The following is a 43,459-nucleotide window of genomic DNA, read 5'->3' on the forward strand; positions in this document are numbered from 1 at the left end:
AGTTCGTCTGAGTAGCAATATTTTGAATTGCTTCAGAAATAGCTCCTACCTGCTTTGATTTCTCATCAAGAAGTTTAATAATAGCATCTGACTGGGATACCGACCTAGAAATAGACTGCATTTGTTTTGGCGGTTTGATATGAAACACCACCGATAATAAGTCCTGGTATAGTTAAAATAATAAAAAATGAAATGATTAATTTTTTCTTGATACTCATACATTTAACCCAGTTAAATATATTTTGCATAATAAACCTCCTTTGTGTAATGTGAATACTTGTGTAATTTTATACAAGCAACATACATAAAACAATATATAACGATAACATGTAATCCTTTCGTCAATTATGCATTTTTACATATTCACTGCTTCTAGGTATTTTAATGATAAAAATAAAAGAACTTTAGCATTATATATGGCTAAAGTTCTCTTGTTTCTTAACAACTTTTATTCAAAAAAACACATCCTACAAAATTCCTCTTATAATTCCTTAAATCTCTATCCTTCACCTTATAGCTATATTGTTAAAACTCTCCGTCCTAATTTATTTAGAGCTCTTTATATAACTAATTGCCTGACTCCCCATCTGTACCCACGCCTTTTCAAAATCTTCTCTCGATACACTGATATTCGGGCTTTCATTAAGTGGATCTTGAATATATACAGACTCCTTATCATATCCAACAAGAACAACACAATGTTCATTATAAGTAATGGAAACATCTCCACCATTTGTTTCCCATATAGTGAATTCATCCTCATCTAGTGGGGCATATGTTGCATTTGTAATCATGACTACCGGTTGTCCTGATTTTACACTCTTATAAATTTCTTCTATACTTTTTCCTGTTAAATCTATAGCTTCATTCGGTAAATATTTTTTTGCTAATTGAAAAAGCGGTCCATGATATACACCGTATCCCGATTCAGAAAACGTATAAATGTTCCCCACAAATCCTTCATTCGGATTTCCTCTTACACCATCGTCTAAAAAATCTACCTTTTTGATGTCACTCGCTAATTTCATCTTATCTATAGAAACACCCGCATATTGTAACATCATCGCTAAACTTGTTACTTCGCAGCCTCTATCTAACTCTGGTAACTGCTGAATTAAAGGCACATTTGATAACATGACTTTTTCATTGTTATTACTAAACTCTATTCGTTTTTGACTTTGTATACTTGAAAATAGTAACCCCTTTACTTTCTCCACATACTTTGTAATTCCATTTGTATATGCACCCCATATCCCTATACAAAATACGGCCATACATATATACCACTTCCATTTTCGTATCACCCTCACGCCCTTTTAATTCGTTAAATACGAATAAAACGCATCAGCATCTGTTTGAACCATAGGAACAAACTTAAGCTCTTTTCCCTTTTCAGGTTGTTCAAGATTTATCTTCTCCGCTAAATCTTGAATATTCAAATTCGCTCTATCCATACCCAGCTCATCTGCTATTTCTATTACCTTTTGCTCATTTATTTCTCTTAATACTTGATATATATCTTTGCCATATAAATCAATATGATATTTTTTTGCTTCTTCCTGTACTTTTTGTTCGTACACTTCTTGTGCTAACTCTTCCATCTCTTTTCCTTGTTGAGCAATACCTAGCTTTTCTGCCTCTTCTTTAACTTTCGTGCCGTAGATTTCTTCCGCAATGTCTTCTATTTCTTTTCCTTCAGTTGAAACACCAAGCTTTTCTGCTTCATTATTAATTTTAATCTTATTAATTTGATCAATTAAACTTACAATCGACGTATTCTCTATAGATATTCCTAATTTTAACGCTTCTTGCCTCACTTTTGTTTCATAAATTTCTTCTGAAAGAATTCCAACATCTTTTCCTTCTACCGAGATACCTAATTTTTCTGCTTCTCTTCCTACTTCCGTTTCATGAATTTCCTTTTCTAACGTAATTTGTTCTTTCCCATCCGTTTCAATGCCTAACTTTTCTGCTTTTTCTTCTGTATGCATTGCATGTATTTTCCCATCATTTAATTGTTCTTTACTACGCTGCGTGTAATCTGTCTTTCCTTTTTTCATTCCAGAAGGAGAGGCACCCCCTAATATACTTAAACTCATTACTCCAATAGTGAATACCGTCATCATTTTCTTTTTCAAGACTTCTTCCTCCCTCTCACGCTTTCTTTTCCCAGCTTTCCCATAATTTTTTTTATACTATACATAAACTTCATCTCTGTTAGAAATAACCTTATGATTTATCCAGTTCATTCAAAAAAACTTACAACTTTTCTTTCCATCACAAGTTTCCATTATGTAATACATGATACAAGTTGTTTCTTAACTTTCCCTTAAAAAAAAGACGACCTTGTAAAAACAAGATCGTCTTCTCACTTATATTCTTTGGTTTTTAGGGAAAATCACTTCAAAACAAGTTCCTTCTCCCCATTTGCTCTCTACCGATATTTTTCCATAATGCTTTTCTACAATCCAATTAGCGATTGAAAGACCTAACCCCGCTCCTTCTGATGGACTTCTTGCTTTATCTCCTTGATAAAAACGATCAAATAACTTTGGAATATCCACTTCTTTAACTCCTATCCCGTTATCCTTCACTTGTATGCGAATCGAACTACTCGTTTGCATACAAGTAATTTGAATATGTCCACCTTCATTCGTATACTTCATTGCATTATCTAGCAATATGACCATCAATTGATGAATTCTCTCTCTATCGCCAATAAACGATATGTCACGTTCTACTTTTAATATCATCTCTTTTTCTTGATAAGAAGCAATCTCTTTATATGGATCTACTATTTCTTCTAACAATTTATCCACTTCAAATGTTTTCTTATCCATCTCGATTTGATTAGAATCCGAACGTGCTAACAATAATAAATTGTTAACTAGTTTTGATAGCCGTCTACATTCCTTTGAAATTGTAGAAATATCCATCGCCTTTTCTTCTATCGTCGCAGATGGTGACTGGAATAATACATCTGTTTTTGATTGAATAACCGCAAGTGGTGTTCTTAATTCATGCGATGCGTCCGAAACGAACTGCTGCTGTTTCTCCCATGAATTTTGAATCGGTATGAGTGCTCTACCCGCTAGGAAAAAGCCGATTCCTATTGCACATAGACTTCCTATGCTGCAACCTATAACGAGAATTAAAAATAAAGTATTTATCATTTCTTTTTCGGCTGTTGTATCGCGTACGATTTGCACAATTTGTCCGTCATCCTGAAACGCTAATGTTCTGAAATAATGCCCCTTTACTTCTATATCCTGAAGAACTCCTAATTTCTTTGGCGCAAAAGCTGGAATATTCTCTGTAAAAATAGAGAAAAATCTAGGGTTTTTCTCATCCATTGAGATTGTATTTCCCTTCCAGAACAACTTCATGACTCTTGGATCCCCAATTTGAATATTTTTCATGCCTCCCTTTGGAGGATTCTTAGATTTAACCCCATCTTTATATTCAATTATTTTTTCAAATGATTTATCTACTGCACCATAAATTCGATTATATGTGTATAAATAAATTATACTGCCTAATACCCCAATTAATACGATAAAAACTAATGAATTTACTATAGTCAAACGAATGCGTGTTTTTTGAAACATACTTCCCTTTTTCATTGTTCTTTTAATATATATCCAATACCACGAACAGTTTGAATATCTTTCTGATAACCGAATGGTTCTAATTTTTTACGTAAATGATGAACATACACTTCTACTATGGCTACTGTTGTATCCGAATCAAATCCCCAAACACGATCGAAAATTTGTTCACGCATTAAAATCTTCCCGCTATTTTGAATGAGGTACTCTAGTAGCTCGTATTGTTTTAATGTCAGCTTAATACCTTGTCCATCTACTTGAATGTCTTTATCTTTTCCGAACAATTCAATTCCTTTATAGCGAATGGTCTGCTGTGTTGTTAAACTACCACTTCTGCGTAGTAATGCACGAATTCTCGCTTTTAATTCAGGGGCCTGAAACGGTTTAACAATATAATCATCTCCACCAAAGTCCAACCCTTTCACTCGATCTTCTAAAGAATCCCTCGCTGTCAAAAACAGGACTGGTGTTTCAATCTTTTCATCACGTATTTTTTGAATCACTTCAAAACCGTCCATTTCTGGCATCATCACATCAAGCAAAATGGCATCATATATATTCTGTAAAGCTAGAAATAATCCATCTTCTCCATTCAATGCTGTATCTACTTCAAATTCATCGCGTAAAATTTGTACGATAGACTCTAATAACGAGGCATTATCTTCTACTACAAGTAAGCGCATATTCTCACCTTCCACAATCTATTTCAACTCTCTTTATTATTGCATCTCTTCTCTTCATAACGAAATAATGTAATCATATTATGTAATTTCATTTTCAACTATTTCCTTCTAAAGTTTTGCTCGATATAAAATTTTGAACCTTTATTATAAAGGCTCTTTCTTAAATTTTGCTTAATAAAAAATTGAAAGAAATAAGATTCCTCTTATCTCTTTCAATTTTTTACTACATATACCTTTTTACTTGGCAACTCCAAACAATTTAACTGACCACCATACACAGCCCCGCCATCAATTCCAATAATACGATTACTACCAAAATACACTCCGCAATTCTCACTACCATGAAGCGTTTTTGTTTCCGTATGGCCAAATACAACAACCTTTTCGCCGCTATATCCATTATGAAATTCATTACGGATCCACATTAATGTATATGGTTCAGATTCAGAAACTCGGTTCATCGGCTCAACACCAGCATGTACAAAGATATACTCTTCTGTTTCAATGTAATGATCTAATTCTTGAATAAACGTTACATGTTCCTCTAATATATGAGATTGTAAAATCGGTTTTTGGAAGTTTTCCTCATTAACCGCAATGTCTTCTTCTACAAATCCATAGCTATATAACGTTTTATCTCCACCATTCCTTTTTACCCAATGGTTCCATGAACGTTCCTCATCAGTCGTTAACGCCTTGATCATCATATCTTCATGATTGCCCTTTAGAACGAGGGCTCCCTCTTCTGTTAACTCTTTTACCTTTTCAATTACTGCACGCGCATTTGGACCACGATCTACATAATCCCCTAATAAAATCAATTGATCCTGTCTTGCATCGTATTGAGCTTCTTCCAATAACTGTTCGAACTTTTCTATTTCTCCATGAATATCACTAATAACAAGTATTCTCTTCATTTCTTCTCCTTCTTTCTAAACCATTCTCTTTCTAATTATAGATTAAAATGAAGGAAATTTCTGAATACTAATCCGAAATAGTATTTATTACAAATAAAACTATTATCCTTACAACACTGTAAGTCTCTTGTCATCCAATTCGATAGTTGCAATCACTATATTTCTTTATACTAAAAGTAAGAAATGAAACAAAAAACAAGGAGAGATGAGATATGAAAAAAGTGATGGAAGTTGTAGTAGCAGTGGCAGAGGTTTTCGTAAATGGTAAACAAGTTGCAATGGAGTTAAACAAATAATGAAAAGGACAATATTCTTTCTAGACCCTTTACTCATATAAAATAGATAAGAATTCATCATTTCTTTGATCCCTTATCTCCTTATAAAGAAAGCCGTATCCCTCATAAGGATACGGCTTTCTCTTATTTTTGATTCGTACGAGCTGAAATACTAATTGCTCTATCTGTTGTTTTTGCAGCTTCATCTAACGCTTCTTTACTATTTTTCCCGTCATACATTGCTTCTAATGCTTTTACGACTGCATCTCTTGATTCTGGGAATACACTAATTAATGCACCTTGAGTTGCTGGAGATTGCTTCGTTGCTTGTAATTGCTCTACCGTTACTTTTAACTGCGGATACTTTTCATACTGCTCTTTTACTAACGGCTCATTATATGCATCTGGATTAATTGAGAAATATCCTGTTGCAGTATGCCATTTTGCTTGTACATCTGGCTTCGTTAAATATTTCATAAAGTCCCAAGCACCTTGCTGCGTTTCTTCTGAAACCATATTCGTCATCCATAATGATGCACCGCCAATAACAACACCATTTTGTTTCGAATCTTCTGGATACGGAATATACGAAACGCCTACATTAAACTTAGATGCATCAATTAAATCACGAACACCAGCTGAAGAATCTAAATACATAGCAACTTGTCCAGACTGAAACGCAGCACGAATATCATCCCAACTTGCTCCATACTTTCCAAGTGCACCAGCTTTATTTAGTTCATCTAACATTCCAAATACTTTCTGTCCTTCTTTACCGTTAAATACCGCTTTCTTTGCAGCATCTTTACGGCCGTTTTCGTTGTCTACATATAAAGCACCTTGTGTCGCTAACAATTCTTCAAAGAACCAACCATAATTCAGCATTGAAAATCCATACTGTTTTACATTTCCACCTTCTTTAATCGTTAACTTTTTCGCCGCTTCTTTTAATTCTGCATATGTTTTCGGAGCTTTCTCTGGATCTAATCCAGCCTTTGCGAAAGCATCTTTATTATAAATTAATACTGGTGTAGATGAATTAAACGGCATAGAATACATTTTTTCATCAACTGAATAATAGTTCGTAATTGCTTTTTCTAATTTTGATGTATCGTACTTATCTTTTTTAATCCAGCTATCGATAGGCGTAATCTTTTTGCTATCAATCATATACTTCGTTGTAATTTCACTCGATTGAACAAGAGCTGGCGCTTCTTTCGTTGCAGACATCGTTTTAAATTTCGTTAAAGACTCTTCGTATGTTCCTTGGAACTCTGCCTTTATCTCGTATTTATTCTGCGACTTATTATAGTCTGCAACAAGCCCATCTAGTACACCTTGTGTTTTTCCACCCATTGCATGCCAGAAACGGATTACAGTTTTATCACCATTCTTTTCAACAGGAGCTACTTTTGCCTGTGCTTCAGGTTTCCCCTCTGTTTTACTATTTGAACAAGCTGCGCCGGTTAATGCCATTGTGGCTGCCATTAAAAGAGCAGCACTTTTTTTCAATAAACTCATCTCAATCCCACCTTTTCCTATGTATGCTTATTTAATTGCACCTTTTGTTAATCCTTTTTGTAATTGCTTTTGCCCTAAAAATAATAAAATCAATGTTGGAATGACGATAACCGTAACACCGGCCATTACACTGCCCCAATCAGTTGCAACTTCTTGAGATTGAAGCTGCTTTACACCAATTTGAACCGTTCTTACTTTTTCATCAGTGGTTACTAAAAGCGGCCACAAATACATATTCCACGTTGTTAAAAAGCTATATACTCCAAGAGTAATAAAACTCGTTTTACAATACGGCATTACTACGCTGAATAAAAACCTTACATTTCCAATACCTTCAATAAAAGCAGCTTCTTTCAGTTCATTCGGAAGCGTCATAAAATGTTGACGTAGTAAGAAAATACCGAAAGCTGTTGCAAAAAACGGCACCGTCATCCCAGCAAAACTATTAATCCATCCGAAGTTTTGAATCGTTAAAAAGTTCGGTACCATCGTTGCTTCCCACGGAATAAGCATTGTTGAAATAAACAAGAAGAAAATTAAGTTTCTACCTTTAAACTGAAGAAAAACAAAAGCATAAGCTGCTAAACTGGATACGATAAGTTGTCCAAGCATAACAACTGTCGATACAATTAAACTGTTATATAAGTATGTAAAAAGAGGTACTTTTTGAAAAATATTAATGAAATTATCAAAAGTAAATTGAGTTGGAAATAACCTTCTCATTTGAATATCGTCTGGTGTCATAAAGCTTATTAAAAACGCATACAGTACAGGAAAAAACACCATTACTGCACTAATAATGAGCAGCATGTATAATAGGAAATTTTGTTTCCACTGTTTAACGATCATTTATAATGCACCTTTCTCTCAGCAAACTTAAATTGAAGTAATGTAGCAATGAAAATGAAAATAAATAATACCATAGCTTGTGCACTTGCTGTTCCAAATTGATGATTCACAAATGCCTCTTTATAAATTGAATACACAATTAAATTCGTTGCATCATTCGGTCCACCGTGCGTTAAAATATCAATTTGTCCAAAGCTTTGGAACGCACTAATTAACGTTACTGTCACGATAAAGAATAAAGTTGGTGATAGCATCGGTAATGTGACGCGGCGAAGCTTATATAAATAACTAGCACCATCTATAGATGCACTCTCATATAAAGACGTATCAATATTTTGTAAACCACCTAATATAACTAAAAATGCAAATCCTGTATTCACCCAAACCGTTGTAACCGATACAGAAAACAGTGCCCATTCTGGACTCGTTAACCATGCGATTGCAGGAAGATTCATAGAGGCTAATATATTATTAAATAACCCTACACTTGGATGAAATAAAAATAGCCAAATCACTGCACTAGCAGCTACTGATATTCCCATCGTTGAAGAAAACAGTACTCGGAATAACCCGATCCCTCTTACTTTTTCATTTGCAATTAATGCAAGAAATAAGGCGAATACAATGCTAGTAGGCACTGTATATAAAACAAATAATAAAGTTGACTTTATACTTTTGTAGAAAGCAGGATCCGAAAATAAATATTGATAATTTTCTAAGCCAACGAAAAGATTAGCTTCTCCGTGTATATCTGTTAAATAAAAGCTATAGTAGATCGTCCTAAACAATGGATAGAAAAGAAAAATTGAAAATAACAAAATAGATGGCGCCAAAAACAATAATCCAATTCTTAAATCTTTCGTTCTGCCCCATAAACTCTTCTTTTTTGACACTGTTGTTTGAACTGGTAACTTACCTACTTCAATCATTATTTCGCCACCACTTTCAACTCTTCTTCAGCTACCACTTTTAATCTTTCATTCGTATTTTGGTGAAAGAAGCATAGTTTTTCTTGCGAGAATAATAATTTTACTTTGTCACCTTTGTTCAGGAGTAACTGTCCGATGACTTTCGCACTCCAAGTTGTTCCGTTTATCGCAAAGTTTAATATAGATTCATTCCCTAATACTTCTACAGATTGCAGCGTAACTTCTTGTCCTTCCTCAGACAATGCAATATGCTCAGGACGCATGCCGATTCGAATTATTCCTTCTGGTAATTGCTTTAACTGTCCAATAGATAATGGAATTTGCAATTGCCCTATATGTAATATGCCTTTTTCTTTATCCACTTCCCCATCATTTATATTCATAGAAGGAGAACCTATAAAACTTGCAACAAATTCGTTTGCTGGTTCGTTATATATATCAAGCGGTGTTCCAACTTGTTGTATAGTTCCTTTATTTAAAACCATAATACGATCTCCCATAGTCATTGCTTCTATTTGATCGTGAGTAACGTAAATCATCGTAATTCCTAATCGTTGCTGAATTTCTCTAATTTCAATCCTCATCTGTGCACGTAATTTCGCATCTAAATTCGAAAGTGGTTCATCCATTAAACAAATCGGTGCTTGACTGACGATGGCCCTAGCAAGTGCAACACGCTGTCTTTGCCCACCTGATAGTTGCCCAGGCTTCATTTTGACATATTCCTTCAACCCTACCATCTCAACAGCTTCCATCAATCGTTTTTGTCGTTCTTCTTTCTGTACTTTTCTTACCTTAAGTCCAAATAAAATATTTTCTTCTACAGATAAATGTGGGTATAACGCATAATTTTGAAATACCATTGATAGATTACGGTCTTTCGGCTCTAAATCATTTGCAACATGTTCATTAATAATTAAATCTCCCGAAGAAATTTCTTCTAAACCAGCCAGCATTCGTAATAATGTACTTTTTCCACATCCCGAAGGTCCAACTAAAACAAAAAATTCTCCTCTTTTAATATGAACTGATACGTCTTTAACTGCTGTCTCTTCCGCATTTTTATATACCTTTGAAACATTTTTCAATTCAATCACAAGGTTGCACTCCTTTTTTCTTCTTGTATCCACACTTCATAATGACTCGTTGAAATTGCACTTGCTCCTGCACGAATTGCGATTTCTGCATCCTCTCGCGTTTGAATCAGCCCACCTGCAATAATAGGGAATTTTATTTCCTCCGCTAGCTGTTTAATAATAGAAGGCATAATGCCAGGCATAATCTCTACTGCATTCGGTTTAGTCGTTTTACAATTTTCAATTGATTTTGTAAGAGATAAAGTATCAACAATAAAAATGCGTTGAATCGTTTTCAATCCAATTTTATTGGCATTTCGAATTGTCGATCCCTTTGTCGAAATAATACCTTGTGCTCCGATAACATCTTGAATATATAAAAGTGCTTCCTCTGTGTTCGTATTTAAGCCTTGTATAAAATCACAATGAAGAAATACATCGTGTCCATGTTTCTGTAGTTCATATACACGCTCTGGTAACTCCAGCATTGAACCAGTCATAAGAAAAACTGTTTTCGGTAATTTTTTGTATGTTTTGTACCCTTTCCAATCCTTTATCATCGCAATATAAGGTTCTTTAAACATTTATTCCACCTAGCTTTTCTATTTTTATCCAAACTAAAAACACCTACTTACATAGAACACCTTTCTCCTTATTTGAACTCTAGGGAATAGAGCACACTTAAGAAAGCGGCACGTTATATGTAAGCGGGTGTTCTCAAATGTTCTCTACCCTAGTTATTTTGTTACCTTTACTATATTACGCATTTATTAAGTCAGTTTTGATAAATTGTTAATTAGATGTTAATATTCACCATATTACTTTTACAATAATCTAGATATACGAATAAACTCCAACAGCAAACAACTGTGTTTAAAATTTAAGTGATATGCAAATTCATTCCATAATTAATCAATTCTAGTTTTCTTGCCACTGCTTGCGAAGCAAAGTTATCCCAAGAAGTACTATAAAGCGGAATGCGCTTTTCCTCTTGTATTGATAGTGCCCAGGCTGTAACGACATCAGCACCATATCCATTCCCTTGAAACTCCACTAAAGTTTCCACACTTGCCTCAGCAGCTACGGGCGTACTTCTGGCACTGCAACATATAGAAACTACCTTTTCATTTTTTACAATTGCAAAATAAGGTTGCCTCCATTCCATCTGTTCTATTAGATTAGAAAAATTTTCTCGCAAAAGCTCTTTATTCTTCTCTGTTATTTGTATTGTTCTAGTTGGCTTATGTAAATTATTAGGGAACATGAAAGCAGGACCCACCCAAATATTCTCCACCGTTCTCTCTTCATTTAATACTTTAATGATCTTTGCTATCTCAATGTGATTTGAGCATTCTCGAATTAATTTCTCAATCTTACTTATCATTTCACCATGCAGTTTATAATGATACCTCGTTATATTCCCTTCACGAGTTCTGCTAAGAAAAAAACGTGGTGCTTTCAGATTTCCATTTTCATTTACACACTTTATTCTTCCTACTTGATTATGAACAAATAAAACTTCTGCCTGAATTGCTATTAACTCAAGTTCTGAAAATCGCATTTATACCCTCCTTAATTACTATTTGTAGCCTTCTCGATATAGCATCCATCCATTTTTTCAAAACAAAAATCCCATTTAAATACACATTACTGAATCCATCATACTAAAATGACTTCTTCATTCTGTCTATCTAAATGGGATTATTTCGTGCTTTTTATTTCTTCAGCTTGTTATTCCGCCAGTTGTGGTTGCGGCTGTACTACTTCATTCGCTCCAGCTATCCTCAACATATTCGCAATATCTTTAAAACCTCTTTTTTCAGCATATTGCAGCGGCGTAATATTTTCCTTATTGGCCATATTTACATCTGCCCCGTGGTCAATAAGCATTTGAATTACTTTCTTATGACTTTCACTACCATTTCCTAATACAATTGCTTCTAATAAAGCTGTTCCACCACGTTCATTCTTATAATTCACATCAATATCTGTATGCTCTAATAATTCTTTAACAACCTCTACATGGCCACGCTCAGATGCAGAAATAAGTGCTGTTCCACCTGACTTAGTCGTTTCCTTCGTATTAACTCCTGCATTAATTAATACTTTTACAATATCCGTATATCCTTCTCTACTTGCATAAAGAAATGGATTGCTTTGTTTTTCGTCTTGAATTTCAATATCAGCACCCGCATCAATTAATGCTTTAACTGTCTCTACATGATTTTGATACGTCGCTGCAAGGACAGGCGTTTCTCCGTTGTCACCTTCTACATTGATATTCGCTCCATCTTGGATCAGCTTCATAGCTGTTTCTGTGTCTCCAAGCGTCGCAGAAAGTAGCAACTGTTTGTCCATTAAATTTATACTTTTTTCTTCTTTAGATTCTTCCTGTTCTTTATGCTTCTCTTTTTTCTTTTCGTTTTTCACATGAACCGGTTTTGATTCTGGCTCTTCTTGCTTATCGCAAGCCACTACCGTCATTAAAAGTCCTAATAACATACATAATAAAATTTTTTGTTTTCTCACAACTACAGCTCCTATGAAAGATAATGTTTTCTTAACCATTCCTCCATCACATACAATAACTCTTCTTGAGTACATTTATCCATAAGCCCTTTAGATTCCTTCTTTAATCGGATTATCTTAAACTTATACTATGTTTCTCAACCTATTGGAATGATACGCCTGATGGCCTCATCATTAACATTATGAAGCAATTAGTTTAGCACGTTTTTACCGCATTTGTATACATTTCTAAAAAGTACATAAATGATTGCTTTAGGTTACTATATTCCATTGTAACCGTTCTTCTAAAATTTTTACACCTTTTCTATATTTGCACCTGAGTAATAATAGAAAAAGACAACTATATAGTTGTCTTTTTCTATTATTAATGATGCCCACCGTGATTCCCTTTTTTCGATTTTCCCATCATCTCTTTATTCATTTCCCATTTATGCTCTGATAACTCTTTATACGAAAGAACTTTCCCCTTATAGTTAGATACAAAACTCTCTGCATCTTTTTTATTTTTAAATGAAATGACATTATAAGCCATCGGTGTCGTTATTGTTTTATCATATACGTAAGTAGCATCTTCCAACGAAACCCAATCTTTCGAATCATAATCTCGAACAAATTTTTCTTTCGTCTTTTCACCTGAATTGATCTCCATCCATTTATACATGCAACCAATATCATCAAACTTTAATGCTTTTCCATTTTCTAAAATAATTTCGGTTGCGAATTGATTATCGATTACCCCAATTTGGCAAATGTCACACTTATCATTTTTCTCATTAATCGCAACAGCTGTTAGTTCTTTTTTCCCACATCCTACTATCGTAAATATGAAACATAAACATATAGCAAGTACGACATATTTTACTTTCATCAATATTCCTCCCTAGAAACCGTATACTCCACGAAAAGAATACCAAAAGGTTGTGTGAGATTTGTGAAAAAACAATGTTCTTTTTGTAATATATGGAACAAAAAAGAGATGTGCAGTTACTTCTACACATCTCTCATCATTCACAACCAGTAATTAACAAATCATCTTCTAACTTAACTAATAATGTATCCGTATCAATTTCCTGTCCAACTTCTACATTTACTAATCTTATATTTCCACTGATCCCTACCCCGATTTTCTCAAGCTCACCATCGTACTTTCGAATCATCATTAATTTTTCCCATTCATATACGTAAGAGGATTCATTAATAAAAATCTCCTCTACTTTGCCTTTACATGAACTATAAATTTCTTCTATTCTTGTTTCCATTCAAAATCTACTCCCTACTTCACGCTTCGCTATTTCCATCTTATTCTATCATTCTTGCATACAGGCATTTATCTTTTTAAAAATTCAAAATTACCCTGTGAACAAAATGATCAAAATAAAGATTATGCTTCTAATGATGTTATTTTTCAAATTATTTACCATTCCAATTGAACCTTTTATTATAAACAAAAAACCTTTTATCTGAATTTTTATTTTATTTTGAAAGCGTAATCATTTTTTGAGGGGGAGATTATATGGTAGCATTACTCGGATTTACAATGGTATTTGTCTTTATGTTTTTGATTATGACGAAACGTATGTCTGCACTAGTAGCATTAATATTAGTTCCAATTATTTTCGCATTAATTGGTGGCTTTTATGCCAATATGGGCCCGATGATGTTAGAAGGAATTCAAAAGCTAGCACCTACTGGTATTATGCTTATGTTCGCCATTTTATATTTCGGAATTATGATTGATAGCGGTTTATTTGATCCTGTTATTAGTAAAATTTTAAAATTTGTAAAAGGTGATCCTTTAAAAATTGTTGTTGGTACAGCTATTCTTACTATTATCGTTTCATTAGATGGGGACGGAACAACAACATATATGATTACAGTTTCCGCAATGTATCCACTATATAAACGTCTTGGAATGAATCCACTTATATTAGCTGGGGTTGTTATGTTAGGAGCAGGTGTTACAAATCTTACACCTTGGGGTGGACCAACTGCTCGGGTTATGAGTGCTCTTGGACTTGATGCATCAGAGCTCTTCACACCACTTATACCAGGAATGATTGCTGGTGCAATTTGGGTAGTTTTCGTTGCCTATTATCTTGGAAAAAAAGAAAGAAAGCGTTTAGGAATTATGGATGTACAATATTTAAAACAAATGCAAACAATGGATGAGCAAGCTGCGACAGTTGAAGCTGCCGTGCATAAACGCCCTAAACTTCTATGGATTAACTTTTTATTGACCGCTACATTACTTGTCTGTCTCATACTAGAAGTTATGCCGCTACCTGTTCTATTTACAGTCGCTTTTGCTATTGCTGTTATGATTAACTATCCTAACTTAGAACAGCAAAAAGAGCGTATTGCGTCTCACGCTGGAAACGTATTAGCGGTTGTTTCTCTCGTCTTTGCTGCTGGAATTTTCACAGGTATTCTATCTGGAACAAAAATGGTAGATGCAATGGCTCAAAGTGTCGTTACTCTTATACCAGATGCACTTGGCCCCCAGCTTCCAATTATTACAGCTTTACTAAGTATGCCGTTCACATTTTTCATGTCTAATGATGCCTTTTACTTCGGTGTATTACCTATTTTAACGAAAGCTGCTGCCGCTTACGGAATTAGTGCAGCAGAAATGGGACGTGCTTCGTTACTCGGTCAACCTGTTCACTTACTGAGTCCCCTCGTTGCTTCCACTTATTTATTAGTCGGAATGGCCAAGGTTGATTTTGGTGAACACCAACGATTCACTTTACTTTGGGCTGTTGGAACGACAATGGTTATGTTGATTACTGGAATTGTAATTGGAATTATTCCAATATAAGATGAAACTAGAAAAAACAGTAGAGGAAATGTAATAATCCTCTACTGTTTTTATTGTTGTAAAAATCCCCTATGAAGAAACGCGGAAATACCTTCTTTCTGGCCTTCCCACACTTCCATATATAAGCTCCGCATGCACTTTCTTTCCAGAGATCAAATACTCTAAATAGCGCCTAGCAGTTGATCGGCTTACACCTACCATTGAACTTAGTATCTCTGCAGTAATTCCCTCTTCATTAATAGTTAGCATATGCTTTTTTATTTTTGCTAACGTTAAAGGATCGATTCCTTTTGGCGCATATTCTATTGGATTTGCCTGCACCCCTCTTTGGGACCATAGATGTTCAATCTGTTCTGAAGATAATTGAGCATTTTTCTTTAACTTCGTAATCTTCTTTTGATAACCTTCTAAACTTGTTTTAAACCGATCAAATGTAAGTGGCTTTACGATATAATCTGTTACCCCGCCTCGTAAAGCATGCCACACTACATCCGTCTCTGATGCGGCTGTAATCATAATAATATCTGTATCATGCAAATTATGCCTAATATATGTGACGAGTTCTGTCCCTTGCATGTCAGGTAAATATACATCTAGTAAAACGAGTTGTGGCTTTACAAACTCTAGCCATTCTTTCGCCTGTTCCCCAGTCGTTGCTGTTCCAATTACTTTAAACCCCTCAATTTTTTCAGTAAAACGACGATGAATTTCCGCAATCCGAATATCATCTTCTACAATCAATACTTCAATCCCCTCATTCATTACAATTCGCCTCTCTCTTTCGGTAATGCAATGATAAATAAAGCACCACCTAAATCCCCTTTTTCAATCGCAATACTTCCATTTAAATCTTCCACTAACTCTTTCACTTTCGCTAATCCATATCCACGTTTTTCGCCCGCCTTCGTCGAAAAACCTTTATAGAATATGCTTGTAATTATTTCATCATGAACACCTTGTCCTGAATCTTCCACTTCAATTAATATTTCTTCGCCAATGTCTGTTACAAACATTCTTACTTTCTTATTATGCTCGTGATTTCTTTCAATTGTTTCAAATGCATTCGTAATCAAATTCCCTAAAATAGAAACAACGTAATTACTCTCAATATGCGGACTTAACTCTTCTAAACCACTTTCCCGATCTAACATAAAATCAATCTTCAACTCTCGCGCCCTATTATAAAATCCAATTAAAATCCCACCTAACCATGGATTTTGAATTCGTTTCATAATAAATTGAACGAACTCTTGATATACTGCCGTTTCCTTATGAATAAGCTCTAAAGCATCTTCATAAGACTCTAATTGAATAAGACCTGAAAGCGTATACAATAAATTGTTATATTCGTGTGTTTGCGCCCGTAATGCCTCTGTATATTGCCGTGTTTGAGATAATTCCGCTGTTAATTGATCCATCTCAGATTTCAAGCGCAAGCTGGATACTACACCAGTTACTTTATGATTAACTTTAATAGGTAGACGATTAGCAATAACATCCTGCCCCTTTATATTTAATTGGCGATCAAATTGTTCTTCTCCGGTTTGAAGTACATCCAGTATCGATGAATTAGGAATAACATCTAAAATAAATTTCCCTATTATATTTTGTTGTTTATCTAAAGAAAGGATATCGTATGCCGCTTGATTTACTAAACTAACCATACCATTTTTATCGATTACTACAATTCCTTCACGTACAGATTGAATAACTGTACTATGCTCCTCGTATAAAGATGAAATTTCTTCTGGCTCCATTCCAAACATCATCCGCTTAATACTTTTAGCTAAATATACAGAGCCAATTATCCCAATTAACAGACCTGTTATTGTAATCCAAAACACACGCTTTCCATACACTTCTATCGCTCCATGAATATCATCCATGGAAAAACCAACAGATACTACACCAATAATTTCATTATCCTGATTACGAATTGGGACTTTTCCACGTAATGAAGGCCCTAATGATCCCGTTGCTTTCGAAACGTAAGATTTCCCTTCTAATAGAACCCCTTTGTTATCTCCGCCCACCATAGCTTCTCCTATTTTATCTCGCTTAGGATGTGCATAACGAATACCATCTTTATTTCCAACTACAATAAAGTCAGCATCTGTTTCGATTCGAATTTTTTCTGCAATTGGCTGAATAATAGAAGCTGGATTTTCTTTTTGAAAAGCTTCCTGGATTTCCGGTATAGCAGCAACTGTTTTCGCAACATGCAACGCTCTTTTTCCGATTTGGTCTTCTACCGTTTCAGATAATATGTAGTAAAATAAATAACTCGTTAACAGAAGCACAGCAAGAATAAGTGTACTAATAGTTAATGTAATTCTCGGTTGTAGTTTCAATTTCTTCAATTTCAAAATCATTCCCCTAACATGGCTAAAGATAGAATTTAAAGAAAATACAGTCTTTTTAATTATCACCTTTTATCATAACACGGTTACTATATATTTCTTTATCTTTATCTTCATAAAGTGAAACTTTAATCAGTGGGGGTTTTGTTCATCCCCCACTGATTATTAGCCTTCACCAATCGGGCATCTACGGGCCGCCCGACTCCCACCTAACTTCTTTGCTCCAGCCGAATTATGAGGTGGGAGTTTTACTGCCCACAAATAGCGGGATAAAAAAAGAAACGAAGTAAAATTACTACCTCGTTTCTTAATGCTTGTTATTACACTTTAAATTTACCAATCATCTCTTGTAATTCTTCAGCCATTCGCGATAAGTGAACTGCTGCTGAATTTATTTCTTCTACTGAAGCTACTTGTTCTTCAGAGGAGCCAGCAATATTTTGAACGCTTGCTGCATTTTCTTCAATCGTTGCTGCAATTTCATTAATAGATGCACTTACTTGTTTTGTATCTATCGTCATTCGCTTCGCTACATCTACCATACTATCAATTTGTACAACTGTATCATTTGTAGATTTCAATATTTCTACAAAGCTTTGCTTCGCCTCATTTGCAACTACAAGCCCTGATTGTACCTCTGTCCCAACTTGATTCATAGAACTTACAGTTTCTTTTATATCAAATTGTATCTCTTTCACTAACTTTCCAATTTCCGTAGAAGACTGTCCCGATTGTTCCGCTAGTTTACGTACTTCATCTGCTACAATTGCAAAACCTCTTCCTTGCTCTCCAGCTCTTGCAGCCTCAATTGCAGCATTTAATGCTAATAAGTTTGTCTGCTGTGCAATATGTTGAATCACTTCTAGAATAGCTCCAATTTGCTTCGACTTATCATCTAATAAAGAAATGACTTCGTCTGACTGTGACACAGACTCATGAATTAATTGCATTTGATTCACAGTTTGTTCAACTAACTTTCCACCATCTTCAGCTTTTTGCTTCGTATACATAGATGCTGTGGACACTAATGAAGAGCTATCCGCAACACGCTGAATTCCTTCTGTAACTTCTTCTAACAAAGTCGCTCCTTCTTCAACTTCCCGCGTTTGTATTTCTGCCCCACTCGATACTTGTTCCATCGCCCTTGTAATTTGTTCCGTCGCTTCACTTGCTTGCTTCATACTAGCTGTTAATTCTTCCGAAGAAGCTGCTACATGACCAGCTGAAGTATTAATATTTGAAATTACATCATGTAATGATGCCGCCATCTCATTAAAGCTTTCACCTAACTGACCAATTTCATCTCTTGAACGAACAGTAATTGACTCCGTTAAGTCACCTTCGCTAATTTTCCTCGCTGATATAACAAGTTGTTTTAACGGTTTAATAATAGATGCGATTATGAAGTAAATTACAATCCCACCAATTATTAATGAGATACCAATAACAGTTAATGTTTTATAGAAAATAGGTTCAGCCGCTTCAATTATTTCTTTTGAAGGCATAATTCCTGCTATTTTCCATCCGGTTTGCTTATTTGTTTTAAAAGTGATATTGCGATCCTCGCCATCTAATGAAAATTGAAAATCACCTGTTTCTTGTTTATACAGTTCCTTTTCAAGTTTCTCTTCTACCTTTTCCCCTGGCTTCAGCATTGGATGTGCTACTACATTTTTATCCTGATCAAAAATTGCAACATACCCTTCTTTACCGATATTAACCATTTTCGAAGTATTTACAATATCATTTATAATTAAATCAATACCGAGAACACCACTTTTATCCTCATTTTGTTTTGCTATTGTAACAACAATATTTCCTGTCGTTTTTGATTTATATGGAGCCGTAATAATTACTTCTCCACTTTTTTTCACTGCCTCTTTATACCAATCTCTTTCTGCCGGATTATACCCTTCTGGCATTTGAATTGCCGGTGATTGAATAAATTGCCCATTACTAGATCCAGTATATATTGCTTCCATTTCTGGATGTAATTTATTATATTCTTCTAATTTATTTTGCACGTTTTGAAGCTGATCTGCTTGATAACTCGCTCCAGTGAATAATTTTGTAAAATATGCTGCGTCTACTTTCTTACTATCTAACTCTTTATTAATTACATTATTTAAAACCTTCACGTTATCTTTTGCTGATTGCAAAATTGTCTCATTAAAATTTTTCTTCGCCTGCTGATAAGACGTCCAACCAATTACAATACTTGGAAGAATTAAAATAATAATAAATGATACAAGTAATTTTATTTTTAAGCTTCTACTCCTTAATTTTCCTTGGAACATATTCCTACCCCTCCATACCGTTTTAAATGCAATCATTTTACATTTAATCTCTTTATACAAATCATACGATTTAAATGCATTGATGAGACCCTCTTTCTTTTTTCCCTCATCTTTCTCTACATTTAAAGTATTGTTACATACCTTTTTCATTCTATAGAATTTAAATAATTAAAACAATATATAAAAATGTATATTATTCTAAATATTACATTTCACGAAAGAACCTCTAGTATCCCATTTACTAGAGGTTCTTTCCACCTTACTATTTTTTATCTTTTTCTATTTCTTTTTTCCCATCTTCTACTACAGATACAACAGGTTTATCGTTTGATATTTGCTGCACGGCACCTTTTCCAGCGAATCCTTCTAGTAATTCTTTTAAATCAATACCAGAAGAAGCTTTTAGTGTTTCCTGCATTGTTGCCATTAAATCAGTCGCATACCCTGCAACTTTTCCGGCACCGCTATTCTTTCCACCACCGCCTGTATCAACGACTGTAATTTTATCAATGTTGCTAAGCGGACTCGCAATTTCTTTCGCATAACTTGGAAGCATTTTAAGAACCATATCCATAATCGCGGCTTGCCCATATAATTCAAATGCTTCTGCAATTTTTTGTTTCGCTTCTGCTTCTGCTAAACCTTTTAACCTAATAACATCTGCTTCCGCTGTACCTTGCGCCTTTTGTACTTCTGCCTTTGCCTGACCTTGTGCTTTTTCAATTTCTGCTTTTGCTAAACCTTCTACACGAACTTCTTCTGCACGTGCTCTTGCTTCTGCTTCAATTTTATATTGATCCGCATCTGCTTTTTTCATTTGTTTTACTTTTTCCGCTTCAGCTGATTGTTCAACAGCATAGCGATCTGCATCTGCCTTTTTCTTTACTTCTGCATCGTATTGCTTTTCACGACGCGCAATCTCTTTTTCTTCTAACTCAATTTGCTTTTCACGCTCAATGATTTTAACTCGCATTTGCTCTTCTGTAACACCTTGTTGTGCTTTCGCTTGTTGTAATTCGTAAGAAAGATCTGCATCTGCACGAGCTTGTTCTTGGTCCCTCTTATAAGATTGTACTTTTAATTCCTTATGTTTTTCAGCTTCAGCGATTTGTGCATCACGTTGATATTCTGCTTCTTTTGCTTCTTTCTCAGCACGAGCTTTTTCAATTCGTGCCTCTTTTTCACGCTCTGCATTCGCAACTGTTGCATCACGCTTAACCATTGCAATTTGCGGCTGACCAAGTGCATCTAAGTAACCGTTTTTATCCATTATTTCTTTAATTGTAAAGGAAACGATGCGAAGTCCCATCTTCTTCAAATCAGTAGAAGCCACTTCATGCACCTTTTGTGCGAATTGCTCTCTATTACTATAAGCATCTTCTACTGTCATAGAAGATAAAATAGCACGTAGATGCCCTTCTAAAACTTCTTTTGCTTCTACTTTTAACTCTTCCGTTTCTTTTCCTAAATATTGTTCAGCTGCTGTAGAAACTTCTTCAATTGTCGATCCTACTTTAATAATAGAAACACCGTTTACTGTAATCGGTACACCTTGTTTCGTATAGGTATCACGTGTTCCAACTTCTAATTTGTAGTTTAATAAGCTAAGAAGTTCTGCCCGTTGCATAATTGGAACAACGAAAGTACCACCACCGCGGATAATCTTAATCTTCTTTCCATCATCAGTGGTAACGACATTCTTTCCACCACCAAGCCAGTTCCCTGTTACAATTAATGCTTCGTCCGGGCCAACTGTACGATACTTCGTAATAAATACTAAAATGAGTAAAAGTAAAATTGCGAGTAAAACTCCACCGATAATTAATGGAATCGTCATATAAATTCCCCCTTATAATTTTGGTTTCTTTAAAGAATAAGCGATGTTTTGTACAAGTAAAACACCATCTTGAACTCCTTCAATAATGACCTCGGTTCCTTGTGAAATATCTTTTTTTCCAATTGTTTTCGCTGGTATTGCATTACTTCCAAATTGGGATGAGATTAATACTTCTCCAAATCCTTCTGTAGGAATTGTCGTAATGACTTCCCCCTTGCAACCAATGAATTCATCCATACGTTGCACAGTATTTTGTTCCGCTTCTGCAATTGGTTTTAAAATTAGTATTTTCATTATGAAAACACCGATAAAAGATATAGCAAATGAGGACCCGAAAATAACGAGACTATTATAAGAATATAAATATTCTCCTATATAACTAAGTCCACATAACATGGCGAAAAAACTAAGTAGCAACGTTACAACGGATACAGATCCTCCACCAAAGCTAAATATTGATTCAAATATATCTCCAAAGAAGATATAAATGACAGTAAGTATAGTTGCAATTATAAATCCGTATAAATAAATTGTTTCAAGTGGATAACCAAACAAGACCATTTCTTATCCCCCTTTCTTAAACAATCCCTTTTTTGTTATGTGTATGCCCCACCTCTTTCAAAAATTATTAATCTTAATTTTCAGTTATTTAATTTTTAAAGAAAAACCTGTAAGACAGGTCTCTAAAAAAGAACAGGAGAAACCTATTGTGACAGGCTCCTCCTAGTAAATAACCGATATATTGTATATCTATATAATATACTGTTTTCCACAAAAAGTAAAGTTAAACATACATTGGAAAAGCACTTATTTTACTGATAATGCGTACGTTCCATCGCCATTATCATATTTATATACATACAAGTAATACTTACCTGGTTTTGCATTAAATTTTGCTTCTATATGATTTCCATTAGCTTGACCATAAGCTGCGTAATTTTGCATATCTGATTCATGGTGAAGTACCCATGTCATCCCGATTCCATACTCATTTAAAACAGAAATATCGATATCTTTCGCTGATGCGACATTAAATGTATAAACATCGGTATGATCCCCACCGATAAGGCTACCTTTTATAGTAGTGTTTAACCCAATACGATTTGCTTCCTCTGAACGATTATTTGGTTCAGATTCTGTTAAACTCCCATCTTTAATCGTAACAGTTGTTTCATTTCTGCTCTCTTTACCTTTATCATCTTTTACTCTTAACGCTACTTTATAAGTTCCTTCTCTTTCATATGCATGTACTGGATTAACTTCTGTACTTGTACTTCCATCCCCGAAGTCCCATAAATAAGAAACGATTTTTCCATCTTCATCGTTTGACCCATCACTTTTGAATTGAATTCCTTCTTTTACAAGCCCGTTATAAGGTCCGTTTACATTAACCGTCGGAGCTTTATTTTCTCCGTCATCTTTTGCGATACCGTGGAAGACTACATCATATTCAAATTGATTAGAGCTATTCACACGGTAATTGACGAAATATGCTGTAACCGTTTTGTAGCCACTCCATTCTTTTTGCGTCAATTGTTCTAAAGCCTCATTTACTCTTTTACTCATTGCTTTCCAGTCTTCTGACTCACCTTTTGTTACACTACCTGTAAATGTGCCTTCTAATGTAAATGTATTAAAGAATTGAGATGTATGCTTTGTCATTTTTGTATCTTTCATAGACAACGTTTCACTAATTTCTTTCTTCACTTCTGTTAGTGCTTTTGGTGCATGTTCAGCTAAATAATCATCTGCTACTTCCGGCACATTGTACTTATCTTGATTATCAATTAACTGCTGCATATACTCTTGATACTCTTTATTTAACTTAGAATCTTTACTTAAAGTCTCACGATACGTATCATAATTTCCCACATCATTCGCACGAATTAAATCTTGAATTTTATCAAACGTTTCAAATTGATGAGTATATAAGTAAGACTGCAATGCGAACGAGTAGTTATAGAAATCCCAAGAACCATATTTAGCAAATAGTGTACGCTCTGCTGTATAACGACTTGCAGGATCAGATGATAATCCACTAATGATGCTCTTTCTTGGTACAACGTTATTTGTACGAGTAGATCCTGCGAAAAATTCTGCATTCCCTTCTTGGAACCAAGTTAATCTTTCATTTTGATACATATCTCCTCTTCCAAATAAACCGGGAACTTCATATCTCCCTTGAAGATAATGAGTAAACTCATGACGGAATAACTCTTCTAAACTATAAATACTTTGCTCTGGCGTACGCTCATATGTAAAGAATGCCCCTGTCTCTTCAATATAAATTCCACCGTTGTTTGTTTCATATCCATACAATTGTCTATTTAACTGGTATTCGTCTGGAGTATTATAGATTACTATCGTTAATACGTCGTCTGCATTACCTTGTTCTAAAGCTTTGTCATTTCCGATCACACGGTGATATTGCGCTTTTACTTCCTTCGCAGCCCAATATAATCTCTTGATTTTTTCTTCTGACACTTTATCCCCAGTTTTAAATACAATAGATCCATCATCGAATGTATACGTTTTTGGTAAGTATTGCTCTTTTCCTTCTTTACGTATCTTCTCTAAATCTACCGTATTCCCGCTATAATCTTTCCCATTATAGTTTGTTGTAATTTGTTCTACTGCAACAAAATACGGCTCACTTAAACGCGGGTACATATGCATTGCCTGTGTAACAACCTCTAATCCTTTATTTGGATTACTATGAAACTTACCTAAACGACTAGCAAAATAAATTCCATTATTAACGAGCCATTTATTTTCTGGCGTTACTTCATTTAGAAGAGCAATACGATTTATTTCATTAATAAACCCATCTACTTTTCCATACCACATCGTTTCATTCGCTTCTTTACGAGCCTCATTTAAGTAAGACTGTATATCATAATCAATGCCTTGCATCATATCGTATACAGCTTGTCCTTTCATACGATCGTCTACATATGCATTAAAATTATCATTATATTGTTTTAAAATATTCGATGCGTATTGCACCGTTTCAACATCACTTGATGCATTACTAATTAATTTTCCGTATGCAGATACGACTGTATCTTGCTCATTTGTTCCAAGCTTAAAGTTGGGATTTTTCGCAATAGCTTTTAACGCTGGTAAACATTTGTCCTGGAAGCTTCTTTCATTTAAGTCGCTTAATTCATTATTATAAAATGCAAGATAAAAAGCTGAACGTAACACTTCAGTAAACGTTTGAATTCCTTTTGAATCATCTTTCGTAAATGTACTACCTCTATGAGCTAATTCGTCTATAATTACTTGCATTTTTCCGTTATCTTTATAAAAGGCTTTTGCATCTTCATTAAACTGGAATAAGTCTGTAATTTGGTGCCACTTAATACTGCCTAACGTTTCAATTAATTCTTGATCATTCATTTTGTTTAAATCAGCCATTGAATAGCTTTCTTTAGCTTGCTTTACTGCCAATTTCTTCGTAATAGATGCTGGTCGCTGTGAAAAATCTCCTACTTTTAAACGTTCTTGAAATGATAATGTTTCCTCGGCTTTAGAAGCGTGTCCGATCTCATCTACTGGTTTTTCAATTCCAACTGGTTTCGAATGCAATACATTATACGGTACCTTTTCTTCTGCTGATACATTCGTTTGAATTGCTCCGAGCGATAGCGCCATTGTACTAATACTAAGCAACACTTTATTGATCTTTGATTGCTTGTTCATATTATTGCCCCCTATTTATATATTCCATTCAAGAAATTAACATATTATCTAGATGAAATGATATAAAATGCAATATTTCATATTATTTCTTCATACATTTTGAACATATAGTGAACGAAAGGGACTTACAGTTTCCGCTACAGTTGCTCCATTATTTAAGAAATCGAAACATCCTCGTATTAATATCCTTCCCCTATTCAAAAAGCCCTTATCATAAGCATATTTCAACATGAAATTGCTATAATAAGGGCTTCTCAAAAACTTATATAATCATTTTATATAATAATAAGATAAAACGTTATTTATTTCTTAAATAATCTCTTTCTAAATACAAACATACTTAATGCTGAAAGAACAAGTGCTAATCCAGAAAGTAAGGTCGGTGTGTTAGCTTGACCACCAGTTTCTGCTAAAGACTTCTGATTTTCCTCTTGCTTATTAGCATGTTGTTTATTTGAATCTTTTTCTTTCGCACTCTCTTGTCCTACCACTTTTACTGGACCAACTTGATTATTCCCTTTTGGCTCTTGATCCAATCCAGTTGCTGATTCTTTTACCTCTTCTTTTGTACCTGCAACTTCTTTCGCCGGTTCTTTCACTTCTTCTTTTGTACCTGCAACTTCTTTCGCCGGCTCTTTTACTTCTTCTTTTGTTTCTTCAATTTCTTTTACCGGCTCTTTTACTTCTTCTTTTATTTCTTCAACTTCTTTTGTTGGTTCTGTCACTTCTTCTTTTTCAACTATATTCTGGATAACTGTTCCATTAAAGCTTATACTAGTTTCATCCGAATCTAAATCAAATTTATATACCTTTTCACCTGGAGTACTCCATTTCATTACTCCGTTATTAAACGTTCCACCCTCACTTGTTAGTTTAATATTCTCAATAGTTTCTCCTTCTAAGTCATATACCGGAACTTGAATTTCTTCATTTACTTTCGCTTCATTTAAAATGATTTTTTGTCTTCCGGCATCAATTGAAAACCATTGACCTAATTGTATTAACGGCCTTACATCACGAATCTCATTTCCAGCTAATTTTAAACTGAGTAGGTCTAACATTGAACCAAGAACTGATACATCTTTAATATGATTATCCGCAAGGTTTAACCACTGTAAATTTTCCAGTGAAGATAACGGCGTTATATCTTCAATTTTATTATGAGATACATTCACGTCTTTCAATTGTTTCAAGTTTGAAATGAACTCAATATTTTTCAACCCTACTCCTTCTAAAGTGAGGTTTTCTAAGTTCGTCATGTATTCTAAACCAGTTAGATTTTTTATCTCTTTTCCTTTTTCTTTAGGTATCTCTAATGTTTTAATCTGTAATAAATCTTCTTTTGTTATAGGGGCATTTAGATTCTCTCTACCAAAATTCTTTTTATTAATATGTTGTTGTAAATTTTTATCAAGAATTACATTTTTACTTTCTGTTTGTTTTTCAACTATACTTTGTATAACCGTCCCATTAAATCTTATTTTACTTTCAGCAGGATTCGTATCTAGTTTAAATTCATATATTTTTTCTCCAGGACTATTCCATTTTATAAATCCGTTACTCAGCGTAGCCCCCTCACTTTTCAATTTAATATTTTGAAGTGGCTCTCCTTTAAAATTGTATACTGGAATTTTTATTTCTTCATCTACGCTTGCTTCATCTAAAAAGATTTTTTGTCTTTGAATATCTATTGAAGTTCGCTTACCCAATTCCTCAACAGACTTTATGTCAGAAATTTCATTCGCTCCAAGATTTATCTCATGTAAATTTGTTAAATTACTCAGTGGCGATATATCAGAGATATAATTCTCTTCTAAATTCAATACTTGTATTTTTACTAATTTAGATAATGATGATATATCTTTTATTTCACTATCAGCAATTTCTAGTTCAATAAGATTACTCATTTTACTAATAGGCTCAACATCACTAATTTTATTATTTCCTATCCATAATAGATTCACATTCTTTAACTTCTCAATACCCGAAAGATTACTAACTTGATTATTTGCTAAGTATACTTCTTCTAACGATAACACTGTAAATAATGGTGTAAGATCCTTTATATTATTACCAATTAAATCTAATATTTTAATCTTTTTCATTTGACTTAACGGTGTAAGATCTGCAATTTTGTTATCTCTTAAAAAGAGCATGTCAAGATTCTCTAGCTTAGAAACGGGTTGAATGCTTTCAATTGGATTAGAGGATAAATCTAAATATTTCAAATGTCTCAATCCCGAGATAACAGATATGTCTGTTACATTAGACTCTCTTAATGTCAACTTCTCTAAGTTTGTCATATATTCTAAACCAGCTATTTCATTTATCCCCTCACCTGAGTATATGGATAATGTTTTAATTTGTAATAAATCTTCCTTCGTTATAGGTTCATTTATATTTTTTCTCTCTAAATTATATTTATTAATATGCTGTTGTAATTTCTTATCAACTATTACATTTGCACTTTCATCTTGTTGATCCACTTTATCCTCTTTATTTTCCTTTTGTTCTTCTGGAACATTGTTTTCTAAATTTAATGCATTTACTTCAAACTGTACTTGATACTTATTGTCATAAGCCATCGTCGGAATATAAATATGCATTTGCATATTATATCTTTTTCCTAATTCTCCAACTTCAAATTGAATAACCTTCGTCCCATTTTTCTTTTTATCCTCTGATATGACTTTTACATCATGGAATACACCAGGAGTATCAATATCCTCTGTTTTCAAGTATTGGAAGAAATCACTATCACTTAACGTTGCCGTTACAATTTTCTTTCCATTCTCAATTGTTAATTTCAGATTTTTTATATAAACAGCTGCCATAGATTCTTCATTCGTTTTATCTTTATACGCTTTAATAACAGCATCATATGTACCATCTTCTAAAGCATATCCCGTTTTATTAGCCTCAATTGCTACAGCTGCTAAAGCAGGCGTTGAATACGTAGCAAATGGAAGCGATAACGCCGCAGTGATAATCATCGCATTTATATGTTTTCTTTTATTTCTTTCCAACTTTACATCTCCTCCAAAATATATAAATCAAAATGTAATCATTTCTCGAATAAACGATAATGATTTTCATTATCGTTGTCAACTAAAAAAATAAAAAGTTTACAAAAAAATAACCCCTTTACAAGGGGTTATGCCATTTTTTCTCCTGATTCTTCTTTAAAAAAGCTCTTCATCGCATGAAATACATCTGCTTTTTGCTTTAAAATATAATATCTGAAATTCTCGTCTTTAATATTTTTATATGCTGACATAAGCGTACTGTGGCGGTTGTACTGATTCACTTCCCCATACCCAAACATATTACACTTCTTCATCAACTCTTCCACAAGCTTTACGCATCTAGCATTATCCGAAGTTAAATTATCACCGTCTGAAAAATGGAATGGATAAATATTATAGCGGTCTGGTGAATATTTATTATCGATTAGCTCAAGTGCTTTTTTGTATACAGAAGAACAGATTGTTCCACCACTTTCCCCTTTTGAGAAAAACTCTTCTTCTGTGACGACCTTCGCTTCCGTATGGTGAGCAATAAACTCAATGTCTACGGTTTCATACTTTGTGCGTAAAAATCTTGTCATCCAGAAAAAGAAGCTACGTGCCATATACTTCTCCCATATTCCCATCGATCCACTCGTATCCATCATCGCTAATACAACCGCTTTCGAATCTGGCTTTAACACCTCATTCCAAGTACGGAACTTTAAATCTTCTTGGTGAATCGGGTGGAAGGATGCTTTACCACGCATCGCATTTCGTTTATATGCTGATATCATCGTCCGTTTTTTATCAATGTTTCCCCATAATCCTGTTTTTCTGATATCATTAAATTCAATGTGCTCAATCCTGTTTTCATCCATTTCTTTCCTCTTTAAATTCGGCAACTCTAATTCTTTGAAAAACGCTTGCTCTAATTCTAAAATTGAGACTTCTGCTTCATAATAATCTTCTCCAGCTGCATCTCCTGCCCCTTGCCCTTTTCCTGGTCCCTTCTGCTTTTGACCACCTGATCCATCTCTTGCAACAACATCACCAACTTTGCTGTCACCGTTTCCTTGCCCAACGTGTTTGTTTTTATCATAATTGTATCTAATCTTATATTCATCTAAAGAACGAATCGGTATTTTCACAACATCCTTGCCATTAGACATAACTATACTTTCTTCTGTTACAAGGTCTGGTAAATTATTTTTGATTGCCTCCTGCACTTTTTCTTGATGGCGTTGTTGGTCGTCATATCCTTTGCGATGGAGGGACCAGTTTTCCTGTGAAATCGTGTAATTTGGTTGGTTTTCTTCGCTCATTCCTTTCCCTCCTTACTGTAATTGTCTTCCTCTATGAACAGCAATCTATAATTTTGTTTTCTAGTGTGCGTAACTAGAATATTTGAAAAATAACTGTTCATCGAAAATCATCCCATAAACATATATAGCGTTTTTCATACAATACTCCGAGCATCCTAAACAAAATTTTGCCACTCACATAATAGAAAGAAACATTCAGCCGTTGATAAGAAAGAAACACAATGCATTGTTGCACACATTTTCGTTTTGCAACATATTGTATTGTGTTGGCTTTTTTGTATGAATGGTTGGTTACTCTATCATATGCATATTGTAAAAATAATTGACAAGAAATTCATAAAATCGCATCTTAATTTATTATATTCGGACAAGCTATGACACTTTTTACAAATATCAATAGATAACAAAACGCCGTCCCAAGAATAAGAGACAGCGTTTTGTTATCAAACTATCGATTTAACAAACTACCTACATATCGTAACAATTCATTCGCAGATGAAGAATTATAGCCATGCTCATCAATTAAGCGTGCAACAACATCATTGATTTTCTTAAGCTGATTTTCGTCTGGTGTTTTCGTTGATGTTGTAATTTTCACTATATCTTTTAAATCGGCAAATAATTTTTTCTGAATCGCTTCACGAAGACGTTCATGTGAATTATAATCAAAGCGTTTCCCTTTACGTGCATAAGCAGAAATGCGAATTAAAATTTCTTCACGGAATGCCTTTTTAGCATTTTCTGAAATTCCAATTTGCTCTTCAATCGAACGCATAAGTTTTTCATCTGGGCTCATTTCTTCGCCCGTTAACGGATCACGTAATTTTGATTTATTGCAGTATGCTTCGACGTTATCTAAGTAATTATCCATAAGTGTCTTAGCTGATTCTTCGTATGAATAAACAAATGCTTTTTGTACTTCTTTCTTAGCAATTTCATCGTATTCTTTTCTCGCTAATGAGATGAAATTCATATAGCGCTCTCGGTCCTCACTACTAATTGACGGGTGCTGATCCAATCCGTCTTTTAACGATCTCAGTACATCTAGTGCATTAATAGATGGTACCTCTTTTCGAATAATTGTAGAAGAAATTCGGTTAATGACATAACGAGGGTCAATCCCCTTCATACCTTCATCTTGATATTCGCGTTGCAGTTCCTCTACATCAATCGTATTATATCCTTCTACCGTTTCTCCATCATATAAACGCATCTTTTTAATTAAATCAATATCTGGACGCTTTGGGTCTTTTAAACGAGTTAAAATAGTGAACATTGCTGCAACGCGAAGTGTATGCGGTGCAATATGAACATTGGACACATCACTTTCACGAATCATTTTTTCATAAATATGTTCTTCTTCACTAACCCGTAAATTATATGGAACCGGCATTACAATAATTCGTGAATGCAATGCTTCATTTTTCTTATTTGCTATGAAGGAACGATACTCTGTTTCATTTGTATGCGCTACAATTAATTCATCTGCTGAAATAAGCGCAAATCTTCCTGCTTTAAAATTCCCTTCTTGTGTAAGCGATAGTAAATGCCATAAAAATTTCTCATCACATTTTAACATCTCTTGGAATTCCATCATGCCGCGGTTCGCCTTATTTAATTCTCCATCAAATCGATATGCACGAGGATCTGATTCCGAACCGTATTCTGCAATTGTAGAAAAGTCTAGACTACCTGTTAAATCGGCAATATCTTGTGATTTTGGATCAGAAGGACTAAATGTACCAATTCCTGTACGGCGATCTTCAGAGAAGAAAATACGCTCTACAACTACATCCTCAATTCTTGATCCATATTCTTGCTCTAAACGCATAACATTTAATGGTGATAAATTCCCTTCAATCCTTACTCCATATTCATCAAAGAAATCATTCCGTAAATGCTGTGGAATTAAATGAAGTGGATCTTCATGCATTGGGCATCCTTTTATTGCAAAAATCGCTCCACGATCTGTTCGTGAATATGTTTCTAATCCTCGTTTCAACATCGTAACTAATGTTGATTTCCCCCCACTAACAGGCCCCATTAATAACAAAATACGTTTCCTAACATCTAATCGTTTTGCAGATGGATGAAAATATTCTTCCACAAGGCGTTCTAAAGCATCCTCTAATCCAAATAGCTGATTACTAAAGAAGTTATATTTTCTTCTACCATCAACTTCTTCAATTCCAGCATCTTTTATCATATTGTAAATGCGAGAGTGTGCTGTTTGAGCCACCCATGGTCTTTCTTTCACAAGCTCCAAATACTCCGCAAACGTACCTTCCCATTGTAAACGTTCTTCTGCTTCCCGATATTGTTCAATTTTCTTTAAAATATCCATTATAGCTCCTCCCCCATCTCCTTGTTCAATCGGATTATTATAAAAGGTATGCTAGGATGTCCTTAAACATTCTTTAAATCAAAACGAAATATATAATAGCGCTATAAAATTCTCTCCAAAATTCAAAGAAAATTCTGTATAATAAAGGTATTAAAGTTTTCACGCTGCTATTCATTGTAAATAAATTCTTTTCTTCTAGGAACCTTACATACATTTCGATTCACAAATAGGATTCGTAAACCGAAAAAGTAAGGAGGAAATTAGTATGAAGTTATTATTAATTTTAGGTGTATCGCTCACATTTCTTACAGCTATTTTCACATCTGGTTATAACGATAAACCAGGTACACATAAAAAGTGATGTGCTGAAAAGCACATCACTTTTTTTCTTATTTTTTATACACTATTTAAAATAAATATTTTCCACATCGTATATCGATAAAGGACGATTATAAAAATAACCTTGTACGAGTTTCACATTCTTTTCCTTTAAAAATTGTATTTGTTCCGCTTTTTCTACTCCTTCTGCAATTACATTTAACCCTAGAGTATGTGCTAAATGAATAATTGCAGCCGTAATATTCGTGTCTCTTTCATCTTTATATATACCTTCCATAAAAGAACGATCAATTTTCAACGTATCAATCGGATATGTTTTTAAATAACTTAAAGATGAATATCCCGTTCCAAAGTCATCTAAATGAATCTTTAAATTTTGTTCTTTTAACTGCATTAACACTCTTTTCGATAAATCTTTATGTATAAGAGCCCCTTCTGTAACTTCTATTGCTAATAAATGAGGGGGGACGTTGTACTTATTTAAAGCACGTGTAATCATCTCTATTAATGTAATAGAACGAAAATGTCTAGCTGAAATATTAACTGCAATTGGTACAACTTCATACCCTTTATTTAACCATTCACGTATCTGTTCACAAACTTGATGTACTACCCATTCATCAAGTTTAATAATAAATCCAGTTCTTTCAGCAAGTGGGATAAATTGATTTGGCGAGACAAATCCTAGCTCCTTATTCTCCCACCTTATTAATGCTTCCATACTGGCTATCTTTCCCGTTTCAATATTAATTTGAGGTTGATAATATAAGAAAAATTCATTTTTCTCTATAGCACGATGTAACTGATTCTCTATTATAAACCTTTGTTCACGTTCACAATTTAATCCACTACAATAAAAATGATAATATCCTTTTCCTTTTTCCTTTGCTTTTTCCAAAGCTGCGTCGACTCTTTGGAAAAGCATTTTTTCATCCACTCCATCAATTGGGGCCATTACAATACCAATTGATGCACTTAAATAAACATCCTCTTCCTCTATTACAAAATGCTCACTAATTTTTTTTAATATTGTTTGTGCAACTTCCTCTACGCATTCTCTCGTTATATTTTCTATTAACATAACAAATTGATCATCATGTTCTCTAAATAAATGCATATCTTCTATTTTTAGGTCTCGTAAGCATTCAGTAACTTTTTTTAAGACTTGATCCCCTTCTTTATGACCAAATGTATCATTAATAAGGTGAAATTCATCCAAATCTATAAAAACCAATGCGAATTCTTTATTCTCAGCTAAAAATTCATTTAGCTTATTTGTACATGATATTCTATTCATTAACCCTGTTAACTGATCGAAATAAGCCAAATATTCTGTTTTCATCTCATTTAATACTTGCCTCGTAACATCCCTCGTAACAATGTACACCCCGACGATTTCACTATTCACAATAATGGGGATTGTCCTCACGGAAATATAAAGTTCATATCCTTCTTTATGAATGTATTTCTTTGCAACAATTTGTTTTGCTCTTCCCTGTAAAGCATTTTTAAATATAATTTGAAAAGTTTTTTCATATTCTTTATTTATAAACTGAAAAATAAATTGGTCCTTTAACTCTTCATATCGATACCCAAAAATTTCATAAGTTGCTGGATTTGCATATGTAATTCTTCCAATAGAATCTACAGATATAATGGAATCATTATTATATTCTAGTAATGACTTAAATAACATTTGTTTTTCTTCTATTTCCACTTTTTTCTTAACCTGTGCTGTAATATCTCTAGTAATACAAATAATAAACTGACATGTTCCATTTACATCGCATACTGGATTAAGTAAAGATTCATAATGTATATCACCAGTTGGCAAACTAATTACATCACAAAATGTATTTGCTCTCGCTTCTCTCATTACTTTTTCATATTGTCCTTGCAATAACCTTGCCGTATCTTCTGGTAATACTTCTGCAAAAGTTTTTCCATAACATTCTTTCCCTAGCCTGGCGTGATCCATTCCTATTTTATTCACATAAATATATTTAAAAGTTTCATCATCAATAACTTTCACAATAAACACTAAATCTTGAATAGCATGTAACAATCCCTGTCTTACTAAATCCATATCTATCATACTTAAAAAGGTATTTTGATTATTATATTGTTCCTTCATATTTATCTCAACCCGTCTTATCTATTTTTATTCATATATCTCATTCTATATGAATATGTACCTTTTTTAAAATGTATGATTACATATTTTTTTAAAAAATAAAAAAGCCGCCAAATGGCGACTTTTAATAAACGATTTCTAAATCTAATCCTGGATAATTTTGTTGACGGAACGCTTCATAAATTAAAATTGCTGCTGTATTAGATAAATTTAACGAACGTACTTTATCCGTCATTGGAATACGTAAACAATGATCGAAGTTTTCTTCAATTACATTAGCTGGTAATCCATTTGTTTCTCTTCCAAATACGAAATAGTAATCCTTCTCACGTTTGCTATAATCAAATGCTGTATGAGCTTTCTCGCCATACTTTGTTAAATAAAAGAATTCACCATCTTTATTTTTCTCATAAAATTCTTCGATTGAATCATAATACGTAACTTTTACGTGCTGCCAATAATCTAATCCTGCACGCTTTAACATTTTGTCATCCGTTGAAAATCCAAGCGGTCTAATCAAATGCAATTCTGTTCCAGTTGCTGCACAAGTACGTGCAATATTTCCTGTATTTGCTGGAATTTCTGGTTGATATAAAACAACATGTACTCCCACGCGATATTCACCTCTATTTTTTATCTACTACGTATTATACCACTTGAACGAAAAATCTCTACCCATTAATAATATGAAAGAATTTATATTTCATTTGTGGTGTATATTTACTAGAATCTTCATAGTTCCAATAACGCCTGCGGCTATTCGCTGAATGTGCATTTACAAGCGGCATACCATCTGCGTCTTTTGCTACTACAATTGTCGTATGATTCCACCTACCATCATCCTCAAAATCATACGCAATTACATCGCCAAGAATAAGGTCTTCTGGCCTTTCTACTGCTTCTGCTCGAAGCCCTGTTGTAGCACCTGACAAATACCAATAAAAAGAGTGTGCTACAGCCCAGCTCCAACTCCACTGGTTTCCCCTTTGCCACCACCCTTTACGAATGTTAGGATGTCCATTCATTGGTACTTCTCCAGTGTGCAGACATTGTGAAATGAAATTTGTACAATTATCCGGAAAATTACGGTATGCAGAATTACGATCATCCCACCAACGCTCTGCATATTTCACTGCCTCTAAACGATTATATTGATATGAACCGTATTTTTCTTTCGTGACTTCCCGTTCTAACGTTTCACCTATTCCTATTTCTTCTGACACTTCAAGAGCATAATCATCTATTATACAACTATTTTTTAAATAAACTCGTCGTTTTAATTGTTCCTCTTCGATATAAAATAATTCTTTATGCTTAATTAAATATTTCAAGTGTATTTGATAATCAATTTCTTGATGCTCATTACTATTTAATTGTCTAATGAAAGAAATATCTGCAGTTGCTTTCACTATATGTGCACTACGCTTTTGAAACAATTGTTTCTTTCTCTGTACCATTTGTAACAAATCTACTGCAATACCATCTACATCTGTTCGTTTCTCTGTTATATATGCTAAAAACTGTTGCACTTGCTTTTCAATATTCGCTTTTACAACCATTTCGTCTCCCTCCCATATTACAATATGAAAAAGGGAGATATTATCTACTCTTTTTTCTGTGCTAACAATTCAAGTCCACGATTCATTTCATGAAGAACCTCTTCATCTTTCTCACGTTCCATCGCTTTTTCAATCGCTTCTCCTACTCCATCTCCACCAATTTTCCCAAGTGCCCATGCTGCTGTTCCTCGAAGTACTGGTCTTGGATCATCTTTCATAACACCGATTAAATCAGGAATTGCTGCTGTTTCTTTAAAATGTGCAAGTGCTAAAATAGCATTTCGTTGCAATGGTTTTTTACCTCTCCATGAACCAGACATAATTCCATACTTCTCTTTAAAATCACGATTACTAATTGTTAAAAGTGGTGTTAATAACGGTTTAACTAACTCAGGGTCAGGCTCCATTTCAGGATGGTTATGAAAATCCATTCCTTTATTTTTCGGACAAACAGTCTGACACGTATCACATCCATATATACGGTTTCCTATTTTATCGCGATATTCTTCAGGCAGAAACCCTTTTGTCTGTGTTAAAAATGCAATACATTTCTTCGAGTCCAACTGCCCCCCTTGTACTAAAGCACCTGTAGGACAAATATCAATACATCTCGTACAACTTCCACATTGATCTTCTATTGGCCGATCAGGAGGGAATGGAACATTCGTAATCATTTCTCCTAAGTATACATACGAACCAAATTCCGGCGTAATAATAGCGCAGTTCTTACCACTCCATCCAATACCGGCACGCTCTGAAACAGCTCGATCACTTAGCTCCCCTGTATCAACCATTGATTTCACTTCTATATCCGGCAGCTTTTCGATTAAATACGCCTCTAACTTTTGCAAACGATCTCGTAGAACAAGGTGATAATCTTGGCCCCAAGAAGCACGGCAAAAAATCCCACGTCGTTCCCCTCGTTTACTTAATGGTGCATTTTTTAATTTTGAAGGGTATGCTAAAGCAATCGCAATAATTGATTTCGCACCAGGTAACAATAGCTGTGGATTCGTTCTCTTCTCTATATCAGGCTCTTCGAATCCAGACTGATAATTCAATTGTTGTTGCTGGATTAGACGCTGCTTTAATTCCTCAAATGGTGAAGCACTGGCAAAACCTATTTTATCTATACCAATCGTTTTACTATACGCAATTACATCTTGCTTTAATTGTTCAAAGTCCATTTTCAATCGCCTCCACCGATGAATTCATCCCTTATGTAACGACTAAATTGGTTATCAATTCACTTTTGGAATAATATTCTTCACTTCTATTTTCGCATACAATTATGATTTTCAAACATTAAAAAACGCAATGCTTCGTTTATCTTAGAAACGAAACACTGCGTTGATCACAATTTATTAGAAAAACATTAAATAAAATTTGGAGCGGGTGAAGAGAATCGAACTCTCGACCAGAGCTTGGAAGGCTCTTGTTTTACCACTAAACTACACCCGCAAATATGAAAAAAATATAAGATATTGAAATAACTTATGTAAAGTAGTATAGCATGTAAAAAAAATCGAAGCAAGAAATTTATCGAAAAAAGTCGAAAAAGTGATGAGATACCTCATCACTTTTTCAATTCTTTATCAATCGCCTTCTTCATACTATCGAAATCAGGGTTTGCAAGATTCCCATTTATATATACTGAAGGAGCACCTTGAACTTTTAATTTTTGAGCACGATCTGAATCTTTACGTACTTTGTCTTTCATTTCTTTACTGTGTAAATCTTTTTTAAACTGTTCTACATTAATTTTCGGAAGCTTTTCTTTCACAATATTAAGAAGTAATTCTTCTGTAATCCATTCTTCCGTATCTTTCTTTTGATTTTGATAAATCTCATCATAGAAAATCCAGAATGAATCTTGATCTTGTTTATAAATTGCTTCACCGGCAGCTGCACCTAAATCAGAGTCTTTTCCGATAAACGGGAAGTTAATAAAATATAACTGCACTTTACCTTTATCAATATACTCTTCTTTTAATCGTGGTAATACTGTTACATCCCAAGTACGACAAGCTGGACATTTAAAGTCTCCAAATTCAACTACCTTAACTGGAGCATCATCTTTCCCTAAAGATTGTTGCGTAGAATAAGCAAACATCTCATTCCCTTTATCTTTCTTGTCATTTATGATGCTATACACAATCGTCCCGATTACAATCAATACTGCGATAGAAAAAACTATACCAAGAGCCATGAGTTTGTTTGATGATTTCATATACATTCCTCTTTAATTTCATATTCTGTATACATCATTGTACACAATACACATAATATCAATACTTACATAGGTCACGCAATGAACACGCTCACATAAATTACAAAAATACAACGTTTGTGACAATATTGTGTCGCCTTTTGTCACAAATTATTAAAAAAAGAAGCTCCTATGTAGGAACTTCTTTTAACTTACTGCTTTTTCACGGGCATTTTTTAACATGGATTGCTCTGTTTTTATATCATGGCGAATTACTAATTTCTCACTAACTGCTTGCACATATTCATCATGATTTATATACCCTTCTTTCTCCATTAGCCTTAAAACTACATTCCGTCTCTCAACTGCTTTATCATAATTTTGTGCAGGTGAGTAATAAGCCGGTGCTTTTACTATAGCAGCCATCATTGCACTTTCAGCCAGTGTTAATTGATCCACTTTTTTACCGAAGTAAAGGTTTGCTGCTTTTTCAATCCCCCATGCGCCTTCTCCGTAGTAAATATTACTTACATACAATTTTAATATCTCATCCTTTGTGAATGTACGTTCAATCTTTTTCGTATAAAAAATTTCTTTCCACTTACGGGAAAATGTACGTTCATTAGATAAGAAAGCATTTTTAGATAACTGCTGTGTAATCGTGCTTCCTCCTTGCACAACACCACCAGCTTTTATATTTTCAATAGACGCCCTGATAATCGCTATATAGTCTAAACCGTTATGATGATAAAACCTTTTATCTTCCGTCGCAATAAATGCGTTTGTTAATGATTCTGGCACCTCTAACTTAGCGGGTACATGTAATTTACTAATATCACTTCGCTCAATCATTACATTTCCAGCGAATAATAATGCAAAACTTAACAATAATAATAATATAATGGCTTTATAAAGAAATTTAGTTAATGGATTTAATGCAACTTTTTGATGATAATTCACTCTAGATAATACTCGTTCTTTCATCTCGAACACCTCTTTTCCACACAGCATATAACTCTTAATTTAAGAATACCTTGTTATAAAAGAATATCCCATCGATTTCTCTTACACCTACCTTACAACATTGTAAGGTGTAAAAATGTATTGTATCACAGTCCCTTTTTATCTACTATTCATATGAAATGTTGAATATACATTTGTTTATCACACTATTTATAGGCAGTAGGTCTCTCCTTAATTTCACTTTATTCTTTTATTATATCAGTTTATACATTTATACTTTTAAACATCTAGCAATCTAATTATATACGATATATCACCATTATACAGAACAAATGTTCCGTAAATCAATACTAATCTCGCTATTTGTGAGCAGTAAGTCTTCTCCCTCAAAACTTGGCTAAAGCTAGGAAATTAGGTGGTAGTCCTGCTTCCTCCACCAATTATTAGCCTACACTTTATTATTGTGACCTTTTTCTGAAACAGTATACATAAAGAAAAGGTTAGCAATTTGAGCTGTCCTCAAATAACTAACCTTTTCTTTACAACCTTCCTATAAGATTATATGGCTGAACTTCCCATGTTTCGTATGGAATAAAATGCATTGCTTTCATCGCATCAAGTGTCCTTGATTTCATATGAGGACGCGTTATATACTCATCAATGTTCTCTTCGTTTAAAGCAACAAATTTAGCCTCTTGTATTTCTTCAGGTTGAATTTTTATTTCACCACTAACATATGCTACTTTAAAAACAACAGCTACAATATGCATAGAAGCATTATAATAAATCCCTGTAACTCCGATAGGCTTCACAGTTAATCCTGTTTCCTCCATTATTTCTCTGCAAACAGCTTGATCGAGCGCTTCCCCTTCTTCTACCTGTCCTCCAGGCATTTCCCACGTATCAGCTCGCCAGTGCACTTTCGTTAAAAGCACCTCATTCTTTTCATTTGTTAAATAACCTGCTACGGCAACAATATGCTTTGGTGTTTTATGCTCCACAGAAATACCTCCTAGAAATACGATTATTTAAAATACAAACCTATAACCATATTCCCTAGCAGCTACAAAATACCTTTAATACTTTACCACCTGAATTAAATCCATAAAAAAGACCCTGTCCGTTAAAGGAAAGGGCCTTCTGTCTTATATCCCGCTATTTATGGGCAGTAAAAATCCCACCTCAAAATTCAGCTGGAGCAAAGAAGTTAGGTGGGAGTCGGGCTGCCTGTAAACGCCCGATTGGTGAGGGCTAATAATCAGTGGGGATGAACAAAACCCCCACTGATTAAAGTTTCACTTTATTATTCCCCTAAGTCTACGTTGTGGTAAACTTGCTGTACATCTTCTAAATCTTCTAATGCATCAACCATTTTTTCAAATTGTACTTGAGCATCTTCAGGAAGTTCTACATCACTTTGTGCAAGCATTGTTAATTCTGCAACTGTAAATTCTTCAACACCAGCACCTTTAAGTGCAGATTGTACTGAATGGAACTGATCAGGTTCAGCATAAACGATAACAGAATCTTCTTCTTCTAGAATGTCACGTGCATCTACATCTGCTTCCATTAAGATTTCAAGAACTTCATCTAATGTTTTACCTTCAAGACCGATAACAGCTGTCGCATCAAACATGTAAGCGACAGAACCGTTTACACCCATGTTACCACTGTTTTTGCTAAATGCAGCTCGTACATCTGCTGCAGTACGGTTTACGTTATTTGTCAGTGTATCTACAATTACCATAGATCCGTTTGGTCCAAAGCCTTCATAACGAAGCTCGTCATAGTTTTCTTCTGAACCGCCTTTTGCCTTTTCAATCGCACGGTCAATAATTGTTCTTGGCACGTTGTATGTTTTCGCACGTTCTAATACAACTCTTAACGTTTGGTTTGATTCTGGATCTGGCTCGCCTTGTTTTGCTGCCACATAAATTTCACGTCCAAATTTCGCGTATATACGGCTTGTATTTGCATCTTTTGATGCTTTTTTTTCTTTAATATTGTTCCATTTACGGCCCATACTTTCCACTCTCTTTCCCATTTTAAATCTACATAAAAATATTAATATGAAATATAATGTGTATTCAACACATTTTTAAAAGAAATATAAAAAGTTCATTTTTGATTCATATTACAGACATAATATAAATCATTATCATTTTGTTCTTTCAACAAGTTATATTATACATGAATTCCTAAGTTTATTACGAATTTTAGAATCACATAGCATAATTTAACAAAAAAAAACCTAACATTTCTGTTAGGGTCTTTTTAGGTGACATTTATATAGAGTGCTACCCTTAAAATCCTTTATTTTAAAGCATTTTAAAAATTTTGAGCTTCTTTAAACATGATAAATTAAAATGAAACGGAGCCAAAATGGAATCATATTAAATAACTGACACCTTTTACTTTCATTTCTCTCCCTTGATTAAATTTATCATATTTCATTTATTACTGTGATGATTTATTTTATTATTTCTCGCTAAACAATAAGAAACAGGGCAAAGCTGCCATGTCCTTTTAAAGATTTGTTATGTAGTATGTTATGAACTATTCATTATTAAACTAAAGCTATTCCTTTTCATTCCTCTATTAATTCCATAATATTACCATAATTACTTTCTATTGCTGTATAATTAAAATAGGAAAAAATTTGAAGAAAAGATGGGGGAGAATTATGACACATTCAAATGAGAAAAAAGCACATGGTCTTAAAGGGATAGGATAGGAGAAAAGCTAAACCCAACTATCTATCAAGTGAGATTCATAAAATTGGATGGTCCAATTCAATTTGAGTCGTTCCCTAAATTAAAGGAATTAGGGGACTGGTTGAGTACTTCAACGCAAATATGGTCGTGTCACTCAACTATGTACAAGTACAGCAGAGAAGAGTTTGAAAAGAAGTTTTTCGAAATTACGAAATTACCAGCTGATAATGTGGTAATTTCAACTGGTGGTATCGGATTTAACTTCATGTCACCAGGGTGGAGAGATTCTCTCTAGAGTGCTCGAAAAAATTCTTGTATATGTAATATTCTACTGAAATTTTATAAAAGGATAAAACCGAACTTTCGGTTTTATCCTTTTACTACTCATAGTTTCTTCCAACTGTATCTAAAGTTCGTCACTTACTCACCGCACACTACCCCAACGCACTATTAGTGCTTATTTTGTAGTGTGAAGAAAACACAAAAAAACTCTACACAATTAGTGTAGAGCCTTGATGTTACGCCGTTCGTGATACCGATGGTCGGGGTCGAACCGACACTCCCGAAGGAACACGATTTTGAGTCGTGCGCGTCTGCCAATTCCGCCACATCGGCATAAAAGAAAGGCGGCAACCGGATTTGAACCGGTGGTAAAGGTTTTGCAGACCTCTGCCTTACCACTTGGCTATGCCGCCATATGAAGTTAAAATGGAGCGGAAGACGGGATTCGAACCCGCGACCCCAACCTTGGCAAGGTTGTATTCTACCACTGAACTACTTCCGCAAAAATGGCTGGGCTAGCTGGATTCGAACCAGCGCATGACGGAGTCAAAGTCCGTTGCCTTACCGCTTGGCTATAGCCCACCGAAGTTTTACTTAATTATATGTAAGTATCCATTAATTTATTTGTAATTTTTAAAAATAAAAATGGGGCGACTGATGGGAATTGAACCCACGAATGCCGGAGCCACAATCCGGTGCGTTAACCACTTCGCCACAACCGCCATGTTGTGTTTATATATTTGGCAGGGGCAGTAGGAATTGAACCCACACTGGAGGTTTTGGAGACCTCAGTTCTACCTTTAAACTATGCCCCTATGTAAAATGGTGGAGGGGGGCAGATTCGAACTGCCGAACCCGAAGGAGCGGATTTACAGTCCGCCGCGTTTAGCCACTTCGCTACCCCTCCGAAACTTACATGGTGCCGGCTAGAGGACTTGAACCCCCAACCTACTGATTACAAGTCAGTTGCTCTACCAATTGAGCTAAGCCGGCATATTTTATTAAAATGGTGGCTCGGGACGGAATCGAACCGCCGACACGAGGATTTTCAGTCCTCTGCTCTACCGACTGAGCTACCGAGCCTTATTAAAATGGCGGTCCCGACCGGGGTCGAACCGGCGATCTCCTGCGTGACAGGCAGGCATGTTAACCACTACACCACGGGACCATTTGGTTGCGGG

32 protein-coding genes, 11 tRNA genes and 3 pseudogenes (1 of these 46 running past the window's edge) are annotated in these 43,459 nt (G+C 34.5%); 2 read left to right on the forward strand and 44 right to left on the reverse strand.

Features of this window, described 5'->3' with window-relative positions; all coding sequences use genetic code 11:
* The 15 genes and pseudogenes from ABH955_RS24330 to ABH955_RS24400 all read right to left on the reverse strand — a co-directional run.
* A pseudogene (locus tag ABH955_RS24330) lies at nt 1-124 on the reverse strand (methyl-accepting chemotaxis protein); its annotated part reaches 509 nt to the left of the window's first position; the annotation flags it as partial.
* 421 nt (nt 125-545) lie between these two features.
* Nucleotides 546-1,274: a C39 family peptidase gene (locus ABH955_RS24335; protein WP_404448647.1), complete on the reverse strand. Its 729-nt coding sequence runs from the start codon at nt 1,272-1,274 to the stop codon at nt 546-548.
* A gap of 42 nt (nt 1,275-1,316) precedes the next feature.
* Nucleotides 1,317-2,138: a transporter gene (locus ABH955_RS24340; protein WP_404448649.1), complete on the reverse strand. Its 822-nt coding sequence runs from the start codon at nt 2,136-2,138 to the stop codon at nt 1,317-1,319.
* 234 nt (nt 2,139-2,372) lie between these two features.
* Nucleotides 2,373-3,608, reverse strand: a complete 1,236-nt coding sequence (locus ABH955_RS24345) for a sensor histidine kinase (RefSeq protein ID WP_404448651.1) — start codon at nt 3,606-3,608, stop codon at nt 2,373-2,375.
* Between the two features lie 11 nt (nt 3,609-3,619).
* Nucleotides 3,620-4,291 (reverse strand): response regulator transcription factor, encoded by a 672-nt coding sequence (locus tag ABH955_RS24350; RefSeq protein ID WP_113937945.1) that lies wholly within the window; start codon nt 4,289-4,291, stop codon nt 3,620-3,622.
* Nucleotides 4,292-4,503: 212 nt separating this feature from the next.
* Nucleotides 4,504-5,208, reverse strand: a complete 705-nt coding sequence (locus ABH955_RS24355; protein WP_404457144.1) for a metallophosphoesterase family protein — start codon at nt 5,206-5,208, stop codon at nt 4,504-4,506.
* A 419-nt stretch (nt 5,209-5,627) separates the two neighbouring features.
* Nucleotides 5,628-7,004, reverse strand: a complete 1,377-nt coding sequence (locus ABH955_RS24360) for an ABC transporter substrate-binding protein (protein WP_404448655.1) — start codon at nt 7,002-7,004, stop codon at nt 5,628-5,630.
* Nucleotides 7,005-7,031: 27 nt separating this feature from the next.
* Entirely contained in the window at nt 7,032-7,853 is an 822-nt protein-coding gene (locus ABH955_RS24365; RefSeq protein ID WP_113937864.1) for a carbohydrate ABC transporter permease, read from the reverse strand.
* Nucleotides 7,850-8,782, reverse strand: coding sequence for a carbohydrate ABC transporter permease (locus tag ABH955_RS24370; protein WP_113937863.1), 933 nt, complete (start codon nt 8,780-8,782; stop codon nt 7,850-7,852). The genes ABH955_RS24365 and ABH955_RS24370 overlap by 4 nt, the downstream gene beginning before the upstream one ends.
* Nucleotides 8,782-9,879 carry an ABC transporter ATP-binding protein gene (locus tag ABH955_RS24375; protein ID WP_404457140.1) on the reverse strand — a complete coding sequence of 366 codons (1,098 nt, stop codon included), beginning with the start codon at nt 9,877-9,879 and terminating at the stop codon, nt 8,782-8,784. Before ABH955_RS24375 ends, ABH955_RS24370 begins: the two co-directional genes overlap by 1 nt.
* Entirely contained in the window at nt 9,876-10,442 is a 567-nt protein-coding gene (locus ABH955_RS24380) for a glycerol-3-phosphate responsive antiterminator (protein ID WP_002010401.1), read from the reverse strand. Before ABH955_RS24380 ends, ABH955_RS24375 begins: the two co-directional genes overlap by 4 nt.
* A gap of 296 nt (nt 10,443-10,738) precedes the next feature.
* Entirely contained in the window at nt 10,739-11,419 is a 681-nt protein-coding gene (locus ABH955_RS24385) for a GNAT family N-acetyltransferase (RefSeq protein ID WP_404448661.1), read from the reverse strand.
* 170 nt (nt 11,420-11,589) lie between these two features.
* Nucleotides 11,590-12,462 (reverse strand): ankyrin repeat domain-containing protein, encoded by an 873-nt coding sequence (locus ABH955_RS24390; protein WP_002029673.1) that lies wholly within the window; start codon nt 12,460-12,462, stop codon nt 11,590-11,592.
* Between the two features lie 289 nt (nt 12,463-12,751).
* Complete coding sequence (locus ABH955_RS24395; protein ID WP_404448663.1) at nt 12,752-13,255, reverse strand: nitrous oxide reductase accessory protein NosL; 504 nt, start codon at nt 13,253-13,255, stop codon at nt 12,752-12,754.
* Nucleotides 13,256-13,391: 136 nt separating this feature from the next.
* Nucleotides 13,392-13,646, reverse strand: a complete 255-nt coding sequence (locus ABH955_RS24400; RefSeq protein WP_060750498.1) for a hypothetical protein — start codon at nt 13,644-13,646, stop codon at nt 13,392-13,394.
* A 254-nt stretch (nt 13,647-13,900) separates the two neighbouring features.
* Between ABH955_RS24400 and ABH955_RS24405 the strand changes: the two genes are divergently transcribed.
* The gene (locus tag ABH955_RS24405; RefSeq protein ID WP_044444440.1) at nt 13,901-15,205 is read left to right on the forward strand and encodes a CitMHS family transporter; all 1,305 of its coding nucleotides are present in this window, start codon (nt 13,901-13,903) and stop codon (nt 15,203-15,205) included.
* A 69-nt stretch (nt 15,206-15,274) separates the two neighbouring features.
* Here ABH955_RS24405 and ABH955_RS24410 read toward each other — a convergent pair whose 3' ends face one another.
* From ABH955_RS24410 to ABH955_RS24500, 19 genes and pseudogenes are all read right to left on the reverse strand, one after another.
* Complete coding sequence (locus ABH955_RS24410) at nt 15,275-15,967, reverse strand: response regulator (RefSeq protein ID WP_016101865.1); 693 nt, start codon at nt 15,965-15,967, stop codon at nt 15,275-15,277.
* Entirely contained in the window at nt 15,967-17,577 is a 1,611-nt protein-coding gene (locus ABH955_RS24415) for an ATP-binding protein (RefSeq protein ID WP_404457137.1), read from the reverse strand. The genes ABH955_RS24410 and ABH955_RS24415 overlap by 1 nt, the downstream gene beginning before the upstream one ends.
* A 308-nt stretch (nt 17,578-17,885) precedes the next feature.
* Nucleotides 17,886-18,833 (reverse strand): methyl-accepting chemotaxis protein, encoded by a 948-nt coding sequence (locus ABH955_RS24420; RefSeq protein ID WP_373695849.1) that lies wholly within the window; start codon nt 18,831-18,833, stop codon nt 17,886-17,888.
* A pseudogene (locus ABH955_RS24425) lies at nt 18,825-20,012 on the reverse strand (HAMP domain-containing protein); the annotation flags it as partial. The pseudogene ABH955_RS24425 and the gene ABH955_RS24420, both read right to left, overlap by 9 nt.
* Before the next feature lie 112 nt (nt 20,013-20,124).
* Entirely contained in the window at nt 20,125-21,699 is a 1,575-nt protein-coding gene (locus ABH955_RS24430) for a flotillin lipid rafts scaffold protein FloT (RefSeq protein WP_088038384.1), read from the reverse strand.
* 12 nt (nt 21,700-21,711) lie between these two features.
* The gene (locus ABH955_RS24435) at nt 21,712-22,260 is read right to left on the reverse strand and encodes an NfeD family protein (RefSeq protein WP_016121430.1); all 549 of its coding nucleotides are present in this window, start codon (nt 22,258-22,260) and stop codon (nt 21,712-21,714) included.
* Nucleotides 22,261-22,506: 246 nt separating this feature from the next.
* Nucleotides 22,507-25,404: a collagenase ColA gene (colA, locus tag ABH955_RS24440; RefSeq protein WP_404491761.1), complete on the reverse strand. Its 2,898-nt coding sequence runs from the start codon at nt 25,402-25,404 to the stop codon at nt 22,507-22,509.
* A gap of 302 nt (nt 25,405-25,706) precedes the next feature.
* Nucleotides 25,707-28,430 (reverse strand): leucine-rich repeat domain-containing protein, encoded by a 2,724-nt coding sequence (locus ABH955_RS24445; protein ID WP_404491762.1) that lies wholly within the window; start codon nt 28,428-28,430, stop codon nt 25,707-25,709.
* 128 nt (nt 28,431-28,558) lie between these two features.
* Nucleotides 28,559-29,734 carry a sporulation protein YhbH gene (yhbH, locus tag ABH955_RS24450; protein ID WP_002010376.1) on the reverse strand — a complete coding sequence of 392 codons (1,176 nt, stop codon included), beginning with the start codon at nt 29,732-29,734 and terminating at the stop codon, nt 28,559-28,561.
* Between the two features lie 448 nt (nt 29,735-30,182).
* The gene (locus ABH955_RS24455) at nt 30,183-32,078 is read right to left on the reverse strand and encodes a PrkA family serine protein kinase (protein WP_002029658.1); all 1,896 of its coding nucleotides are present in this window, start codon (nt 32,076-32,078) and stop codon (nt 30,183-30,185) included.
* 403 nt (nt 32,079-32,481) lie between these two features.
* Nucleotides 32,482-34,551 (reverse strand): sensor domain-containing protein, encoded by a 2,070-nt coding sequence (locus ABH955_RS24460; protein WP_404457131.1) that lies wholly within the window; start codon nt 34,549-34,551, stop codon nt 32,482-32,484.
* 124 nt (nt 34,552-34,675) lie between these two features.
* Nucleotides 34,676-35,164, reverse strand: a complete 489-nt coding sequence (trmL, locus tag ABH955_RS24465) for a tRNA (uridine(34)/cytosine(34)/5-carboxymethylaminomethyluridine(34)-2'-O)-methyltransferase TrmL (RefSeq protein ID WP_000538149.1) — start codon at nt 35,162-35,164, stop codon at nt 34,676-34,678.
* A 58-nt stretch (nt 35,165-35,222) separates the two neighbouring features.
* The gene (locus ABH955_RS24470; RefSeq protein WP_113937851.1) at nt 35,223-36,110 is read right to left on the reverse strand and encodes an amidase domain-containing protein; all 888 of its coding nucleotides are present in this window, start codon (nt 36,108-36,110) and stop codon (nt 35,223-35,225) included.
* Nucleotides 36,111-36,154: 44 nt separating this feature from the next.
* Nucleotides 36,155-37,297 (reverse strand): tRNA epoxyqueuosine(34) reductase QueG, encoded by a 1,143-nt coding sequence (gene queG, locus ABH955_RS24475; protein WP_404491763.1) that lies wholly within the window; start codon nt 37,295-37,297, stop codon nt 36,155-36,157.
* 200 nt (nt 37,298-37,497) lie between these two features.
* Nucleotides 37,498-37,571 (reverse strand) — tRNA-Gly (locus ABH955_RS24480).
* Between the two features lie 115 nt (nt 37,572-37,686).
* On the reverse strand, nt 37,687-38,340 hold the full coding sequence (locus ABH955_RS24485) for a DsbA family protein (protein WP_002091101.1): 654 nt from the start codon (nt 38,338-38,340) through the stop codon (nt 37,687-37,689).
* A gap of 186 nt (nt 38,341-38,526) precedes the next feature.
* A complete protein-coding gene (locus ABH955_RS24490; RefSeq protein WP_113937850.1) occupies nt 38,527-39,303 on the reverse strand; it encodes a transglycosylase domain-containing protein in 777 nt (258 codons plus the stop codon).
* Between the two features lie 518 nt (nt 39,304-39,821).
* Nucleotides 39,822-40,283, reverse strand: a complete 462-nt coding sequence (locus tag ABH955_RS24495) for an NUDIX hydrolase (RefSeq protein WP_002063701.1) — start codon at nt 40,281-40,283, stop codon at nt 39,822-39,824.
* A gap of 302 nt (nt 40,284-40,585) precedes the next feature.
* Nucleotides 40,586-41,305, reverse strand: coding sequence for a YebC/PmpR family DNA-binding transcriptional regulator (locus ABH955_RS24500; RefSeq protein ID WP_002091105.1), 720 nt, complete (start codon nt 41,303-41,305; stop codon nt 40,586-40,588).
* Nucleotides 41,306-41,965: 660 nt separating this feature from the next.
* Between ABH955_RS24500 and ABH955_RS24505 the strand changes: the two are divergent.
* A pseudogene (locus ABH955_RS24505) lies at nt 41,966-42,291 on the forward strand (DUF3884 family protein).
* A gap of 238 nt (nt 42,292-42,529) precedes the next feature.
* Here the strand turns inward: ABH955_RS24505 and ABH955_RS24510 are convergent.
* From ABH955_RS24510 to ABH955_RS24555, 10 genes are all read right to left on the reverse strand, one after another.
* Nucleotides 42,530-42,611 (reverse strand) — tRNA-Leu (locus tag ABH955_RS24510).
* Between the two features lie 9 nt (nt 42,612-42,620).
* Nucleotides 42,621-42,691 (reverse strand) — tRNA-Cys (locus tag ABH955_RS24515).
* Between the two features lie 14 nt (nt 42,692-42,705).
* Nucleotides 42,706-42,780 (reverse strand) — tRNA-Gly (locus ABH955_RS24520).
* Nucleotides 42,781-42,785: 5 nt separating this feature from the next.
* Nucleotides 42,786-42,860: transfer RNA gene (locus tag ABH955_RS24525), tRNA-Gln, on the reverse strand.
* Between the two features lie 64 nt (nt 42,861-42,924).
* Nucleotides 42,925-43,000, reverse strand: a tRNA-His gene (locus ABH955_RS24530).
* 19 nt (nt 43,001-43,019) lie between these two features.
* Nucleotides 43,020-43,093, reverse strand: a tRNA-Trp gene (locus tag ABH955_RS24535).
* An 8-nt stretch (nt 43,094-43,101) separates the two neighbouring features.
* Nucleotides 43,102-43,185, reverse strand: a tRNA-Tyr gene (locus ABH955_RS24540).
* Between the two features lie 10 nt (nt 43,186-43,195).
* Nucleotides 43,196-43,271 (reverse strand) — tRNA-Thr (locus tag ABH955_RS24545).
* A 14-nt stretch (nt 43,272-43,285) separates the two neighbouring features.
* Nucleotides 43,286-43,361, reverse strand: a tRNA-Phe gene (locus tag ABH955_RS24550).
* A gap of 9 nt (nt 43,362-43,370) precedes the next feature.
* A tRNA-Asp gene (locus ABH955_RS24555) sits at nt 43,371-43,446 on the reverse strand.
* Nucleotides 43,447-43,459: the final 13 nt, after the last annotated feature.

The organism is Bacillus sp. RC240, from assembly GCF_044907945.1.
GTDB classification, from domain to species: Bacteria; Bacillota; Bacilli; order Bacillales; family Bacillaceae_G; genus Bacillus_A; species Bacillus_A mycoides.

Excerpts from the sequence above, each read along its gene's own strand:
- ABH955_RS24335 (WP_404448647.1), bottom strand. The coding sequence starts at position 1,274 with ATGGCCGTATTTTGTATAGGGATATGGGGTGCATATACAAATGGAATT.
- ABH955_RS24345 (WP_404448651.1), bottom strand. The coding sequence starts at position 3,608 with ATGTTTCAAAAAACACGCATTCGTTTGACTATAGTAAATTCATTAGTT.
- ABH955_RS24350 (WP_113937945.1), bottom strand. The coding sequence starts at position 4,291 with ATGCGCTTACTTGTAGTAGAAGATAATGCCTCGTTATTAGAGTCTATC.
- ABH955_RS24355 (WP_404457144.1), bottom strand. The coding sequence starts at position 5,208 with ATGAAGAGAATACTTGTTATTAGTGATATTCATGGAGAAATAGAAAAG.
- ABH955_RS24360 (WP_404448655.1), bottom strand. The coding sequence starts at position 7,004 with ATGAGTTTATTGAAAAAAAGTGCTGCTCTTTTAATGGCAGCCACAATG.
- ABH955_RS24365 (WP_113937864.1), bottom strand. The coding sequence starts at position 7,853 with ATGATCGTTAAACAGTGGAAACAAAATTTCCTATTATACATGCTGCTC.
- ABH955_RS24370 (WP_113937863.1), bottom strand. The coding sequence starts at position 8,782 with ATGATTGAAGTAGGTAAGTTACCAGTTCAAACAACAGTGTCAAAAAAG.
- ABH955_RS24380 (WP_002010401.1), bottom strand. The coding sequence starts at position 10,442 with ATGTTTAAAGAACCTTATATTGCGATGATAAAGGATTGGAAAGGGTAC.
- ABH955_RS24385 (WP_404448661.1), bottom strand. The coding sequence starts at position 11,419 with ATGCGATTTTCAGAACTTGAGTTAATAGCAATTCAGGCAGAAGTTTTA.
- ABH955_RS24390 (WP_002029673.1), bottom strand. The coding sequence starts at position 12,462 with ATGTACTCAAGAAGAGTTATTGTATGTGATGGAGGAATGGTTAAGAAA.
- ABH955_RS24395 (WP_404448663.1), bottom strand. The coding sequence starts at position 13,255 with ATGAAAGTAAAATATGTCGTACTTGCTATATGTTTATGTTTCATATTT.
- ABH955_RS24400 (WP_060750498.1), bottom strand. The coding sequence starts at position 13,646 with ATGGAAACAAGAATAGAAGAAATTTATAGTTCATGTAAAGGCAAAGTA.
- ABH955_RS24405 (WP_044444440.1), top strand. The coding sequence starts at position 13,901 with ATGGTAGCATTACTCGGATTTACAATGGTATTTGTCTTTATGTTTTTG.
- ABH955_RS24410 (WP_016101865.1), bottom strand. The coding sequence starts at position 15,967 with ATGAATGAGGGGATTGAAGTATTGATTGTAGAAGATGATATTCGGATT.
- ABH955_RS24415 (WP_404457137.1), bottom strand. The coding sequence starts at position 17,577 with ATGATTTTGAAATTGAAGAAATTGAAACTACAACCGAGAATTACATTA.
- ABH955_RS24420 (WP_373695849.1), bottom strand. The coding sequence starts at position 18,833 with ATGGCGGCATCATTACATGATGTAATTTCAAATATTAATACTTCAGCT.
- ABH955_RS24430 (WP_088038384.1), bottom strand. The coding sequence starts at position 21,699 with ATGACGATTCCATTAATTATCGGTGGAGTTTTACTCGCAATTTTACTT.
- ABH955_RS24435 (WP_016121430.1), bottom strand. The coding sequence starts at position 22,260 with ATGGTCTTGTTTGGTTATCCACTTGAAACAATTTATTTATACGGATTT.
- colA (WP_404491761.1), bottom strand. The coding sequence starts at position 25,404 with ATGAACAAGCAATCAAAGATCAATAAAGTGTTGCTTAGTATTAGTACA.
- yhbH (WP_002010376.1), bottom strand. The coding sequence starts at position 29,734 with ATGAGCGAAGAAAACCAACCAAATTACACGATTTCACAGGAAAACTGG.
- ABH955_RS24455 (WP_002029658.1), bottom strand. The coding sequence starts at position 32,078 with ATGGATATTTTAAAGAAAATTGAACAATATCGGGAAGCAGAAGAACGT.
- ABH955_RS24460 (WP_404457131.1), bottom strand. The coding sequence starts at position 34,551 with ATGAAGGAACAATATAATAATCAAAATACCTTTTTAAGTATGATAGAT.
- ABH955_RS24470 (WP_113937851.1), bottom strand. The coding sequence starts at position 36,110 with ATGGTTGTAAAAGCGAATATTGAAAAGCAAGTGCAACAGTTTTTAGCA.
- queG (WP_404491763.1), bottom strand. The coding sequence starts at position 37,297 with ATGGACTTTGAACAATTAAAGCAAGATGTAATTGCGTATAGTAAAACG.
- ABH955_RS24485 (WP_002091101.1), bottom strand. The coding sequence starts at position 38,340 with ATGAAATCATCAAACAAACTCATGGCTCTTGGTATAGTTTTTTCTATC.
- ABH955_RS24490 (WP_113937850.1), bottom strand. The coding sequence starts at position 39,303 with ATGAAAGAACGAGTATTATCTAGAGTGAATTATCATCAAAAAGTTGCA.
- ABH955_RS24500 (WP_002091105.1), bottom strand. The coding sequence starts at position 41,305 with ATGGGCCGTAAATGGAACAATATTAAAGAAAAAAAAGCATCAAAAGAT.